51 protein-coding genes, 2 pseudogenes and 1 CRISPR repeat array (1 of these 54 running past the window's edge) are annotated in these 56828 nt (G+C 61.8%); of the genes and pseudogenes, 40 read left to right on the top strand and 13 right to left on the bottom strand.

Annotated features, from left to right (window positions below; all coding sequences use genetic code 11):
- Positions 1-11, bottom strand: partial view of an aldehyde dehydrogenase (NADP(+)) gene (locus AC0969_RS06915; RefSeq protein ID WP_479623411.1) — the start only. The gene continues 1459 nt to the left of window position 1, outside the view; 11 of the gene's 1470 nt are visible here — the first part of the coding sequence; its start codon is at positions 9-11; its stop codon lies off the left edge, out of view.
- A gap of 141 nt (positions 12-152) precedes the next feature.
- Here AC0969_RS06915 and AC0969_RS06910 point away from each other — a divergent pair, with 141 nt between their 5' ends.
- Positions 153-1385 (top strand): cystathionine gamma-synthase family protein, encoded by a 1233-nt coding sequence (locus AC0969_RS06910; RefSeq protein ID WP_479623410.1) that lies wholly within the window; start codon positions 153-155, stop codon positions 1383-1385.
- Positions 1386-1446: 61 nt separating this feature from the next.
- Here the strand turns inward: AC0969_RS06910 and AC0969_RS06905 are convergent.
- From AC0969_RS06905 to AC0969_RS06895, 3 genes and pseudogenes are all read right to left on the bottom strand, one after another.
- Positions 1447-2891, bottom strand: a pseudogene (locus AC0969_RS06905) (TonB-dependent receptor).
- Positions 2892-2980: 89 nt separating this feature from the next.
- Complete coding sequence (locus AC0969_RS06900; protein WP_479623409.1) at positions 2981-3160, bottom strand: hypothetical protein; 180 nt, start codon at positions 3158-3160, stop codon at positions 2981-2983.
- Positions 3157-4234, bottom strand: a pseudogene (locus AC0969_RS06895) (PepSY-associated TM helix domain-containing protein). The gene AC0969_RS06900 and the pseudogene AC0969_RS06895 overlap by 4 nt, the downstream one beginning before the upstream one ends.
- A gap of 522 nt (positions 4235-4756) precedes the next feature.
- Between AC0969_RS06895 and AC0969_RS06890 the strand changes: the two are divergent.
- From AC0969_RS06890 to AC0969_RS06870, 5 genes are all read left to right on the top strand, one after another.
- The gene (locus AC0969_RS06890) at positions 4757-6466 is read left to right on the top strand and encodes a methyl-accepting chemotaxis protein (RefSeq protein WP_479623408.1); all 1710 of its coding nucleotides are present in this window, start codon (positions 4757-4759) and stop codon (positions 6464-6466) included.
- Between the two features lie 165 nt (positions 6467-6631).
- Complete coding sequence (gene pssA / locus AC0969_RS06885; protein ID WP_479623407.1) at positions 6632-7447, top strand: CDP-diacylglycerol--serine O-phosphatidyltransferase; 816 nt, start codon at positions 6632-6634, stop codon at positions 7445-7447.
- A 180-nt stretch (positions 7448-7627) separates the two neighbouring features.
- Complete coding sequence (locus tag AC0969_RS06880; RefSeq protein ID WP_479623406.1) at positions 7628-9256, top strand: 2-isopropylmalate synthase; 1629 nt, start codon at positions 7628-7630, stop codon at positions 9254-9256.
- 17 nt (positions 9257-9273) lie between these two features.
- Positions 9274-10812, top strand: a complete 1539-nt coding sequence (locus AC0969_RS06875) for a 2-isopropylmalate synthase (RefSeq protein ID WP_479623405.1) — start codon at positions 9274-9276, stop codon at positions 10810-10812.
- A 70-nt stretch (positions 10813-10882) separates the two neighbouring features.
- Positions 10883-11668, top strand: coding sequence for a heparan-alpha-glucosaminide N-acetyltransferase (locus tag AC0969_RS06870; protein ID WP_479623404.1), 786 nt, complete (start codon positions 10883-10885; stop codon positions 11666-11668).
- Between the two features lie 40 nt (positions 11669-11708).
- Here the strand turns inward: AC0969_RS06870 and AC0969_RS06865 are convergent, their stop codons facing one another.
- The 5 genes from AC0969_RS06865 to AC0969_RS06845 form a co-directional block, all read right to left on the bottom strand.
- Entirely contained in the window at positions 11709-12494 is a 786-nt protein-coding gene (locus AC0969_RS06865) for a peptidylprolyl isomerase (protein WP_479623403.1), read from the bottom strand.
- 69 nt (positions 12495-12563) lie between these two features.
- The gene (locus AC0969_RS06860) at positions 12564-12824 is read right to left on the bottom strand and encodes a BolA family protein (protein ID WP_479623402.1); all 261 of its coding nucleotides are present in this window, start codon (positions 12822-12824) and stop codon (positions 12564-12566) included.
- Complete coding sequence (locus AC0969_RS06855) at positions 12821-13381, bottom strand: septation protein A (protein ID WP_479623401.1); 561 nt, start codon at positions 13379-13381, stop codon at positions 12821-12823. The genes AC0969_RS06860 and AC0969_RS06855 overlap by 4 nt, the downstream gene beginning before the upstream one ends.
- A 142-nt stretch (positions 13382-13523) precedes the next feature.
- Positions 13524-13934, bottom strand: a complete 411-nt coding sequence (gene msrB, locus AC0969_RS06850; protein ID WP_479623400.1) for a peptide-methionine (R)-S-oxide reductase MsrB — start codon at positions 13932-13934, stop codon at positions 13524-13526.
- Positions 13935-14099: 165 nt separating this feature from the next.
- Positions 14100-14735 carry a DUF1294 domain-containing protein gene (locus AC0969_RS06845; protein WP_479623399.1) on the bottom strand — a complete coding sequence of 212 codons (636 nt, stop codon included), beginning with the start codon at positions 14733-14735 and terminating at the stop codon, positions 14100-14102.
- Between the two features lie 124 nt (positions 14736-14859).
- Here AC0969_RS06845 and csm6 point away from each other — a divergent pair, with 124 nt between their 5' ends.
- The 21 genes from csm6 (at position 14860) to AC0969_RS06740 (ending at position 37684) form a co-directional block, all read left to right on the top strand.
- Positions 14860-16026: a CRISPR-associated ring nuclease Csm6 gene (gene csm6 / locus AC0969_RS06840; RefSeq protein WP_479623398.1), complete on the top strand. Its 1167-nt coding sequence runs from the start codon at positions 14860-14862 to the stop codon at positions 16024-16026.
- Entirely contained in the window at positions 16023-17126 is a 1104-nt protein-coding gene (locus AC0969_RS06835) for an RAMP superfamily CRISPR-associated protein (protein ID WP_479623397.1), read from the top strand. Before csm6 ends, AC0969_RS06835 begins: the two co-directional genes overlap by 4 nt.
- 4 nt (positions 17127-17130) lie before the next feature.
- Positions 17131-20106, top strand: a complete 2976-nt coding sequence (cas10, locus tag AC0969_RS06830) for a type III-B CRISPR-associated protein Cas10/Cmr2 (RefSeq protein WP_479623396.1) — start codon at positions 17131-17133, stop codon at positions 20104-20106.
- The gene (locus AC0969_RS06825) at positions 20103-21284 is read left to right on the top strand and encodes a type III-B CRISPR module-associated Cmr3 family protein (RefSeq protein WP_479623395.1); all 1182 of its coding nucleotides are present in this window, start codon (positions 20103-20105) and stop codon (positions 21282-21284) included. The genes cas10 and AC0969_RS06825 overlap by 4 nt, the downstream gene beginning before the upstream one ends.
- A gap of 28 nt (positions 21285-21312) precedes the next feature.
- On the top strand, positions 21313-22266 hold the full coding sequence (gene cmr4 / locus AC0969_RS06820; protein WP_479623394.1) for a type III-B CRISPR module RAMP protein Cmr4: 954 nt from the start codon (positions 21313-21315) through the stop codon (positions 22264-22266).
- A 20-nt stretch (positions 22267-22286) separates the two neighbouring features.
- Positions 22287-22544, top strand: a complete 258-nt coding sequence (locus AC0969_RS06815; protein WP_479623393.1) for a hypothetical protein — start codon at positions 22287-22289, stop codon at positions 22542-22544.
- 1 nt (position 22545) lies between these two features.
- Positions 22546-22968 carry a type II toxin-antitoxin system VapC family toxin gene (locus AC0969_RS06810; RefSeq protein ID WP_479623392.1) on the top strand — a complete coding sequence of 141 codons (423 nt, stop codon included), beginning with the start codon at positions 22546-22548 and terminating at the stop codon, positions 22966-22968.
- Positions 22965-23351 (top strand): type III-B CRISPR module-associated protein Cmr5, encoded by a 387-nt coding sequence (gene cmr5, locus AC0969_RS06805; protein ID WP_479623391.1) that lies wholly within the window; start codon positions 22965-22967, stop codon positions 23349-23351. The genes AC0969_RS06810 and cmr5 overlap by 4 nt, the downstream gene beginning before the upstream one ends.
- A gap of 2 nt (positions 23352-23353) precedes the next feature.
- Positions 23354-24580: a type III-B CRISPR module RAMP protein Cmr6 gene (cmr6, locus tag AC0969_RS06800; protein WP_479623390.1), complete on the top strand. Its 1227-nt coding sequence runs from the start codon at positions 23354-23356 to the stop codon at positions 24578-24580.
- Positions 24577-26841, top strand: a complete 2265-nt coding sequence (locus AC0969_RS06795) for a hypothetical protein (RefSeq protein WP_479623389.1) — start codon at positions 24577-24579, stop codon at positions 26839-26841. Before cmr6 ends, AC0969_RS06795 begins: the two co-directional genes overlap by 4 nt.
- The gene (gene cas6 / locus AC0969_RS06790; protein WP_479623388.1) at positions 26838-27848 is read left to right on the top strand and encodes a CRISPR system precrRNA processing endoribonuclease RAMP protein Cas6; all 1011 of its coding nucleotides are present in this window, start codon (positions 26838-26840) and stop codon (positions 27846-27848) included. The genes AC0969_RS06795 and cas6 overlap by 4 nt, the downstream gene beginning before the upstream one ends.
- Positions 27845-29002 carry a Card1-like endonuclease domain-containing protein gene (locus AC0969_RS06785; RefSeq protein WP_479623387.1) on the top strand — a complete coding sequence of 386 codons (1158 nt, stop codon included), beginning with the start codon at positions 27845-27847 and terminating at the stop codon, positions 29000-29002. Before cas6 ends, AC0969_RS06785 begins: the two co-directional genes overlap by 4 nt.
- 61 nt (positions 29003-29063) lie before the next feature.
- Positions 29064-29348, top strand: coding sequence for a CRISPR-associated endonuclease Cas2 (locus AC0969_RS06780; RefSeq protein WP_479623386.1), 285 nt, complete (start codon positions 29064-29066; stop codon positions 29346-29348).
- Positions 29349-29544: 196 nt separating this feature from the next.
- The gene (cas1, locus tag AC0969_RS06775; protein WP_479623385.1) at positions 29545-30549 is read left to right on the top strand and encodes a CRISPR-associated endonuclease Cas1; all 1005 of its coding nucleotides are present in this window, start codon (positions 29545-29547) and stop codon (positions 30547-30549) included.
- Positions 30543-31322 carry a CRISPR-associated endonuclease Cas1 gene (locus tag AC0969_RS06770; RefSeq protein ID WP_479623384.1) on the top strand — a complete coding sequence of 260 codons (780 nt, stop codon included), beginning with the start codon at positions 30543-30545 and terminating at the stop codon, positions 31320-31322. The genes cas1 and AC0969_RS06770 overlap by 7 nt, the downstream gene beginning before the upstream one ends.
- 106 nt (positions 31323-31428) lie before the next feature.
- Positions 31429-31743 carry a CRISPR-associated endonuclease Cas2 gene (gene cas2, locus AC0969_RS06765; protein WP_479623383.1) on the top strand — a complete coding sequence of 105 codons (315 nt, stop codon included), beginning with the start codon at positions 31429-31431 and terminating at the stop codon, positions 31741-31743.
- Positions 31744-31816: 73 nt separating this feature from the next.
- Positions 31817-33653: a CRISPR direct-repeat array (repeat unit 37 nt; unit sequence GATAAATCCCCAGCCCTGAATTCAAAGGGATTAAGAC).
- A gap of 329 nt (positions 33654-33982) precedes the next feature.
- Entirely contained in the window at positions 33983-34105 is a 123-nt protein-coding gene (locus tag AC0969_RS06760) for a hypothetical protein (protein ID WP_479623382.1), read from the top strand.
- Positions 34106-34256: 151 nt separating this feature from the next.
- A complete protein-coding gene (locus AC0969_RS06755; protein WP_479623381.1) occupies positions 34257-35135 on the top strand; it encodes a branched-chain amino acid ABC transporter permease in 879 nt (292 codons plus the stop codon).
- On the top strand, positions 35125-36255 hold the full coding sequence (locus AC0969_RS06750; protein ID WP_479623380.1) for a branched-chain amino acid ABC transporter permease: 1131 nt from the start codon (positions 35125-35127) through the stop codon (positions 36253-36255). The genes AC0969_RS06755 and AC0969_RS06750 overlap by 11 nt, the downstream gene beginning before the upstream one ends.
- Entirely contained in the window at positions 36252-36998 is a 747-nt protein-coding gene (locus AC0969_RS06745; protein ID WP_479623379.1) for an ABC transporter ATP-binding protein, read from the top strand. The genes AC0969_RS06750 and AC0969_RS06745 overlap by 4 nt, the downstream gene beginning before the upstream one ends.
- Entirely contained in the window at positions 36998-37684 is a 687-nt protein-coding gene (locus AC0969_RS06740; protein WP_479623378.1) for an ABC transporter ATP-binding protein, read from the top strand. Before AC0969_RS06745 ends, AC0969_RS06740 begins: the two co-directional genes overlap by 1 nt.
- On the opposite strand, the gene AC0969_RS06735 is transcribed toward AC0969_RS06740, so the two are convergent.
- Positions 37674-38318 (bottom strand): hypothetical protein, encoded by a 645-nt coding sequence (locus AC0969_RS06735; RefSeq protein ID WP_479623377.1) that lies wholly within the window; start codon positions 38316-38318, stop codon positions 37674-37676. The genes AC0969_RS06740 and AC0969_RS06735 overlap by 11 nt on opposite strands.
- Positions 38315-39169, bottom strand: a complete 855-nt coding sequence (locus AC0969_RS06730; protein WP_479623376.1) for a nucleotidyl transferase AbiEii/AbiGii toxin family protein — start codon at positions 39167-39169, stop codon at positions 38315-38317. The genes AC0969_RS06735 and AC0969_RS06730 overlap by 4 nt, the downstream gene beginning before the upstream one ends.
- 170 nt (positions 39170-39339) lie before the next feature.
- Between AC0969_RS06730 and AC0969_RS06725 the strand changes: the two genes are divergently transcribed.
- The 11 genes from AC0969_RS06725 to AC0969_RS06675 all read left to right on the top strand — a co-directional run bounded on the left by AC0969_RS06725 (position 39340) and on the right by AC0969_RS06675 (position 54129).
- Positions 39340-41460 (top strand): 3-hydroxyacyl-CoA dehydrogenase NAD-binding domain-containing protein, encoded by a 2121-nt coding sequence (locus tag AC0969_RS06725; RefSeq protein ID WP_479623375.1) that lies wholly within the window; start codon positions 39340-39342, stop codon positions 41458-41460.
- A 12-nt stretch (positions 41461-41472) separates the two neighbouring features.
- Positions 41473-42648, top strand: a complete 1176-nt coding sequence (locus AC0969_RS06720) for an acetyl-CoA C-acyltransferase (protein ID WP_479623374.1) — start codon at positions 41473-41475, stop codon at positions 42646-42648.
- 92 nt (positions 42649-42740) lie between these two features.
- Positions 42741-42947, top strand: coding sequence for a hypothetical protein (locus AC0969_RS06715; RefSeq protein ID WP_479623373.1), 207 nt, complete (start codon positions 42741-42743; stop codon positions 42945-42947).
- Between the two features lie 11 nt (positions 42948-42958).
- Positions 42959-43888, top strand: a complete 930-nt coding sequence (locus AC0969_RS06710; RefSeq protein WP_479623372.1) for a glutathione S-transferase family protein — start codon at positions 42959-42961, stop codon at positions 43886-43888.
- A 68-nt stretch (positions 43889-43956) separates the two neighbouring features.
- Positions 43957-46728 carry a response regulator gene (locus AC0969_RS06705; protein WP_479623371.1) on the top strand — a complete coding sequence of 924 codons (2772 nt, stop codon included), beginning with the start codon at positions 43957-43959 and terminating at the stop codon, positions 46726-46728.
- A 119-nt stretch (positions 46729-46847) separates the two neighbouring features.
- Positions 46848-48488 carry a phosphoglucomutase (alpha-D-glucose-1,6-bisphosphate-dependent) gene (pgm, locus tag AC0969_RS06700; RefSeq protein ID WP_479623370.1) on the top strand — a complete coding sequence of 547 codons (1641 nt, stop codon included), beginning with the start codon at positions 46848-46850 and terminating at the stop codon, positions 48486-48488.
- Positions 48489-48564: 76 nt separating this feature from the next.
- The gene (gene modB / locus AC0969_RS06695) at positions 48565-49248 is read left to right on the top strand and encodes a molybdate ABC transporter permease subunit (RefSeq protein ID WP_479623369.1); all 684 of its coding nucleotides are present in this window, start codon (positions 48565-48567) and stop codon (positions 49246-49248) included.
- Positions 49248-49988 carry a molybdate ABC transporter substrate-binding protein gene (gene modA / locus AC0969_RS06690; RefSeq protein ID WP_479623368.1) on the top strand — a complete coding sequence of 247 codons (741 nt, stop codon included), beginning with the start codon at positions 49248-49250 and terminating at the stop codon, positions 49986-49988. The genes modB and modA overlap by 1 nt, the downstream gene beginning before the upstream one ends.
- Complete coding sequence (locus AC0969_RS06685) at positions 49985-50755, top strand: ABC transporter ATP-binding protein (protein WP_479623367.1); 771 nt, start codon at positions 49985-49987, stop codon at positions 50753-50755. Before modA ends, AC0969_RS06685 begins: the two co-directional genes overlap by 4 nt.
- A 105-nt stretch (positions 50756-50860) precedes the next feature.
- Positions 50861-53212 carry a Tex family protein gene (locus AC0969_RS06680; protein ID WP_479623366.1) on the top strand — a complete coding sequence of 784 codons (2352 nt, stop codon included), beginning with the start codon at positions 50861-50863 and terminating at the stop codon, positions 53210-53212.
- Positions 53213-53304: 92 nt separating this feature from the next.
- Positions 53305-54129, top strand: a complete 825-nt coding sequence (locus AC0969_RS06675) for an HDOD domain-containing protein (RefSeq protein WP_479623365.1) — start codon at positions 53305-53307, stop codon at positions 54127-54129.
- 63 nt (positions 54130-54192) lie between these two features.
- On the opposite strand, the gene AC0969_RS06670 is transcribed toward AC0969_RS06675, so the two are convergent.
- Both AC0969_RS06670 and trhA read right to left on the bottom strand, forming a co-directional pair.
- The gene (locus tag AC0969_RS06670; protein WP_479623364.1) at positions 54193-54477 is read right to left on the bottom strand and encodes a hypothetical protein; all 285 of its coding nucleotides are present in this window, start codon (positions 54475-54477) and stop codon (positions 54193-54195) included.
- Between the two features lie 76 nt (positions 54478-54553).
- A complete protein-coding gene (trhA, locus tag AC0969_RS06665) occupies positions 54554-55189 on the bottom strand; it encodes a PAQR family membrane homeostasis protein TrhA (protein WP_479623363.1) in 636 nt (211 codons plus the stop codon).
- 82 nt (positions 55190-55271) lie between these two features.
- Here trhA and AC0969_RS06660 point away from each other — a divergent pair, with 82 nt between their 5' ends.
- Together AC0969_RS06660 and AC0969_RS06655 are read left to right on the top strand one after the other, a co-directional pair.
- Positions 55272-56198 carry an alpha/beta hydrolase gene (locus AC0969_RS06660; RefSeq protein ID WP_479623362.1) on the top strand — a complete coding sequence of 309 codons (927 nt, stop codon included), beginning with the start codon at positions 55272-55274 and terminating at the stop codon, positions 56196-56198.
- A complete protein-coding gene (locus tag AC0969_RS06655) occupies positions 56195-56656 on the top strand; it encodes a GNAT family N-acetyltransferase (protein ID WP_479623361.1) in 462 nt (153 codons plus the stop codon). The genes AC0969_RS06660 and AC0969_RS06655 overlap by 4 nt, the downstream gene beginning before the upstream one ends.
- Positions 56657-56828: the final 172 nt, after the last annotated feature.

Genomic DNA, 56828 nt, shown 5'->3' with positions numbered 1-56828 from the left:
GATTGCAGCATGGAGGGGGTCTCAGTAGGTAAGGAAAAAGGAGCGGCGCCGATTTAGGCCGGAGATAGCACTAAATCGTAACATCCTGTTGCGACGGGATGCCGGGGGCGTGCAATGCTCTAATTGGGGCCAAAGTTACTTTAGGAAAGAGCATGGCTACGCAAGGATTTACCACCGCCATCGTGCACGGCGACAAGGCATTTGGGGTTGAGCATGGCGGAGTGCACATGCCCGTGCACACCTCGGTGCAATACGGGTTTGACAAGGTCGAGGATTTGATTGGCGTGTTCCAGGGCACGCTCAAAGGTGCCTACAACTATGCCCGCCAAGGCACGCCCACCACCGCCGCGCTGGAGGCCAAGATCACCAAGATGGAAGACGGCGTGGGCAGCATCTGCTTTGCCACCGGCATGGGCGCGATTTGCGGTATCTTTTTGACCCTGCTGCGCGCCGGGGACCACCTGGTGGCCAGCCGCTACGTGTTTGGCAACACCAACAGCATCTTCGGCACGCTGCGCAACCTGGGTATTGCAGTGACCACGGTAGATGCCACCGATGCCGCCGCCGTGGCCGCCGCCGTGCAGCCGAACACCCGGATGGTGTTTGTGGAAACCATTGCCAACCCTGGCACGCAGATTCCTGATTTTGTAGGCATTGACGCGGTCTGCAAGGCGCACGGGCTGGTCTATGTGGTGGACAACACCATCACCTCGCCGGTACTTTTCAAGCCCAAAACCGTGGGGGCCAGTCTGGTGGTCAACGCGCTGACCAAGACAATTGCGGGCCACGGTAATGCGCTGGGCGGCGCGGTGACCGACACCGGCCTGTTCGACTGGACCACCTGTCCGGCCATTTTTGCCAACTACCGCAAGGGCGACCCGCGCCAGTGGGGCCTACAGCAGATTCGCAAAAAAGGCCTGCGCGACATGGGCGCATCGCTGTCCAGCGAGCATGCGCACAGCATCGCCGTGGGGGCCGAAACCGTGGCCCTGCGCGTGGCCCACAGCAGCGCCACCGCGATGGCATTGGCCGAGTTTTTAGAGGGCCACCCGGCCGTCGTCAAGGTGCACTACCCGATGCTGGCCTCGCACCCGCAGCATGCCCGCGCGAAGGCGCATTTCAGCGCCGGGTCGTGGCTGTTGTCGTTTGAGCTGGCCGATGCCGATGCCTGCCTGGCCTTCATCAACCGCTTGCAGATTCCCATCAAGGCCACCGGTTTGGCCGACACCCGCACGCTGATCATCCCGGTGGCCCCGACCATCTTTTGGGAGGCCGGGGCCGAGGTGCGGGCGCAGATGGGGATTGCCGACGGGCTGATCCGGCTGTCGGTGGGGCTGGAGGAAAGTGCCGATCTACTGGCCGACTTTGCCCAGGCTTTGGCTTAATTCGCTATACAAATAATAGCTTCTAGCGCATATAAAATAAGCGCTAGAAGCCTATTTGGCATTAAAAATCTATACTGGCGCTGAGGTTGAAGCTGCGCGGCGCACCGGCCACCAGATAGCCTGCACCCGCGTAGCCGCCGGACGAGGCCCAGTAGCTCTTGTTGGCCACGTTGTCTACCCGCAGGCGCAGGGTTTTGCTGGCCTCGCCTTGTACGCTCAGCTCCACGCCCCGGTGCTCGTCTTTGCCGCTAGAGGTGAATACGTTGGCGCTGTTGACCAGATCGCGGGGCTTGCTGGTGTCAAACAAGGCCAGCGTGCCACCCATGCGGCCCAGGTCCCACTTCAGGCCGATTTCCTTTTGCTTGGAGACATAGGGAGCCAGGGTTTCGCCCTTGTTGGCGGCGGTACTGGGGGCGGTGCCGCCTTGGGTCAGGCCTTCCACGTAGTTGGCGTAAATGGATGCCTGCTTGTCCAGTTTGTAGACCACGGCCAGCATGGGGCTGGTGCGGCTTTTGTTGTAGCTGTCCGACAGGGCCCCGCTGCCGTAGGCGTAGTTGTCGATATCCAGCGTCTGGTGGCGTGCGCCCAGCGTTAGCAGGGTGCTGCCACCTAGCAGCGACAAGGTATCGCCCAAGGCAAAGCTGGTCATGCTGGTGCGCCCGGTCAGGGCCGGGGAGGCCAGGGTGTTGCCGGTGAAGGCCGCGCTGCTGATGGCGGGCAGCGCGGTGGCCACCGGGTGGTACAGGTTGGTCGCCTGGCTGTTGGCGTAGTCCATTGCATAGGCGTTTTTCTTCTCCAGCGTGTAGGTGGAGGCCGAGGCGACCCATTCGTGGCCCGCTGCGCCGGTGCTGAACTTGCCGCGCAAGCCCGTCGCCGCGCAGCGTGCCGAACAGGTCGCGCTCGTTGGAGTAGGGGCCGGGCTGGGCCCAGTTGGTTGTCTTCTTTGTCCACGGCGCTGCCGCCGCTGCGGGTGGCAGCGTTGATGCGGATGCCGGTGGCATCGTCGGGGCCAAAACGGCGGGCCACATCGGCCGACACAGTAGACGCACCGCCGCTGCCCACGCCCACGGTGACGCGCTTCAGGGCTTCATTGGGCGCGCGCTTGGGCACCAGGTTGACCGAGCCGCCGATGCCGCCACCACCCGGATTGGCACCATTCAGGAAGGTCGATGCGCCGGGCAGTACTTCCACCCGCTCAAACAGCTCGGTGGCGATGTACTGGCGTGGCAGCAGGCCGTACATGCCGTTGTAGCCCACGTCGTCCGAGCTCAGCAAAAAGCCCCGGATGAAATACGACTCCTGGAAGTTGCCAAAGCCGCGTGCCACCTGGCCGCCCGCGTAGGGTTTGCTCAGGCCTTCGGCCGATGCGTCGGCGCTGGCGCTGACCTGCACGGTGGCCAGGGTGCCTGCGGTGTCGGCCGTGCTTTGCGCGTGGGCGGCTGCGGACAGTGCCAGCAGCACGGCAGTGGCGATGGGGGCGCGTGGGAAGTTACGGCGGTATGCCATTAGGTGTTTCCTTGGGGGGTAATTTGCGGGAGGTTTGCTATTAAAAAAATAGCTATCAGCGCATATGAGATATACGCTAGAGCCTGTTTTTACTTAAATTTTGGCCAGGGCAGCGCATACCAGGCCATGACCGCCACCGGCAGGCCCAGGCCCAGCCAGCACCACCAGTCGCCCCAGCCGTCTGACACCAGGCCGCTCAGCAGGCCGCTGAGGGTCAGTACGCCCAGCACGGTGGGCCAGAGCCAGAGTTTTTTGAATGCGGGGCTCAAGCGGCCTGCCCCTGCACCGGCTCTGCCGCCACCTTGGGCTGGCGGCGTTGCACCCACAGGTACAGGCCGCTGCCCAGCACCACGATGGTGGCAATGTCCAGCAGGGCCCACACAATCTGCATCGGCATGCCGCCGTAGTCGCCAAAGTGCAGTGGCTGCGATACCAGCAGGGCGGTCACGTACCAGGGCAGAGTGCGGCTGTCGGTGACCAGGCCGGTCTGCGCGTCTACCAGCACCGGCTTGAACAGGCGGGCCGTCAACGGCGTGGTGCCGCGCATAAAAATGCCATAGTGGTGTGGGCTGGAAAAGCTGGTGCCGGGTAAGGCGATGAAGCCCATCTTCATGCCGGGCTCCAGTGCTACGGCGGCATCCACGGCGGTTTGCAACGAGCCTAGTTGGGTGAGCGGCGGCTTGTCTTTGTAGGGGGCCTACCATCTGCGCCATCTGGTCGTGCTGCCAGTATTGGATGACCAGATCGGCCCAGGTGTTGATGACCCCGGTGGCCCCCACCACCAGTGCCTACACCAGGGTCACGATGCCCAGCAGGTTGTGCATGTCGAGCCATTGGGTGCGGGTGCTGCGGGTGCGGCGCACGGTGCCAAAGTCGAGCTTGCGCATGAAGGGGGCGTACAGCACCACGCCCGAGACGATGGCCACGATCAGCAGCATGCCCATCAGCCCCAAAAACAGCATGCCGGGCAGCCCGGCAAACAGGTCTACGTGCAGCTTGAGCATGATGTACATAAAGCCCTCGTCCAGCTTGGGCTCGGCCAGCGCTTGGCCGGTGCGGGCATCTACCGCCACCTGCTTGTAGCCCTCTACGGCGGTGGAGGTGGGCGAGAGGGTCACGTACCAGACGCGGTCGTCGTCTTCTTCCTGCGAGGCAAACATGCCACCCAGATGCGGGTAGCGGGCCTGGGCGGTGGCCATCACCACATCCAGGCTGGCGCGGGGTGCGGTGGCAGGGATTTCGGGCGCTTCGACTTCGGTGCCCAACAGGTGGCCGATTTCATGGTAAAAAATCAGCGGCAGACCGGTCAGACACAGCAGCAGCATGAAGATGGTGCAGACCAGGCTGGACCATTTGTGGACCTAGGACCAGCGGCGCAGAGCGGTTGTAGATTGCATGGATGCGCTAGCTTATTGCTACAAAATACATAGCTTCTTGCGCAACCAGGTCATGCGCAGACAGGCAATTAGGTATAGAAATTGAGAAGACCGACATATAAGGTCCAGCACAAACTTGGCAGCATGTATGGCAGCAGGGCGAACAGGTTGGCTGGCTTCACGCCCGGGCGGCGTCGGCTTGCAAGAAGGCGGTAGTTTAGCCATGTAATACGATTTATTCGTATTTACGACCGGGTTTGTACGGATGCTTTAGGCGGTACGAGGCCATATAACAAAAGCGATAAACGCTGCGGTCCTATTCAACGGGGCTTGCATACATTCGGCCCATCGGCCGATGCCCGTCTTGCATGGCACTGGCTTTCATTGGCATTGGCCGGGCTGGCGCTTTGTCATTACATTCGCCGAGCGCTATGCGGCACCCTTATTGCTTACGTTTTGCTACAATTTTCTTTTACTTGACACAAAATAATGCCCTCTTCTCCTCGACTCAAATCTTTGTCTATTTCCAGCCGCCTAGGGCTCGGCTTTGGTTGCATGCTGGTGCTGGTCATCGCCATTGCAGCGGTCGGCCAAAACTCGGCGGGCACCGTGCGCGACCAGATGCGTGAGATCACCGGCACCAACGCCACCAAGACACGGCTGGTCAATAGCATGCTGGAGAGTGTCAGCACCATGGGTATCCAGAGCCGGTCTGCTGCCATGCTGACCGAGATCGATGTCAAAAGATCGACCGAGCTGATTCAGCAGGTTTTGCAAACACGGGCCCAGTACGACAAGCGCGAAGCTGCACTGACCGACCTGTTCACAACCAACACCACCGATGCCGAGCAAAAGCTGCTGAAAGACATCACGGACACCGGACGTAAAACCCGGGCCGAGTTGGACGATGCCATTAAATCCGCCCAGGACGGTGACACGGTGGCGGCCACTACCAGCTTGATGAACCGTGTGGCCCCCAGTGAAACCCTGTGGCGCGCCAAGCTGGCCGAACTGGTGGAGTTGCAGAACACTCTGAACAACGAGACCGCCGCACTGGCAGAGCAAGCCCAAAACCGCACCCGCATCACCGGAGGGCTGTTGGTCTTGCTGGCGTTGACATTGGGCGGTTTGATTGCCTGGCGCATCACGGTCAGCATTACCCAGCCGATTGGCCGGGCCGTGGTGCTGGCCGAGCGGATTGCCAGGGGGGATTTGACCTCGCAGGTAGAGGTGCGGATTTTTGACGAAACAGGCCGCTTGCTGGAGGCTATCGCCGCCATGCAAGACCGGCTGCGCACCATCGTCGGCGAGATCGGCCAGACCGCCGAGTCCATCCAGGTCGCGAGTGCCGAGGTGGCCTCGGGCAATCTGGACCTGAGCCAACGCACCGAGCAGGCGGCCACCAATCTGCAAGGCGCTGCCACGGCGCTGGCCGACCTGAATGGCACGGTGGGCCAGAGTGCGGACGCGGCGCGCCAGGCCAATAGCCTGGCGGCATCGGCCTCCGAAGTAGCCCAGCGCGGCGGCGATGTGGTGCTGCAAGTGGTACGTACGATGGATGAAATCAGCACCAGCTCGCGCAAGATCGCCGACATCATCGGGGTGATTGACGGCATCGCCTTTCAAACCAACATCCTGGCCTTGAATGCCGCCGTAGAAGCCGCCCGCGCCGGTGAGCAAGGACGTGGCTTTGCGGTGGTTGCCAGCGAGGTGCGCAACCTGGCCGTCCGGTCGGCCAATGCGGCGCGTGAAATCAAGGGCCTGATCGACACCAGCGTCGAGCGGGTGCAGGTGGGCAACGACCTGGCCAGCCATGCGGGAAAAACCATCCAGGAACTGGTGCAGTCGGTGCGCCGGGTCTCCGACATCATGGGCGAGATCACCTCCGCCACCCAGGAGCAAAGCCAGCGCATCGGCCTGGTCAGCTACTCTATGGAGCAGCTGGATGCCGCGACTCAACAGAACGCCGCGTTGGTGGAAGAGGGTGCTGCTGCGGCCGAAAGCCTGCAAGACCAGGCCGGCAAACTGACCGAGATGGTGCACACCTTCCGCCTAACGCGTGAAACCCCGGATACGCGGGTTGGGCCACAAAATGCCCGCCCCGTTGCCATGCCACTGGCCAAAGCCCGACCCGTTGCGGCCCTGGCCCGGCCCGCTGTAGCCAAAGCACGGCCCGCATTACCCGGTCCCCGTCACTAACTTTGCCCCGTAGCCGGGCCTGGTGTGGTGTTGCGCGCCATCGTGCGCCAGCGCCGAAAAGGCCGGTGTACTGGCTTACACTTGGCCGCAAAACCTCTTCTTTTCTAACGTGCATGGCGCTGTAAGCCGTGCCGTGCCATTTCCTTTTTTGACAGGCGACCCGCCATGCATAACGGCAAAGACTCCAGCCTCACATCCCACCCCGAAGTCCTGGTGCGCAAGCGCCGCAAGGGCATCTATATCCTGCCCAATCTGTTTACCCTGGCGGCCTTGTTTGGCGGTTTTTACGCCGTCATCATGGCGGTGAACGGGCGCTTCGACCTGGCCGCCGTGGGCGTGTTTTGCGCTATGGTGCTCGACAGCCTGGACGGCCGCGTAGCCCGCATGACTAACACCCAAAGCGCCTTTGGCGAGCAGATGGATTCGCTGTCCGACATGGTGTCGTTCGGTGCAGCCCCGGCGCTCATCGCCTATATGTGGACCCTGAAAGACCTGGGCCGCTGGGGCTGGATTGCCGCCTTTGTGCACTGCGCCTGCGCGGCCCTGCGGCTGGCCCGCTTCAACGTCAACACCACCGTGGTGGACAAGCGCTACTTCCAGGGCCTGCCGTCGCCCGCCGCTGCCGCCTTGATTGCCGGATTTATCTGGTTGATGAACGATCTGGAGGTGCCGCCCGCACAGGTGGCCTGGGTGATGTTTGCGCTGGCGCTGTATGCGGGCCTGAGCATGGTGACCAACGCACCGTTTTACAGCTTCAAAGATGTGCAGATGAAAAAGAGCGTGCCGTTTGTGGTGATCGTGCTGATCGCCCTGGGCCTTGCCGTCATCACCATCCACCCGCCCATCGTGCTGTTTGCCACCTTTGTGGTGTATGGCTTCAGCGGCTACGGCGTGTACGCCTGGCGCAAATTCAAGGGCGTGCAGACCAGCGTCATCAGCACCTCCAAAGACGAGCCCGACGAGCGTGGATTGCATAAGTAAAACCACGTTAGAATTCGTGGTTATGAACTTTATGTCGCTAGCCCTACTACTAATCCCCTCCGGGCGGAGACGGTAGCGCACGCGAAAAAGCGCCATCACCAGTCAAACGGCCCGTATGCACCAGCAACGGGCCGTTTTTCATTGGGTTGCTGGTTTTGGAAAACTTTGAGAGAAATGAACATGTTGCAACACCCCGCCAGCAAGTACCCAGCTTTTGCCCCCATCCGTTTGACCGACCGCACCTGGCCCGATGCCGTGCTGGCCCAGGCCCCCATCTGGCTCAGCACCGACCTGCGCGACGGCAACCAGGCGCTGATCGAGCCGATGGACATGGCCCGCAAGCTGCGCATGTTCGAGACGCTGGTGGCGATTGGCTTCAAGGAAATCGAAGTCGGCTTTCCATCCGCATCGCAGGTCGAATTCGACTTTGTGCGAAAGCTCATTGAAGACAAGCTGATCCCCGCCGACGTGACCATCCAGGTGCTCACCCAGGCCCGCGAATCCCTCATCCGCCGCACCTTCGAGTCACTGGCCGGCTGCACCCAGGCCATCGTCCACATGTACAACGCCACCGCACCGGTGATGCGCCGCGTGGTGCTGGGCATGGACGAAGACGGGATTGTGGATTTGGCAGTGCGCCACGCGCAGCTGTTTTGCGACATTGCCGCCCAGCAGCCCGGCACGCGCTGGACTTTTCAATACTCGCCGGAGATGTTTTCGGGCACCGAGCTGGCGTTTTCCAAGCGCGTAGTGGATGCCGTGACTGCGGTGTGGCAACCCACGCCGCAGCACAAATGCATCGTCAATTTGCCGTCTACGGTGGAGCATTCCACGCCCAATATCTTTGCTGACATGATTGAGTGGATGCACCGCCACCTGGAGCGGCGCGACAGCATCGTCTTGTCGGTGCACCCGCACAACGACCGGGGCACGGGCACGGCGGCGGGCGAATTCGCCTTGATGGCCGGAGCCGACCGCATCGAAGGCTGCTTGTTTGGCAATGGCGAGCGCACCGGCAACCTGGATTTGGTCAACGTGGCCTTGAACCTGTACACCCAGGGCGTGTCGCCGGGGCTGGACTTCTCGCAGATCGACGAAATCCGCCGCACCGTGGAGCATTGCAACCAGTTGCCGGTCCACCCGCGCCACCCGTATGCGGGCGATTTGGTCTACACCTCGTTCTCGGGTTCGCACCAGGATGCCATCCGCAAGGCGTTCTCGGCACGCCAAGAAGGATCGGCCTGGGATATTCCGTATTTGCCCATTGACCCCAAGGATTTGGGCCGCAGCTACGAAGCCGTGATCCGCGTCAACAGCCAGTCCGGCAAGGGCGGCATCGCTTATTTGCTGGAGGCCGAATACGGCCTGGAATTGCCGCGCCGCCTGCAAATCGAGTTCAGCCAGATCGTGCAGGCCGTGATGGACGGTGCGGGCAAAGAACTGACCGCGCAGGATTTGTGGGCGCTGTTTGAACGCGAATACGGCACCGCCAGTATCGCCACGCCCGAGGTGCCTTTATCCAGTTTGGCCGGGCAGGGCGTGGGGCCGATTGATGCTTTTGTAAACCACTGGAACGCCACAAGCGCCACCCAGGTGCGCGTGCTCGACTACCACGAGCACGCGCTCGGTTCCGGGGCCAGCGCCCAGGCCGTGGCCTATCTGGAGCTGCGTATTGACGAGCAGCACACCGTGTTTGGCGTGGGGATTGACGCGAACATCGTCTCTGCTTCGCTGAAAGCCATCCTCAGCGGCTTGCAGCGCAGCCAAAAGCGTGAAAATACCGACCACGCCACTCCGGCAGCCGCATAACAAATCAGGAGCCCCCCATGACCGAAAAACTCATCATTTTTGACACCACCTTGCGTGACGGCGAGCAGTCGCCCGGCGCCAGCATGACCCGCGACGAAAAGCTGCGCATCGCCCGCCAGCTGGAGCGCCTCAAGGTGGACGTGATCGAGGCGGGTTTTCCGGCCAGCTCCATTGGTGATTTCGAGGCCGTACAGGCCATCGCCCGGGCCATCAAGGATGCGACCATTTGCGGCCTGTCGCGCGCCAATGACCGCGACATATCCCGCGCCGCCGAGGCCCTGAAAGACGCGGCCAACGCCCGCATCCACACCTTCATCGCCACCTCGGCGCTGCACATGGAAAAAAAGCTGCGCATGACACCCGACCAGGTGTTCGAGCAGGCCAAGCAGTCGGTGCGCTTTGCCCGCAATTTGGTGGCCGATGTGGAATTCAGCCCTGAAGACGGCTACCGCAGCGATGTGGACTTTCTGTGCCGCGTCATTGAGGCGGTGATTCATGAGGGCGCCACCACCATCAACGTGCCCGACACCGTGGGCTACGCCATCCCCGAGTTGTACGGCAACTTCATCAAAACCCTGCGCGAGCGCATCCCCAATAGCGACAAAGCCATCTGGTCGGTGCATTGCCACAACGACCTGGGCATGGCGGTGGCCAATTCGCTGGCCGGCGTGAAGATTGGCGGCGCACGCCAGGTGGAATGCACCATCAACGGCCTGGGCGAACGGGCGGGCAATTGCTCGCTGGAAGAAGTCGTCATGGCCGTTAAAACCCGGCGCGACTACTTCGGGCTGGACATCGGCATCGACACCCAGCACATCCTGGCCACCAGCCGCATGGTCAGCCAGACCACCGGTTTTGTGGTGCAGCCAAACAAGGCGGTGGTGGGCGCGAACGCGTTTGCCCATGCCTCCGGCATCCACCAGGACGGCGTGCTCAAGGCCCGCGATACGTACGAGATCATGCGTGCCGAAGACGTGGGCTGGAGCCACAACAAGATCGTGCTGGGCAAGCTGAGTGGCCGCAACGCCTTCAAGCAGCGCCTGCAAGACCTGGGCGTGGCGATGGACAGCGAGGCCGACATCAACGCCGCCTTCGCCCGTTTCAAAGAGCTGGCCGACCGCAAGAGCGAGATTTTTGACGAAGACATCCTGGCCCTGGTCAGCGACGAGGCGGTGGCGCACGACAACGAGCAATACACCTTTGTGTCCCTGTCGCAGCACAGCGAAACCGGCGAGCGCCCACAGGCCAGCGTGGTGTTTACCGTGGGCGGCAAAGAGGTCAAAGGCGAGTCCGATGGCAACGGCCCGGTGGATGCGTCCCTCAAGGCCATTGAAACCCATGTGAAAAGCGGGGCCGAGATGGTGCTGTATTCGGTCAACGCCATCAGCGGTTCGACCGAGAGCCAGGGCGAAGTCACCGTGCGGCTGCAAAACAGCGGCCGGGTGGTCAACGGCACCGGCTCCGACCCCGACATTGTGGTGGCCTCCGCCAAGGCCTACCTGAGCGCGCTGAACAAACTGCAAAGCAAGGCGGACCGGGTCGCCGCGCAAGGTTGATGCCTTTGCGGCCCGGCCCTCACCCCGGCCCTCTCCCGTGCTCGGGAGAGGGTGAAATGCGGGGCCCGGTATGACTCCCTCGCCCTCCCGGGGAGAGGGCGGAGGTGAGGGGCTTTTACGCCCAAGCCCGCCCCCCCCCAGATTCACCCGCATCGATGCCCTGCGCGGTGTGGCCGTGGTGTGGATGACGGCCTTCCACTTCAGCTTTGACCTGGCCCACGCGGGCCTGTGGGCGCAGAACTTCTACGCCGACCCGTTCTGGACCTGGCAGCGGGTGGCCATCGTCAGCCTGTTCTTGTTCTGTGCCGGGCTGGGCCAGGCCGTGGCCGCCCAGCAGGCCGTGGGCTGGCCGCGCTTCCGGCGGCGCTGGGCCCAGGTGGCGGGGTGTGCGCTGCTGGTGTCGGCCGGATCGGCCTTCATGTTTCCGAACAGCTGGATTTACTTTGGCGTGCTGCACGGCATGGCGGTGATGCTGCTGGTGGCCCGGCTCACGGCCCGCTGCGGTGGCTGGCTGTGGCCGATGGGGGCATTGGCAATTGCTTCTAAATTTATAGCTGCCTACGCACTATCCATAAGCGCTAGCGCCACATTTTTTAATCAAAAAGCAATCAACTGGCTGGGCTGGATCACTGAAAAACCCATCACCGAAGACTACGTACCCCTCTTCCCGTGGCTGGGCATGTTGTGGTGGGGTATGGCGGTTGGTTTCTGGCTGCTCCAGAAGTATCCGCAGTGCTTGCAGGGCAGCGCTCCGCGCCCGTTGGTCTGGCTGGGCCGCTGGAGCCTGCCGTATTACATGCTGCACCAGCCGGTGTTGATCGGCCTGGTGACCGCCTTCTCTTGGACCCGGACGTAAAAAAAGCGGCCGAAGCCGCTTTTTTTACGTGTGCAAAGGCTTATTCAACTTTGGCGGCACTGCGCAGGTTTTGCTGGAATTCCACCAGTCGCTGCTGCTGCATTTGCTTGGCGATTTCGGGCTTCACTTCTTCAAACTTGGGCAACTGGGCTTGGCGCTCGTCGTCCAGGCGGATGATGTGGTAGCCGAATTGGCTCTTCACGGCGGTGTCGGTGGTCTGGCCCTTTTTGAGCTTGATCAAGCCTTCGGTGAATTCTTTCACGTAGCTGCTGGGGTTGGCCCATTCCAGGTCGCCACCCTTGGAGCCGGAGCCCTTGTCGGTGCTGGATTTTTTGGCGATGGCGGCGAAGTTGCCACCCTTCTTGAGGCTGGCGATGATGGTCTTGGCTTCGGCTTCGGTGGCCACCAGGATGTGGCTAGCCTTGTATTCTTTGCCACCATTGGCGGCGGCAAACTTGTCGTACTCGGCCTGCATGTCGGCATCGGTGACGGGGTTGGTCTTTTTAAAGTCTTCAAACAGTTCGCGGATCAGCAGGGTCTGGCGGGCCAGGTCCATTTGCACCTTGAAGCTGTCGCTGGCATCCAGGCTGCGCTTCTGGGCTTCTTGCATGAAGATTTCACGGGCAATGATTTCTTCCTTGATCTGGCCTTCCATGTCGGGCGTGACCTGGCGGCCCGACATGGCGACCTGCTGCACCAACGCGTCGATGCGCGACTTCGGGACAGCCTTGCCGTTCACGATGGCGATGTTCTGCGCCGTTGCCGACAGCGCCAGGCTACCCAGCAATGCAGCAGCGACCATAGTGGATAACAGTGTTTTTTTCATGCGATTCCTAGGAGGGGGTTGCGAGCTGCCGGGAGGGGTCGGCTCAGAGATAAAAGAAGGCTAAAAAGCTTAGAGGATTTCAATTGCGATGGCGTGAACGCCCTGGTCAATGAATTCTTGCAGCGCATCATACACAAGGCGATGGCGCGCCACACGGGGCTTGTCGGTAAACATGGGTGAAGCAATTCGCACCCGAAAGTGGCTGCCAAAAGCGCTGCCGTTGGAGCCCGCATGCCCGGCATGGGCGGCGCTTTCGTCCAACACTTCCAGCTGCGTGGGGGCCAGCTTTTCGCGCAGGCGCAGGGCCATGTGGTCGGCTATTGTGTTCATGCGGATTTATCGGTGTCGGTGGCAGCTGGGGTCTCCGCGCCCAGGTAGCGCGAGATGTACCAGCCTTGCCCGGCCATGAAGACCAGCGGAAACACATAGCCCCAAAGTTTGAAGTTGATCCACTGGTCGGTGGTGTAGTAGGCGGCCACATAGCCGTTGACTGCCGCCATAAACAGGCAATACACCATCCACACCACGTTCAGGCGCATCCACACGGCATCGGGCAGCTCTAGCTGGCTGCCCAGCATTAGCTTGAGGTAGTTCTTCTTCATCACCCACAGGGCAAACGCCATCGCCAGCGCCATCGCGATATACAGCACGGTGGGTTTCCATTTGATGAAGGACTCGTTTTGCAAGATGAGCGTGAGCGCACCAAAGCCCAGCACCATGCCCAGGGTGATCTTGTGCATGGTGGTGAGCTTTTTGTCGATGGCGTAGGTGGCGACCATTTGCAGCACGGTAGCCGCCATCAATACGCCCGTGGCGACGTAGATGGTGCTGAATTTGTAGGCAGCTACAAACAAAAGAATGGGCAGAAAGTCGAGCAGGGTCTTCATGATGATTTTGGTTCACCCCCAGGCTACAGAGCTTCGCTGCTTTCGCCACCCCCCTTGCAGAGGGCAACACCAGCAGCCTGGCGGAGCCAGTTCTGCGGTATTTCTGGAAAGCGTGCGTTGTTCCTTAGAGGGTGTTGGGATTTTATTTTGGTGTGAAATTGAGTGAGGCCGAATTCATGCAGTATCGCAGCCCGGTGGGGGTGGGGCCGTCTTCAAACACATGGCCCAGGTGCGCGCCGCAGTCGGCACAGACGGTTTCCACCCGGCGCATGCCGTGGCTGACATCGGTAATCTCTTCGATCGCGCCGGGTGCGGCTTCTTGCGAAAAGCTGGGCCAGCCGCAGCCAGCGTCGAACTTGGTGGCCGAATCAAACAGCTTGGCACCGCAGCAGATGCAGCGGTACTCGCCAGCGGCCCAGTTTTGGTCGTATTTGCCTGTGTGCGGGCGCTCGGTCGCTTTATTCCGGGTGACTTGGAAGGCTGCGGGTTCGGCACCTTTCTCATTCAGCAGGGCTTTCCATTCGGCATCGGTTTTTTCAATTTTTGGGGTCATGATGAACAGCTTATCCAATAGAAGAAGCCCAGTTGGGCGGGAGGTTGGCGTAACTTTGGATTGTCCCGCAGATGGGGTGGGCGCATGGCGGGCAGGGCCATGTGGCGGGTGAATAGCCATGCTCATTTCGGCCCTCGGGACATATTGCTTCAACGCAGCCTGCTATCAAGAAGATAGCAAATGTATCCACAGCCAAAACACCCAGCCCAGCAAACCGACCCAATGCGCCAGCACTGTCGTCCAGTAGGTGGCCCGGAACGCCGCTTTGCGGGATTTGTGGCGCAAGATGGACTGGGCCACACCCGCACCAGGCCAGCCGCCCAGCAGGGCCAGCAGGTGTAAATGGCTCTCTTGGGTACGCCATTGGCCAGTTTGCGCGGCGTGCTTGTCCGTCCAGTAGGCGAAAAAAGTCACCAGATTCAGCACCACTGCGGCCCCTGCCACCCACATGGGCAGACGGTGCATCCACAGACCCCAGGCCACCACGGCGACCCACGCCAGCACCAGTAGAAGAAAAGATGCCGGAGTGGAGTGCGCCTGCCGAGCGGAATACGTTGTTGCCGGGCGGGTTGGGCGGGTGGTTGCGCGGGCCGCTGCATTGTGGGTGTGCACGGCGACGGCGCGGGGGCCTTTGCCGCCAACGGTGATTTCGTCAAACCACACCGCCTGACCCTCGCGCGGTGTGCCGCCAGCCTGGAAATCCTTGATGTGAAAAAAGATATCTGCCACCGTGTCGGCACTGCGGATGAATCCAAATCCGCGTGCCGCATCCCAGCGTTGCACTTTCCCTTGTTTCTTCATGGTTTCAGTTTTTTGAGGTTATGTAGTTCTATCGAAAAACGGATGATTCGTGTGCCACTGGTCTGCTTTTTGGCAAGCTTGCCACGCGCTACAAACGCCATCTGCGCCACCTAAACTGCGGCGCATGACTGCACACCCCTCCGCCACGTACCAGCACCCCACCACCTACCCTCGGCGCATTCTGCTGGCGGTCTGTGGGCTCACCCCGCAAATCGTCACCGAAACCATCTATGCACTGGCCGCCGATGCCGACGCGCCATTCATCCCTACCGAGGTGCATCTCATTTCCAGCGCCGAGGGGGCACGCCGGGCCGAGCTGTCGCTGCTGTCTGACGACCTGGGCTGGTTTTACAAGCTGTGTGAAGACTTCAACCTCAGTGGCATCCACTTTGACAGCAGCCACATTCACGTCATGCGCAATGCACTGGGCCAGCCTATGGCCGACATCCGCACCCCGCACGACAACCAGGCCGCCGCTGACTACATCACCGAAAAAGTTCGCTTTTTCACCAGTGACCCCGTTTGCGCTCTGCACGTGTCGATTGCCGGAGGCCGCAAGACGATGGGCTTCTATCTGGGCTACGCCTTGTCGCTATATGGCCGGGCCCAAGACCGCTTGTCGCATGTGCTGGTCAGCGAGCCATTTGAATCCAGCTGGGACTTCTTCTACCCCACACCCTACAGCCGCGTACTGCAAACCCGCGATGGCCAGCTTGCCGATACCGCCTTAGCCCAAGTCACACTGGCCGACATACCATTCGTTAGTTTGCGCCACGGCTTGCCCCAAGCCCTGCTAGAAGGGCGCGCTAGCTTCGTTGAAGCCGTGGCCGCTGCACGCGAGGCCACAGCGCCCCCGCGCCTGGTGTTGGACTTGGCTGCAAAACGCATCTTTGCGGGCGGCAAAGTGGTCGATCTACCCCCTGCCGAACTGGCCCTGCTGGCCGTGTTTGCGCGGCAATTACTGCAAGGCGGTGAGCCTCTCGCAGCCCCTGCCAAAGAAGTGCCCGACCCGGCCTGGGCCCAACGCTACCTGTGTGAATACCGCGCCATCACCGGCGTGCTGGCCGACATCGCCAGCACCGAAACCGCCCTGAAAGACGGAATGGACGGCGTGTATTTCTCTGTTCGCAAGTCAAAACTAGAGCAAAAACTCAAAGCAGCCCTGGGCCAAGCTGCCCCCGCCTACCGCATCCACGACGGCGGCACCCGGCCACGGCGCTACGCGTTAACTCTGAACCCGGTTACGGTAAGCTTTGTAACAAAATTTGAATTTAAGGAGGCAGAGGAATGAGCATGCGCGAATTGGCTTACCAGGTCAGCTTTAACACCCCCGCTTTTTTAGGCAACGCCGAGCAACAGGCCCAGTGGCGCACTCCACCGTTCAAGGCACTGCTGCGGCAGTGGTGGCGCGTGGTGAAGGCGGCGGAGGTGGGGCATGACTACCCGGAACTCTTGAACCGGGAGAATGCGCTGTTTGGCAGCGCGGGGGATGGCAAGGGGGGCGGGCGGTCTAAAGTGCAGTTGCGGCTGTCATCGTGGGACGTGGGGCGCATGGACCAACCTCCTCCAATGGCATCCCAAACCCATCCAGATGTCAAAGTGCCCGTGGGAACTGCGGTTTACCTGGGTTTTGGCCCCGTGACGACTAAGAGCAATCGCAATGCCATTGCGCCTGAAGCTCCTGCGACCACGTTCAAACTGCGCTTCCCAGAATCCGAAGAATTGGATATTCGCAAAACCATGCAATTGGCAGCATGGTTTGGAACCCTCGGTTCGCGCTCCCGTAACGGCTGGGGTTCGCTGCACATTGAGGGCGAAGGGATACTGGGGCTTGACGGTCTGTGCGACTCTAAGCTGGCAGACCAAGCCCCATTGCGCCGTCTGCCCGATGCATTGGGCAACCAAGACTGGCCGCATGCGCTCGGCCTGTGTGCGGATGAGCGGCCTGCAGTCTGGCGCGTGTTTGCCAACAAGCAAATCAATACCGATGGCAAAACGGTTTTCACGGGTTTCAAAGAATGGAAACATGCTCTGGAACGCTTGGCGACGCTCAAGATTGGCTTTAGAACCCAATTCAAACTGAACAGCGGTGAACCCCATGCCCGCGTGGAAGATCGGCATGTTCTGGCTTACCCAGTCACTCACCACGCTTTGGCCGGGCTACCCAATGCCCGTTTGGCAAGCCAAATGCGATTCAAAGTTGTCAAAAATAAAGAAGGTCAGTTTTTTGGCCTGATTTTCCACCTGCCGTGCGCCATGCCGCACACCTTCTTCAAGCCGGGAAACGTTCGTCCGCCTGAAATCAAGCACCAAGTAGAAGTCTGGCAACAGGTCCACGACTTTTTGAACCAACAACCTGCAACCCTGATCACTCGCCTTCGCAAGGGCTGACCGCATGACCAACTTCACCAAAAAACTAGCCGCCTGGCTGCACGATCCTGCTGAAAAACAGTTGGTGTTGATGCGTGACCGGGAGGGGCATGAAAACGGCACCTCGCGCCGCCTGCGCCAAGCCTTGGATATTTCATCCAAAGAGTTCGACAAACGTGCTGATTGGCTGGCCGCTGCCGCTGACCGACCCAACTGGCCACGCGGCATCGATGCACCGCGTTACCCAAAGTTTGAGTCCACCCAGTTCAGCAAAGAGCCCGAAATCATCCACCCACTGTCGGGTGAGCGGTTGACGCTCGGCAAGCTCGATTTGGACATTGGCGTAGACCAAATTAAAACCGTCAGCCAAGCCCACTTTGAAAGCCTGATTCAAGGCGATGACGACCGCAAAACCTTTTTGGCTTTTTGGCGCTTTGGCCCCGAGGCCGGACAACAGGCCACTGATCTGGGCGTACTCTGGCCGATGTTGCCCGCCGACTCGCGCACACCAGACCACAGCATCTGGTCGCATGTGGATACCGTGTCCGCCATCCACACTGCGCTGGTGGGCGATGCAGACGGGCCAGACCAACCCGCTTTGCTGGTGATGAGTTTTGGCCCAGTGCAGGGCTTTATTGGTCAAGCACGTTCCACGTCGGATTTGTGGGCCGGTTCGCATTTGCTGTCCAATCTGGTGTGGGAGGCGATGAAGCCTATCGTCAACCACCTGGGGCCGGACGCGATGGTCTTCCCGGCCTTGCGGGGTGTGCCGGTGGTGGACCAGTGGCTGATGGAAGTCGGCGGTGCGGCCTTCACGCAGTTGTTTGAGGAGATTGACTCCGAGCTGCTGTGCGACAACACCGACACCAATCCGCTGTTTGCCGCCAGTTTGCCCAATAAGTTCATGGCCATCGTGCCCTCGCGTCAAGCGGCCGCACTGGCCGAGCGGGCTATTGCCGCCATCCGCGATGCGGCTAAAAAATGGACGATGGAGGCAGTAGAGTTAGCCTTTGGCGCTGCAAAAGTCACTATCACCGATACCACCCGAGCCCAGATTAAGGCGCAGTTAGCCGGTTTTCCCGAAGCCTATTGGGCCGCTGCGTCCTGGCCCACCGGCGGCGACGGCTGCAAAGATGTGTCCGGTGCCAGTACCCGGCTGCACGCGGCGCTGGATGGCATCCACCCCGAGCTTAAAACCCAAGGCATCTTCAAGCCCAGCGTCTGGAGCGTATTGACCCAAGAACTCAAGCTGGATGGTTTGCAGTTCTGGTCACCCAACACCGGCATCCTTTACCCAGCGGTGTACGAGCTGGCCGAGCGCGCACTGGGTGCAGCCAAATCTACCCGTCCTTTTGCCCCCCTATTGGAAGAGGGCCACCGCTGCACCCTGACGGGCGAGGCCGAGTGGATTACAGATGACCGCAGTTTGCTGGGACTGAACCGGCAAGACCGGCAGGCGGCCAGCGTGTGGGGCAAGCTGGCCAAGGTTAAAAAATCTTGGGCCAAGTCCGGCGAGCACCTAGGGGCCATCGCCACCCTGAAACGCCTGTGGCCGACGATGTTTGCCGAACGCGTCAGACAACTCACCGGCGGCAATGTGCGGCGTTTTGTGGTCAGCACCCATGCGCTGGCACTGTCCACCACGCTGGAGAAGCTGGTGAATGCCGACTTGACAACCGACCAACAAGCCGCCTTGCAGGTGCTGGCATCCTTGGCTGGGGAATACGAGAGCGTGACCCTGCCCAAGTCATTGATGCGCAAGTTGCATAAGTTGCCAGAGGCGCAACTAGACACCCTCAAACGCCTGCCGTCTATGTTGGAAGACGCACAAGAGGGCGGCTCCCACCTGAACGCAACCCTGCGCCAACTGCTGGGCGACAACCGGCCCGAAACCTATTACGCACTCATCCTGATGGACGGTGACCGTATGGGCGGCTGGCTGGCGGGCAATGAAGATGCGTACAAACTGGCCTACCGGCAAACTTGGCACACCAAGGTGCTGGTCGAAATGGCCAAGTTTGAGAGCCGTGACAAAAACCTCACCGCCTATCTGGATGCCAAGCGCCCGCTTTCTCCCGCCCGACATGGTGCTATTTCGCAGGCTTTGAACGACTTCTCCACCCGCCTGGCCCGCCATGTGGTGGAAGAGTGTTGCAAAGGCAAGCTGCTGTACGCCGGGGGCGACGACGTACTGGCCCTGGTGGCGGTGGACGACCTGTTTGACTGCATGCAACTGCTGCGGCTGGCCTACAGCGGCATTGCACCCGATGGCAGCATGGGCTTGGAGGCCAGCATTGGCGCACTGCAACCGGGCGGTAGCCGACCGCAACGCAAACTGCTGCTGAAAAACGGCTTTGGTTTGCTAGATGGCCGCTTAATGACCCTGATGGGCCAAAAAGCCACCGCCTCAATGGGTGCGGTGGTGGCCCACCATTCCGCACCGCTGGGCATGGTGTTGCGGGAACTGCGTGCGGCAGAGAGCCGGGCTAAAAACACCGTACGCGGCAAAGATGGTGCAGGCAAAGACATAAACCGCGATGCCTTCTGCCTACGCGTGCTCAAGCGCGGCGGTGGCGAAGTCAGTGTCACCAGCCCTTGGTGGCCAGTGCAAGCCGGACAGCCCAACACCGCCCAAAGCGCCTTGGCCTTGATGAAACAACTGGCCACGCAACTGGCGCTGACCGACTTTTCACGCGGGGCCATTTACCGGGCGCAAATGTGGTTTGAAGGCTTGAGTGATAACGCCAGCGATGCCCAGAACCCCGCATGGCGCGACCAGATGGCCAGTTCGCTAGCCCAGCAGTTCAGCCGGCAACAGGGCGATGCAGCTGTGGCCCGCAGCGTGGTGGATTTTGTTTGCGACGTGATGCAACCCCAGCACCCCAAAACCGCCATCGACAACTTCCTCGTCACCAGCGAATTCTTCGCCCGCGAGGCCCGTGCCTTCCGACCGGACAAAACCGCCCAAACTAAGCCCGCAGCGACAGGAGTTCCCGCATGAGCCGCAGCGCCACCACCTACTACTACGTGCGCCCCACCGATAGCCTGTTTGTACGCGGTAACCTGGCCTTTGGCGACAGTGGCGAACACGGCAGCGCCAGCATGCCACCGCCGCCCTCGCTGTTTGCCGGGGCTTTCCGCTCAGCTTTGCTGGGCCACGATGCCGTCCAACTCGCCGCCTTTTTAGGTGGTGGGCGCTGTACCGACCCGGCGCTGGCGGAGTGCCTGGGCACGCCTGATGTGCCAGGCGACTTCTGCATCACCTGGTTGTCGTTGGCAGGCGACCCCGGCGCAGGCCAAACGCCCGAGGCTATCGCCGCATTGCCAGCGGACTTGCTTATGCTGGACAAGCAATTCGCCACGTTAGAACCGCGTACGGTGCACGAGGGTGTGCAATCCGCAGGGGACTTGCCGCTGCGCGCCACCCTGGTGTCGGCCAAGCAAGAAAAACCTACCGGAGGTATCTTTTTGCGCAGCAAGGGCCTGGCGCAGCACCTACAGGGCCAACGCCCAGCCGCCACCGATAGCCTGGAGGCCAAACACCTGTACCTACGTGACCCGCGGCTGGGCATTGGGCTGAACACCGATGCCCATACCGCCGAGGAAGGGCAGATTTACACCACCGAAGGCTTTGCCTTCAGCCCCGCCAACGGCACCGACGCACCCGTGTTTGCCAGTACTGGCTTTTTGGTCGGCATCCAGGGCATGGGCGTTTTGTTGCCGGAAGCCGGTGTACTGCGCTTGGGAGGCGATGGCCGCAGCGCGCACTACCAACGTGTGGCATTCATCCCGCCCGTGGTTGCGCTGGGCCACGCCAGCCGCTTTCGCCTGCTGCTGCAAACACCGGCCTTGTTCCGCCAAGGCTGGTTGCCGGAGGGCGTGGTTGACCACGAAGGCAGCTTGCGCCTCCAGGGCGACGGTTTTAGTGCCCGGCTGGCCTGCGCCGCGCTGGGGCGGCGCGAGGTGGTCAGCGGTTGGGACCTGTACCACTGGAAACCCAAACCCGCGCAAGCCGCCGCGCCTGCGGGCAGCGTCTACTGGTTTGACGAATTTACAGGCGACCTTGGCAAGCTTGCCGCATGGGTGGATAACGGCCTTTGGCCCGAAGATCAGGCCCACCAACAACCCAGTCGCCGTGCCGAAGGCTACAACCGCGCACTGTTAGGCGCATGGCTTTGATTGCCCATTTATATTTATAGGACCCCCCATGTTTGAAGCATCCCAACTGGTTTTTTACTACGCCATCAGCCCCGTCCACATGGGCGCAGGCAGCGCCATCGGGGCCATCGATAGCCCCATCCAACGTGAGGTGCATACGCAGTACCCCATGTTTGCCGGTAGCGGCTTGAAGGGCGCGCTGCGCCACCATTTCAACCGCGCCTGGCCGCGCAGCGAGGGCGACGACCGCAAACCCAACAGCCTGATCAACCGCATCTTTGGCCCCGACACCAGCGCCTCTGACTATGCAGGTGCCTTGTCGCTCAGCGACGCGCAGTTAGTGGCCTTGCCCGTGCGCTCGCTCAAGGGCGGCTTTGCCTATGTGACCAGCCCGTTGGCGCTGGCCCGGTTGCACCGGTTGGCAACCCAGGCTGGCCACACCCCAGGTTGGACCGTGCCCAGCGCGGCCGAAAACAAGGCGCACACCGCCAGCGCCAACCTGCTACACGGCAAGCAGCTCATTCTGGAAGCTTTTGAGTTCATTGCGGAAGAATCAGCGCCGCTCCAGGCTATCGCCAAGTGGCTGGCCACCCATGCACTGCCGGGTGCCAGTAACCAGTTTTTTGCCGACAAGATGGGTACTGATCTGGTGCTGCTGCACGACACCGACTTTGCCCACTTCGCCCGCCACGCGATGGTCGTGGAGCCGCATGTACGCATTAACGACGACAGCGGCACGGCGGAAGATGGCGGCCTGTTCTACGTGGAAAACCTGCCACCCGAAACCCTGATGGTCGGTTTGGCCCAGGCCAGCATCGAGCGTTTCAAAAAAGGCAGCCCGCCCGCAGTCTCCCTGAATGCTCCCGAGGTGTTGGACAAAGTTTTTGAAGGCGTTGGCGCGCAACTGCCCGGCATTGGCGGCAAACTGCTGCAAATCGGCGGCGATGCCACCACCGGGCGCGGCCTGGTGCAGGTGCAAACCGTATCGGCTAACCCCGTTTGACTATTACAGGAGCCCAAGCCATGCATGCATTTGAGTTTGTTCGTGCCGTGGATGCATCGCATTCCGTCACAGTAGAGCTACCGCCGGATGCCCCTGTGGGGATGGCCAAAATCATCGTGCTGTTTCCAGACCGACCTGCCGATGCGCTAATACCACCATTGCCACTGGCCAATATTGCCGCATTTACCGCATGGCTGGAAACCCAACCTCCCACGGGCCGCAGCGGCGAGGACATTGACCGGCAAATCCGCGCAGAACGCGATAGCTGGGGCGATTAACATGCAGCGCGTCTATTTGGACACCAATATCGTCGTCAGCTATGTGGAGCGCCGCGCTACGCTGTTCACCGCTCTCAAGGCGCGCATGGTGGGGGCCGATGGCACCTCACAGATTCACTGCATCACCAGTGATTTGGTACGTTTAGAGTGCCGCGTTTTTCCGCTGCGCACTGGCGACACCGTGTTGTTGGCACGGTTCGATGCCTTTTTTGATGCCTTCAGCGCCTATTCAGCGCCGTTGGGCAAGGCCGTATTCGACTTGGCAACGACCTTGCGTGCCCAGCACAACCTCAAAACCCCTGATGCTTTGCACCTTGCAGCGGCCATCTGCGCCCAGTGCGATGAATTTTGGTCGAACGACCAGCACCTGGTGAAAGCCGCGCAAAACCACCTGCGCATCGTGACCTTTGAAAGCAACCCATGACCTCAACACTTGACCAAAAACGTGCAGCACTTGCCTGGCAGTACGCCAGCAACGGCATCAAAGACCACGGCAAAGAATATAAAAATCTGGCCAAAGGCGCTCCCGCACTCATCATGAATAGCGGTTTGATGCCGACATTGGCTTTCTATAACGGTAAAGGTATTGCAGCACAGCAACTGTTGGACGATTTGATTCGAGGACTCTCGACGCGACTAGCCGGACAGGATCTCAAGGTTGGGCAAGGTGTGCTGTTTTTTGGAAAATTTATGGAGATGCTGCAAACCAGCGAATCCCGCGACTACCTGCGCTACACCGACGAAGCCCTGGAACTGCTCAAGTGGATTCGCCAGTTTGTCGATGCCGTTGAGCAAAAGGCGGCCTGAGCATGGCACTCCCACAGCGCATAGCTGCCATCCCCCAATACGCCCGCCACGACCTGAAAGAGGCCGCACCCGGCCATCGGTTTCAGTTGTATCTGGAACATTGGCAAGGGCAGGACGGCAACTCTTTCGATCCCTACAAAAAGTCTCGGCCTCAAGGTCCGGAAGAGCGAAACACCCATACCCGCGAAACCGCCAACGTCCTCAAAGACCTGTGCCCCTTGCCTGCATCTAGCGTGGCTGCGCTTCAAGGTATCCGCACCCGCCAGCAAGCCCTATTGGCCCATTACGGCAGCAACGGCTACAGCATCAGCAGCCTGTCCACCGCCCCCTTTGCTACCGGCTTAGGCAACGAGCACCCGATTGAAAACGGCTTTGCCTTCCTCACGCCCTACGGTTTGCCGTATCTGGCGGGCAGCGGTGTCAAAGGCATCCTGCGCCGCGCCATGCAAGAGCTGTATAGCGAGGGTGAAGATGGTTTTACGGTTGAGGCCATCAACGCCCTGTTTGGCCCTGACCCTGAAACCATAGCTAAACCCGAGGACGCACAGCGTGGCGCGCTCGACTTCTGGGACGTGTTCCCCAGCCCCGCAGGCAACAAACTTACGGTAGAAATCATGACCCCGCACTATGGCGGCTACTACCAAAGAGGCGAATCTCCCCACGACTCCGGGGCCCCCGTGCCCGTCAGCTTTTTGGCTGTGCCTGCCAACTCGCAGTTTGACTTTGCCGTGGTCTGCCACGCAACCCGTCTGCCCGCACCGCTGCAAGACCCATGGCGAAGTCTGCTCGACCGCGCTTTCCAGCATGCTTTTGAATGGGTCGGCTTTGGCGCCAAAACCTCGGTGGGCTATGGCGCGATGGCGGAAGACCAGAATGCCAAAAAGCGCAAAGAAACCGGACGGCAAAAGGGACTGGACGACGTGCGTGCAGCGCAAGAGCGACAAGAAAAGGAAGCCGCCAAATCCAAAATGCCCCCGGCTTTGCGTGCCGCACAAGACTTCTTGGACCAGCGGGCCGACAAAAACCAGCCCGAACTCAGCGCACTGATTGGTGCCCTTAAAAAAGGCATATGGAGCGGCGACATACAACTAGAAATTGCCCAGCACACCAAGACGCAGATGGTGGCCGCTAAAAAGTGGAAGGAAGCCTCGGAGAAGAAAAACCCGGCCAAAGACAACGACCACCAAGACACCTTGGCCGTACGCCAGTGTTTGACCGTGCCGAAATGACCGACCAAGAACGGCTTGAATGGACCGATCTCCAAAACGCCCAGACTACGGTCATGGCCCATGTCTGGGACAACCCGGAAGATGCCCTCTGGAACAGCTTGGGGGCAGAGCCCACCCCCACCCCCACCATCCTCCTCTGCACCCTAGGCGCCAGTTGGGCCGTCATACCTGAAACATTTGGCTGGCTGGCCCCTGAGCTGCTCGACACCTATGCCCACCACCCGCAGCGGGCCAGCCTAGATGTACTGCGCGCCCAGCATGGCCTGCGTGCGCCCACGGAGCTCTGGGTTTGCACCACTGAGGGCGTACAAACCCAGGCCAGCTTGCACCAATTGGCGGCATGGTGGCAGCACTTGGGTGCGCCTATGCCTTTGCGTGTGTGGACGGCGGCGGGCACTGACCAATTGGCCAGCCAGGTTGAGTGCGACCACATCCGCGAACTGACCCTGCGCGTCACGCTACTGGCCGCTGAATATGCCGGCCCGCAGGGGCAGCTGTTGCTGTCCCTGTCGGGTGGGCGCAAAACCATGAGCGCAGACCTGCAAAGCGCAGGTACGGTGTTTGGGGCCCATGCTTGGCTGCATGTGGTGGGGCCAGACCCCCTGCCTACTGCACTGGTCGGCCGCACCGACGCCGAAAAAGCCGCCCAACCAACCCTGTTTGCCGCGCCCTTGGCCGCGCACTTAGCCCAGGCCATCACACCCCTGGTAGCTGGTACGGGCCAACGCAACGAACTGCTCGACATCGCCATCGACGGCCAGCGCATCGACGTCCATGCCTACCCAGTGCCGCTGGCACTGAGTGGCCAGCCTTGTGCGTGGCCGCTACCGGCGCAAGGCCACACACTGCACGATGCTTTGGCCCGCCGCCAGCGCGAAAGCAGCCAATTGCTGGGAAACTTTTTGGCCGAAGTCGCGCAAAGCGACCGGCATGAAAACTGGCGCAGCCTGTACCGGCTGGCCCCGGCCCGCATTGCCCACCTGCGCGCTACCGCCCTTGGCCCGCAGCACACCGATTGGCTTACCGCTTTGCCCAAAGCCGACCTGCACCGGCACTTGGGTGGCTGCCTCAGCTTGGACGACCAGCGCACTGTGGCGCAGGCCATCTGGCATAGTTTTAGTAGTCAAATAAGGGTCCAGCGCTTATTAGATGTGCGCGAGCTGCTATTAAAAGAGGAGTGGCTCTGGGGTTGGCCTGCAAGCCTGCACGGGCCACACCGCAGCGCACTAACCGCCGCATTGCTGCTGCACGCTAGCCCTGCACAGCTACAGCACAACCTGTACGACACCACCGCGCCGCGGGTAGCACTCAAAACCGCTGAACATGGTTTTGCTGCTTACGAGCGGCCCGGCGAGCTTAGCGGTTCAGCCCTGCTGGCGCATCCGGCGGCGATTGCGCCCTATGCCCGCGCCATCGTGGCGCAAGCCCGCGCCGAGGGGCTAGCCTACCTAGAGCTGCGCGGTAGCCCGCACAAATACCGCCCGCTGGACCCGGCTGGCTTTTTGCACGACCTGCGCCACGCACTACACGCTGCGGGTGCCCAGGTAGACGCACCCACGGGGCCATACAGTGCCGCCGCACCCCGCATCGGCTTCGTCTGGATACTGGACCGCCGCCAGCGCGACACTTTGGGTGCCGTGGTGACCAACGCCGTGGCCGCCAAAGCCCTGCTGCCCGGCTTCATGCTGGGGCTGGACCTGGCGGGCGACGAAGGCACCCACAACCCGGCCGACCTGGCGCCCGGTTTTGTGCCCGCGTTTGCCGACTGCATGCCGGTCACCATCCACGCAGGGGAGGGTGAAAGCGCCGAAAACATCTGGCAGGCCGCCTACCACCTGCACGCCGACCGCATTGGCCACGGCCTCACGCTGGCCCAGCACCCGCAACTGGCGGCCCGCTTTCGGGACCGGGGCATATGCCTGGAGCTATGCCCCAGCTCCAACCGCGAAGTGGTGGGCTTCTACGATCCGGCCTACCCGGCCACGCAGGGCCTGCCGCACTACCCGCTGCGCGAATTTATCGACAGCGGCCTACCCGTCACCCTGTGTACCGACAACCCCGGCATCTCGCGCACCACGCTGGCAGGCGAATACCTGGCCGCCGCCCGCATGGCCGTAGGCGGGCTCACCCAGTGGGAAGCGCTGGCGCTGGTGCGCCAAGCCTTTGTGCACGCCTTTTTGCCCAGCGACGAGCGTGAACGCCTGCTAAAGACCGTAGACCAGCGCATTTTTACCCAGCTGATTGCCAGCCCCTCACTATGACCCCCGCCACCACCATCCCCCTGGCCCGCTACCGCTTCACCGCCCGCATGCAAGACCCGGTGCGCTTGCCCGACTACGCCGGATCGCTCCTGCGCGGCCAGTTTGGTGCATCCCTGCGCGGCGTAGCCTGCATGACCCGCCAGCCCACCTGCGGCGGATGCCCCCTGCAGGCCACCTGCCCGTACACCCGCATTTTTGAAGCCCTGCCGCCACCCGCGCATACGCTGCAAAAGTTCAGCGCCATCCCCAACGCCTACGTCATCGAGCCGCCCGCCATCCACCAGTCCGACAGCCACGGCGCCCAGCGACCCGACCTACAAGCAGGCGACCCGCTGGTCTTCCACATGGTGCTGGCGGGCGACGCATTGGGGCAACTAGCGTTGGTTGTATTTGCCTGGCAGCGTGCGCTAGCCCAAGGCCTGACTAAAAGCCGCAGCCGCGCCGAACTACACAGCGTGGACTGGATCGACGCGCAGGGCATAGCCCACCCCATTTGGCAGCACACAGCACCAGTGCTGGCTGCACACCCTGCCTACCTAACCTTGGCTGCTACCCAGCCGCTGCAGGCCATCAGCTTGCAAATCCACACACCCATGCGGTTACAGCACCAAGGCAGCCCGCTGCGGCCCCAGCAACTCGCTCCCCGCACCCTAGTGGCCGCGGTGGCCCGCCGGGTAGCGCTAGTGCTGGAGTTTCACGCCCGGCAAACCGACTGGGGCCCAGCCGTACTCGAGGCCGTGCAACACACCGACATCGTCACCGACCACCGCCAACTGCACTGGTTTGACTGGGTCCGCTACTCCAGCCGCCAGCAGCAAGAAATGACCCTGGGTGGCGTGCTCGGCCAATGGACGCTGCACGGCCCCAGCGAAGCCCTGGCGGCGCTTTGGCCCTGGTTCTGGCTGGGCCAGTGGCTGCACGTGGGCAAAAACGCCAGCATGGGCATGGGCGGCTACACCTTACAGACCCAATTCACCGCATCTTCCGATTTGAAAGCCCCGCCATGAAAAGCACTCTCCACATCCTGCTGGTCTCGGCCCAGGCCGCCCCCAATTTGTTGCCCGCTTTAGACCCAGCCCTTAAACCCGATGCGGCCGTGTTGCTGGTCACCCAAAAAATGCAACGCCAGGCCGACACCCTGCAAGCCGTGCTGACCGAATCAGGCATTAAAACCAGCCGCCTCGCATTGGCCGACGAGCACGACTTCGCCAGCATGGAGCTACGCCTGCAAGACATTGCCAGCCAGCATGACGGCGCGGACATCGCCCTCAACCTCACCGGCGGCACCAAACTCATGGCGCTCGCCGCCCAGTCGGTCGCCGACGCCTATGGCTGGAAGATGTTTTACGTCGACCTCGACACCGACTCGGTGATTTGGCTTGGCAAAGGGGCTGCACCCCGGCAAAAACTCACCGCCCAACTGCGCCTGACCCACTACCTGCGCGGCTACGGTTATACCCCTTTGGCCGGGGTCGAACGGCCCCAACCCAGTGCCAAACACACCGTACTGCTGGAGTCGTTGATCGGCCAAATGGGCTCGCTTACCCAGCCTTTGGGGCAACTGAACTACCTGGCCCAGCAAGCCGAAGATCGGCACAGCCTGGCCATCAAACTCACGCCCCAACAGCAAGATAGCCGGGGACTGGACTACCTGCTGCACCTGTTTGAGCAGGCTGGGGCCTTGCAGGTCAGCGGCGATCTGGTTCAATTCAGCAGCGCGGCCGACCTCAGCTTTGTCAAAGGCGGATGGCTTGAACACCACGTATACCGCACCGTGACCGCACTGCATGGCGAACTTGCCCTGCGCGACAAAGCCGCCAACCTGGCCGTCACCGACCCTAGCGGCCTGAAAAACGAAATGGACGTAGCCTTTATGGCCAGCAACCGGCTCTACGTCATTGAATGCAAAACCGCCCGGATGGACAATGAATTGCATCCCAAAGCCAACGACACCCTGTTCAAGTTGGCCGAAATTTGCCGCCGCGTGGGCGGTTTGGGTACCCGCGGCATGCTGGCCAGCTACCGCCCCGTGCGCGACTCCGAGCGCAAACTGGCTGCCGCGTTGAATATTGAACTGGTCTGCGGCCCGGATTTACAACGTCTGCGCGAGCGGGTTGCAATATGGGTCAAGGGCCACCCTCAACCCCCTCAACCCGCTTAAACCAGCGTCCGGCAAGCTTGCCGCACCCAGGTGCGGCCCCAGGCTTGCACACAATCTGGCCATGCCCGCCCGCAACCTTTATTTAGCCGCCTACGACGTATCCGAACCGCGCCGTCTGGCCGCCACACTGCAACTGGTGCGCCGCTACGCCACTGGCGGGCAGCGCTCGGTGCACGAGGTCTACCTCACCCCGTTTGAGCGCACCAGCCTGCTCGAAGACATGGCCGTGCTGCTCAATATGGACACCGACCGCTTCTTGCTACTGCGCCTAGACCCGCGCAGCCGCGTGCTCACACTAGGCATCGCCAAAGCACCCGCCGACCCCGACTACTTCTACATCGGGTGACCTACAAGCCACGGGAGCATACCCGTTAGGTTTGATAGTAAAAAGTGGCATAAGCGCAGTAAATACATGCCAAAAGTGCTATTAAATATGCAGCATTACTGCCTGCCGTTTGGCAAGCTTGCCGCAGCCCGCCAAATCCAGCCCAGGCCGCAAACTAGCCCCAACTTAACAGGATGCGCACCCCGCATATACCGCCATGGCCCTGCTGCTACTCGACCGCGCCCACCTCCAAGTCACCACCGAAGGCGACACCCTGGTACTGCATGAAGCCGGCCAGCGCCGGGGCACCGTACCCATCGGCATGATTGACCGCTGCGTCATCCACGGCGGCAGCACCCGGCTCGACACCAGCGTGCTGCAAAAGCTGGCCGAACACGGCGTAGCCACCGTACTGATGAGCCCACGCACCCAACGCCGCTACGCCATCGTGCTCGGCCCCCAGCACAACGACGCCGCCATCCGCCTAGCCCAAGCCACCCGCGTCATGGACGACACCTGGTGCCGCAGCTGGGCCCTGCACACCGTGCTGGCAAAACTTAGCCGCCAAGCGCGTACCCTGCGCACCCTGCTAGCCCAGCGCCCCGATGCCCGCAAACCCCTGTTTGATGCACTCGCCACCTTGCAGCCCCAGGTAGCCGAACTGAACACTGAATCCGTACAAGCCAACTACCCCAGCCTAGAAACCCTGCGCGGCAGGGAAGGGGCCGGAGCCCGGGCCTACTTTGGAGGCCTGGCTGGCGTATATGCACCCGCATTGCAATTTACCGGCCGCAACCGCCGCCCACCCCGCGACCCGGTAAACGCCTGCCTATCACTCGGTTACACCCTGCTGCATGCCCAAGCCGTACAAGCCTGCATAGCCGCCGGACTGGACCCCTTGCTCGGCTTCTACCACCGCCCCAGCTTTGGCCGCGAAAGCCTGGCCAGCGACCTCATTGAACCCCTGCGCCCCGCCATGGACCTATGGCTCTGGCAACTATTTAAAGACCACACACTACGCCCAGACCACTTTCAAACTGATAAAGGGGCCTGCCTACTCGGTAAAGCCGGTCGCCAAAGCTTCTATGCCGCCTGGGAAAAAGCCGCCCCGCCTTGGCAGCGCTGGCTACGCCAGAACACCCGCCAACTTGCCCAACAACTACGCGAGCAAGGGAAAATATGGGTTGGCCCCGCAGAAGAGCTGGACGATGCAACATGCTAACCACCCTGCAACGCCCTGTAGGTGCCCGCACCCTCTACCTGGCCCACGGCGAGCGCAAACGCGCAAGCGTGACCGACGACAGCCTAGTCATCACCAACCAGCAACTGCAGCGCCAGCGCATCCCCCTGCAACGGGTCGCCCGCATCGTCAGCAGCACCAGCATCGACTGGAGCGGCACCGCCCTGCAAGCCTGCCAAATGCAAGCCATCGCCATAACCTGGATCGACCCCCACGGCCACGCCCTGGGCACACTGTGCCCCCACCACCGCAGCACCTCCAGCATGGCCGTAGCACTCGACCTGCTGCTAGAAACCCCCGAAGGCCTGCAACGCTACCGCCACTGGCAACGCGGTCGGCGCATGGCCGTACTCAACACATGGCGCGCAACCTGCGCCCCCACCCCGCAACCCCAAGAATGGGAGCAAATTAAACGCGACTGGGTCTACGCCGGGCAACACCCCCAGCACCTCCCCATCGACCTACAAGCCCAATGCCTAGCCCTGGTAGCCCAGCAAATGGCGCTAGAACACATACCCTTCGACTGCTTTGGCCCCCACGCCGAGCCGATCGCCCTAGACCACGCACTATGTGACCTGCTGTGGGGCGAAATGAACCTCCAAAGCGGCAGCCTGGCCAGCCAACCCGCGGACCACGCCACCGGCACCCTGCTGTTCGAGCGCTGGCAACAGCGCAACGCCGCTGCTCTACTGGTACACATACGCAGCCTCAACCTGCTAGCCCATAAAGCCTTGCGGCCGGAACCCGTGCAGTAACCCATGGCAACACCGCTGGACCACCCTGTGCCGCGGCATTGGCGTGGGGCGGCGCGCAAAACCACACCACCACCGGCCCCGCATTCCAACCAGCTGCAATAAATCTATGCCCCAACACGCCCCCGCCCGCTGGATCGTTGCCTACGACATAGCCCACCGTCGCCGCTGGGCCCCCATCTACAAACTACTAAAAAAGCACGGCATCCCGCTGCAATACTCCGTGTTTGTGGTCGAAGCCAGCGCCGTGCAAATTAACAGCCTGATGGAACAACTTAAAAAGCTAATAAATCCACGCCAAGACGATATACGCGCATACCGCATGCAAGAATCAGCCGTGTTACACACATTGGGGGCAGCCATCCTGCCAGAAGGCGTCTGGCTCACGGCCAGCACCCCGCCAACGAGTAGAAAAAAAGATTGACTTTTCTCGATGCTGAAAAGCCTGCAACCCCAGCCGCAAGCCCTTGTCAGTCAAGTCTTTTTTGGACAATACAGATAAATCCCCAGCCCTGAATTCAAAGGGATTAAGACACGCTTTTCACATACACTTTTTCACGACTAAGGATAAATCCCCAGCCCTGAATTCAAAGGGATTAAGACGTGGGCATTTTTCTTAATGCTGGGTTCGCCATTGATAAATCCCCAGCCCTGAATTCAAAGGGATTAAGACGTGGTATAATTGGGGGCCTTTTCGGCCTTTTCGATAAATCCCCAGCCCTGAATTCAAAGGGATTAAGACGCTTGGAAATATTTAAGGTCACCGTGGTGGTTGATAAATCCCCAGCCCTGAATTCAAAGGGATTAAGACGTTAGTGGGTGGGATACTGTAGGCAGAACATGATAAATCCCCAGCCCTGAATTCAAAGGGATTAAGACACAATACATCCATCCATATCGTACACAGCAAGGATAAATCCCCAGCCCTGAATTCAAAGGGATTAAGACCAAAGGGATTAAGACTTAATTAGGACTGCGTGTTTGTGTGGTTTCATGATAAATCCCCAGCCCTGAATTCAAAGGGATTAAGACTACTCTCGTGTCGTCGTGTTCTAAGGCAAGCTGTGATAAATCCCCAGCCCTGAATTCAAAGGGATTAAGACCCCATTCCATACTTGACAAACTTGCCAAAAAGGATAAATCCCCAGCCCTGAATTCAAAGGGATTAAGACTTGAAATTTGATGTGCATTTAGATTACCTCTGATAAATCCCCAGCCCTGAATTCAAAGGGATTAAGACTCATCAATAACCGGCAAATCAGGAATATGATAAATCCCCAGCCCTGAATTCAAAGGGATTAAGACCTCAAGCGTGCCCGATTGGTCTACGTGTTCCCGATAAATCCCCAGCCCTGAATTCAAAGGGATTAAGACTCGGCATAGCTGGTGCGCCTTCACCAGCGAAGATAAATCCCCAGCCCTGAATTCAAAGGGATTAAGACATTATCCATAATTATATATTCCTAAAAGGTTAGGATAAATCCCCAGCCCTGAATTCAAAGGGATTAAGACTTGGTTAAATGCCGAGTGCCGATTTGATAGGATAAATCCCCAGCCCTGAATTCAAAGGGATTAAGACAACATATCAATTTCGAGTGTTTGCAGTTTAGGATAAATCCCCAGCCCTGAATTCAAAGGGATTAAGACACCTGCTGGCCATTCACGGTGATGACTTCACGATAAATCCCCAGCCCTGAATTCAAAGGGATTAAGACAAGGCCACCAAGGTCTGTGCATGGGCGGTGTCGATAAATCCCCAGCCCTGAATTCAAAGGGATTAAGACCTGCCCGCCTTAATTACCTCTGCAATCTGCGTGATAAATCCCCAGCCCTGAATTCAAAGGGATTAAGACAGATTCGCTCAAGGACGAACAAAGCCTCCCTGATAAATCCCCAGCCCTGAATTCAAAGGGATTAAGACATAGAGCAGCGTGACGATTTCAGCCGCGCAGACGATAAATCCCCAGCCCTGAATTCAAAGGGATTAAGACCATTCGCCGGGGTTGACTTCAACGGCCTGGGTGATAAATCCCCAGCCCTGAATTCAAAGGGATTAAGACCTTGAGCTGGTCTTTGATGTCGAAAGTGTTGCGATAAATCCCCAGCCCTGAATTCAAAGGGATTAAGACATTTTTTAGTGTCCCTGTTCGGATGGAATATGATAAATCCCCAGCCCTGAATTCAAAGGGATTAAGACATCTTTAGTGCGGAAAAACCCTAAAGAAACGGGATAAATCCCCAGCCCTGAATTCAAAGGGATTAAGACATTTCAATTTCTTGGCCTGGTTTGATATTGTGATAAATCCCCAGCCCTGAATTCAAAGGGATTAAGTTGTCAAGTTCTGTGCCATGAGAGGGGCAGGGCAGGGCGTTCCACCTTCATTTCGTCCTCATCCCCGTACCTCGGAATGGGTGTGGGCGATGTAGGGTTCGGTCTAGTCACTTGCTTCTTCGGGGGCTAGGTCGGGGTAGGCTTGCCTCGTATCACGGGTGTCTCAATGCAAAAAACGTAATAAATGGACATCCGGCGGAACACGCTGTAGCTCTTTGTGTGAATTTGTGTCACGAGAGAGTGGTTTAAATTAAATAAACTGTATATATCGTTTTTTTTAATATTTAGGCGTTTTATGATTTCCATCCGCACGCGTCCTGGCACACAGCCTTTGTCATTGGTTCTCATTTTGGCCATGCGTTTTTGGGGCACGCTCAAGCTGTCCCTGCAACAAAAAAAAATGCGCGAAGTGGGCATGTTTGCCGGTTCTCTGCTGGCGCACGCCCCCCGGTAACGCCGGTCCTGCGGTGCTGCCCGCACCGCCCCTGGCTTGTAAGCCCTATAGCTGCCTGCGCATATTCCATATGCGCAGGCAGCTATATTTTTTGGAGTGAAATAAAAGGCGTAGTGCGGGCTAAACTGCGCCGACACCCCCCACTCCCCGCATGGAATTTTTCACCCTCTCGCTCTTGAACGGCCTTAGCTACGGGATGGTGCTGTTCATGCTGAGCGCGGGACTGACGCTGATCTTCAGCCTGCTGGGCGTGCTGAATCTGGCCCACGCCAGCTTCTACATGCTGGGTGCGTACGCGGCCTACAGCCTGACTTTGCTCGTTGGCTTCTGGCCCGCGTTGCTGCTAGCACCGCTGCTGGTGGGGCTGGTGGGCGCGGGGTTTGAACGATGGGTGCTGCGCCGCGTCCACGCCCACGGCCCCGGGCGGCACAAGGCCGAGATGCTGGTTACCTTTGGCCTAGCCACTGTACTGGGCGAGCTGGTGCAACTGGTGTGGGGGCGCGGCCCGGTGGACTACCGCATTCCCACCACGCTGGCCGGGCCGCTGTTCACACTGTGGGGTACGCCTTTTCCGGCCTACCGGGCCTTTATGGTGCTGGTGGCGCTGGGCATGTGGCTGGCGCTGTGGCTACTGTTCACCCGTACCCGCACCGGCCTGGTGGTGCAGGCCGCGCTGACCCACCCGGATGCCGTGCAGGCCCTGGGCCACAACGTGCCACGCATTTTTATGTGGGTGTTTGGCGGTGGCGCGGCGCTGGCCGGGCTGGCGGGTGTGGTGGGCGGCAACGCATTCGTCACCGAGCCGGGCATGGCGGCCACTGTCGGCTCTGTGGTGTTTGTGGTCGTGGTGGTGGGCGGCATGGGGTCGCTGGCCGGGGCCTTGGGCGCGTCTTTGCTGATCGGCGTGGTACAGACGTTTGCGGTGGGGATGGACGCTGTCAGCCGGTTTGCGCCGCTGCTGCCGTATCTGCTATTGGTTTTGGTGCTGCTGGTGCGTCCGCAAGGGCTGTGGGGGCGGCGTGCGGATTAAGATTGGCGCGGCCGTGTTTGCGCTGGTGCTGCTGGCCGCGCCCTGGGTTTTTAGCAGCAGCCTGGGCCTGAACCTGCTGACGCAAATCGGCATCGCCAGCATCGTCTGCCTGAGCTACAACATCCTGCTGGGGCAGGGCGGGATGCTGAGTTTTGGCCACGCCGTGTATTCCGGCCTGGGTGCTTTTGCCGCCATCCACGCACTGAACGCCGCTGTGCTGCCGGTCAGTCTGGTGCCCATCGTGGGCGGGCTGGCCGGGGCCGGGGTGGCGTTGCTGCTGGGCTGGCTCACGGCGCAAAAGTCCGCCACCACTTTCGCGATGGTGACGCTGGGCCTGGGGGAGCTGGTAGCCGCCTTGGCCTGGCTGCTGCCGCAGGTGTTTGGCGGCGAGGCGGGGGTGTCGGGCAACCGGGTGGCGGGCGCTGCGCCTTTTGGCATCAGCTTCGGGCCGCAACTGCAGGTGTACTACCTGGTCGCCGCCTACACCCTGGTCTGCACCGGGCTGATGTTTGCCTTTACGCTGACCCCGCTGGGCCGCATGCTGAATGCCGTGCGTGATAACCCGGAGCGGGTCGAGTTTGTAGGCTTTGATGCCCAGCGGATTCGCTTTATGGCGGTGGTGATTGCGGGGTTTTTTGCGGGCATTGGCGGCGGGCTGGCGGCGCTGAACTTCGAGACCGTGACCGCCGATGTGCTGGGCAGCCAGCGCTCGGGGGCCTATTTGCTGTTTACCTTTCTGGGCGGAGCGGGCCACTTTTTCGGCCCCGTGGTGGGTGCTGTGCTGATGGTGCTGGCGAATGTGCTGCTCAGTGGCATCACCAAGGCCTGGCTGCTGTACGTGGGGCTGGTATTTATCGGCATGGTGGTGTGGGTGCCCGGCGGGGTGGTTAGCCTGGCCGGGCGGCTGCGCTGGCGCAATCTGCCCCTGGTTGCGGCCTGGGCGCTGGCGTTTACCGGGTTTGCGGCGATGGTGGAGATGGTCTACCAGCTGCAACTGCTGGCGGCGTTGGGGCCGGAGTTGCGCTTTCTGGGCCTGGTGCTGGACGCGACCAGCGGTTTGGACTGGGCTGGGGCTACGGCGGCCTTGGTGGTAGGGGCACTTCTTGGGATGCGCAAATGACCCCCGCGCTGCAACTCATTGCCCTGCGCAAGAACTTCGGCGCGGCGCAGATCATTCGCGGTGCGGATCTGGCCGTGGCCGCAGGCGAGCGCGTGGCCCTGATCGGCCCCAACGGCGCGGGCAAATCCACGCTGTTCAACCTCATCAGTGGCCGCACCGCGCCCAGTAGCGGCCAGATTCTGCTGCACGGGCAAGCCATCCAGGGCAAAAAACCGTTCGACATCTACCGCGTAGGCCTGTCGCGCAGCTTCCAGACCAGCAACCTGTTTGCCCAGCTCAGCGTGTTCGAGAACCTGCGTTGCAGCCTGCTGTGGAGCCGGGGCTACGGCTACAGCTTTTGGCGCTTGCTGGCCGGATTAAAGGATGTGCGGGAGCGGGCCGAGCAGGTGATGGCACAGGTGCAACTTGCGGCCAAACGCGACGTGCTGGCCGCCCACCTGACCTACGCCGAGCAGCGCGCGCTGGAGCTGGGCATCACCATCGCGGGCGGGGCCAGCGTCATCCTGCTGGACGAACCCACGGCAGGCATGGGCGGGCTGGAGGCGGCCCGGTTTGTGCAACTTATTCGCGAGGTGACGCACAATAAAACGCTATTGATAATAGAGCACGATATGCAGGTGGTATATGCGCTGGCCGCCAAAATGGCTGTACTGGTGGCGGGCGAGGTCATTGCCTTCGACACGCCGGATGCCGTGCGCGCCAATCCGCTAGTGCAGGCCGCCTACCTGGGCACGCTGGCCTGATGCTGCAAGTCCAGAATCTGTGCGCCTTCTACGGCCCCGCACCCGTGTTGCACGGGGTGGCGTTCGCCATCCAGCCCGGTGAAACCGTAGCCCTGCTGGGGCGCAACGGTGCGGGCCGCTCCACCACCGCCAAAGCCCTGCTGGGCCTGGTGCGCTGCGAGGGCTCCATCCTGTGGCGCGGCAAGCAACTGGTGGGCCTGCCGCCGTTTGCCATCGCCCAGCAAGGCATTGCCTATGTGGCAGAGGCCCGCGACATCTTTGCGCGCCTGAGCGTGCAACACAACCTGCTGCTCGGCCAAAAAGGCATGGGGCCGTGGACTTTTGATGCCGTCTACCGCCTGTTTCCGCACCTGAAGGCCCGCCAGCACACCCCCGGCGGCGTGCTCTCGGGGGGCGAGCAGCAAATGCTGGCCCTGGGCCGTGCGCTGATGGGCAACCCCCAGTTGCTGGTCATTGACGAGCCCACGGAAGGCCTGGCCCCGCAGGTGGTGGAACAGGTCGCTGCGGCCCTACGCCTGCTTAAAAACCAGGGTGTTGCCGTGCTGCTGGTGGAACAAAAGCAGGCGCTGGCGCTGGAGGTGGCCGACCGGGTGCTGGTGATGGGGCGGGGGCAGATCGTGCTGGATGCCACGCCCGCGCAGTTGCGTGCGGAGACGGCTGTGCGCAGCGAATGGCTTACGGTTTAGCCCGTTTCAACCAGGTGCTGTAGCAGTCTTCGTACCCGGCATCCTCCAGGTCTGCCACGTTCAGCCCCAGGGCCTGCATGGCCCGTGCCGCGTCCTTGTCCTGGCGTGCAGCGTGCAGATCGATGTCTTCCGGGTCCAGCAGCCAGGCATGGCGAATTCGCCGGTCCTGGGCGCGCGCCAGCATGTCGGCAAGCGCCCAGGCGGGCTGCAAGCTGGAGATGCCTTGCACCACCTGCGTCACCCCGGGAGTCACCGCCCGGAACCAGGTGGCGGTGCGGGTGCCCAAGGCGTAGCCGGGCAGCGTGTACTGGCCGCTCCCGGTGGGCACGGCCACTTCGGTGACCGTGGCAATCTGGGTGGTCCAACCGGCATCGCGCAGCACATCCACACCCACCTTGACCGCGCGGGGAAAGGCCCGGCGCAATGCCAGATCGGGGTGGACATGCCGGTTGCGCACCAGGTTCATGTGCACGTCCGAGCGCCCCCCCAAGGAGCGCACCAGCCCCGCCTTGCGCCACTGGGCCAGGTAACTAGAGGCGATGGCCGAGGTCCAGCCGCACAGGATGGTCAAGTCGCTGCCGGTGAAGACATCCGGGATCTGCAGCAAGCGCTGGCTGGCCGAGGTGTAGCTCATAGCTGGCTAGCGATAGTTTGCATGTCGTGCAGGCCGGTTTCCAGATAGCCGAAGGCAACCTCCACCATATTTGCCGCCACCTGCGCATCCATTGGCCAGGAGGACGGCAGCCAGCGTTGCAAGTCGGCGGCCACGGTGCTGGCCGTGGCGGGTGCACGCAGATCGGCAAGGCGCAGCGCGGCGTTGTCCAGCCAGGCCTGGGCCGTGGCGGCCATACCGCCACTGTCTGCCGGATAAATTGCCAGCCGGGTGCGCAGGGCATCGGGCGGCAGAGGCACGGTGTGTTTATCGTGTAGCCACCACAGGTCAAAGATGTCCCGGGGTTTGATGCGTTTGCGCGCCCCCAGCGCATAGACCTTGTCGGCCAATATTTCGGGCAGGGTGAGCGTGGGTACGAAGGCCTGACCCGCGCTGGATGCCACGGTGGACACCACGAGCCGCAATGATTTCAGCGCGGCTGCATCGGTGGTCCATAGCTCAATCTTGACCTTCACGCTGTGCAGCACGCTGGGGCCGCTGAGCGTGACGTAAAAAATGTGGGGGTTGCGGGCATCGCGGCCAGGGGTCACAGATACCTGCAAGTCGGCCGGAATGTCCGCTGGCAGCCGCAGCTTTTTTTGTACTTCTTTGGACAGCCCGTCCATCGACAAACCCCCACGCACCATGAAGTCCAGGTCTTCGCTGAAACGGGCCGAGCCGTGCGCCAAGTGCAATGATGTGCCGCCCTGGAAGGCGATGTCGCCGGGCTCCCAGCGGCGGGAATCCATCAACGCCGCGAGGGTGGCGGTTTGCAGGATGGCCCGCAGACGGATCTGGTCAAACGCAGATAGAGAGCGCTTCTTTGTCACCATAGATATGCCTTATTAATGTATGAATTATTACATTAACAGTGGCTATTATAAAGAACTGATGGGCCTCGCATTTCCTGTCCCAACTGGGACAAACCAGCTCACACCCCGTCACGCAAGCACCCTAGAATAAAAATCGAACGATCGTTCTATTTCAACTTCGAGGTGTACGCATGACGGCTCCCAACCCTTCCTCCCCCGTTCTTTACCAAGTCCACGGCAACATCGCTGTGATCACGCTGAACAACCCGCCGGTCAACGGCTTGGGCTTGGCAACCCGCCGCGCCGTGACCGGCGGGCTGGCGCAGGCAAATGCCGATGCCAATGTAGCGGCCATCGTCCTCACCGGCGCGGGCAAGGCGTTTTCGGGCGGGGCGGACATCAAGGAATTCGACACGCCGCAGGCGATGCAGGAGCCGAATCTGCTGAGCATGATTTTGGCCATCGAGCACTCGGCCAAGCCGGTCATTGCGGCCATCCACTCGGTGTGCATGGGCGGCGGGCTGGAGACGGCTTTGGGTTGCCACTACCGCATTGCCGCACCCGGCTGCAATGTGGCGCTGCCCGAGGTCAAGCTCGGGCTGATCCCCGGCGCGGGCGGCACGCAGCGGCTGCCCCGGGTGCTGGGGGTGGAGGCGGCGCTGAACATGATCGTCAGCGGCGAACCGGTCAAGAGCGAGCTGCTGGCATCGCTGCCCGGCCAAAAGCTGTTTGACAAACTGGCCGCGTCGGCAGATTCGCTGATGGAAGAAGCCCTGGCCTTCGCCCAAACGGTTGCCGACGTGCGCCCCTTGCCGCTGGTGCGCAATTTGAAATGCAAGCACCCGCAGGGCGATGCCTACTTTCAGTTTGCCCGCAACATGGTCAAAGGCATGGCGAAGAACTACCCGGCCCCGCTGAAGTGCGTGGACGCGGTGGAGGCCGCCACCAAGCAAAAGTTTGACGCCGGCATGGCGTTTGAACTCAGCACCTTCTTGAACCTGATGTGGAGCCCCGAGAGCCGCGCCCTGCGGCACATCTTTGCGGCCGAGCGTGCAGCCTCTAAAGTGCCTGACGTGCCCGCCGATACTGCGCAACGTGCTATTAACAGCATAGCAGTCATCGGCGCTGGCACGATGGGCGGCGGCATTGCCATGAACTTCCTGAACGCGGGCATTCCGGTGAAGATGCTGGAGGCCAAGCCCGAAGCGCTGGAGCGCGGCGTGGCCACCATCCGCAAAAATTACGCGTCGCAAGTCACCAAGGGCAAGCTCACACAAGAAAAGCTAGACCAGCGGATGGCCCTGCTAAGCACCACGCTGAATTACGACGACCTGGGCGAGGCCGACATGGTGATCGAAGCCGTGTTTGAAGACATGGGCGTCAAAAAAGCCGTGTTCCAAGAGCTGGACCGCGTGATGAAACCCGGCGCGATTCTGGCCAGCAACACCTCCACGCTGGACCTGGACCAGATCGCTAATTTCACCCAACGCCCGCAAGACGTGGTGGGCACGCATTTCTTCAGCCCTGCCAATGTGATGAAGCTGCTGGAAGTGGTGCGCGGCCAAGCCACCGCCAAAGACGTGCTGGCCACCGTGCTGGCGCTGGGCAAGAAGATCAAGAAAACCTCGGTGGTATCCGGCGTGTGCGATGGCTTTATCGGCAACCGCATGATCGAGCAATATGGCCGGCAGGCGGGCTTTTTGCTGGACGAAGGCTGCACTCCCGCACAGGTGGACAAGGCGATGGAAAAGTTCGGCATGGCGATGGGCCCGTTCCGCATGGGCGACCTGGCAGGCAACGACATCGGCTGGGCCATCCGCAAACGCAAGTACGTGGAACAACCCGGCCAGAAGCACAGCAAAACAGCGGATCTGCTGTGCGAGATGGGCCGCTTTGGCCAGAAGACCGGCGCGGGCTGGTACGACTACCAAACGGGCAAGCGCGATGCGATGCCTAGCGCGTTGGTCGAGAAGATGGTGACGGATCACCGTGCGTCGCTAGGCACCACGCCGCGCAAAATTGGTGACGAAGAGATCGTGCAGCGCCTGGTGTTTGCGATGGTGAACGAGGCCGCGCACATTCTGGAGGAGGGCATTGCCTCCAAATCCGGCGACATCGACATGGTGTATCTCACCGGCTACGGCTTCCCGATTTACCGGGGTGGCCCCATGCACTACGCCAATGAGATCGGGCTGTTCAACGTGGTGCAGGCCATGCAGCGCTTCGCCCAGAACCCGCTGGACGATGCCGCCTTTTGGACTCCCGCGCCCTTGCTGGCACGCCTGGCCGCCGACGGCCAAACCTTCATCTAAGGAATACAGAACATGACCGCCGCCGTAATCGTTTCCACCGCCCGCACCCCCTTGGCCAAAAGCTGGAAGGGCTCTTTCAACATGACCCACGGGGCCACCCTGGGCGGCCACGCCGTGCAGCACGCCATCCAGCGTGCAGGGATAGAGGCCGCAGAGGTCGATGACGTGATCATGGGCTGCGCCACGCCCGAGGGGGCCACCGGGGCCAATATCGCCCGCCAGATCGCCCTGCGCGCAGGCTGCCCGGTGACGACATCGGGTGTCACCGTGAACCGTTTTTGCTCGTCCGGCCTGCAAACCATTGCGATGGCTGCGCAGCGCATCATTGCCAACGAGGGCGATGTGTATGTGGCGGGCGGGGTGGAGAGCATTTCCTGCGTGCAGCAAGAGATGAACACCCACATGCTCACCGACCCCTGGCTGGTCAAAAACAAGCCCGAGATCTACTGGAACATGCTGCAAACCGCCGAGCTGGTGGCCCAGCGCTACGGCATCGGCCGCGAACAGATGGACGCCTACGGCGCGGCCAGCCAGCAGCGGGCCGTGGCTGCGCAGGCTGCCGGGCTGTTTGCCGCCGAGATTGCGCCCATCACGGTGACGATGGGCGTGGCCGACAAAGTACGCGGTTTGATGACCAAGGAAGTGACCGTGAGCCAGGACGAAGGCATCCGCGACGGCACCACGGCCGAGGGCATTGCCGGGCTGCGCTCAGCCATGCCGGGCGGCTTGATCACGGCGGGCAACGCCAGCCAGTTCTCTGACGGCGGCGGCGCGGTGGTGGTGATGAACGAGACCCTGGCCAGCCAGCGCGGGCTGCAGCCGCTGGGCCGCTTTTTGGGCTTTGCGGTGGCGGGCTGCGAGCCGGACGAAATGGGCATTGGCCCCGTGTTCGCCATCCCCAAAGTGCTCAAGCGCCTGGGCTTGAAGGTCAGCGACATCGACCTGTGGGAGCTGAACGAAGCCTTCGCCGTGCAGGTGATCTACTGCCGCGACAAGCTGGGCATCCCCGCCGACCGCCTGAACGTGAACGGTGGCGCCATTGCCGTGGGCCACCCCTACGGCGTGAGCGGCCAGCGCCTGACCGGCCACGCGCTGATCGAAGGCAAGCGGCGCGGCGCCAAGCGGGTCTGCGTCACCATGTGCATAGGCGGCGGCATGGGCGCGGCGGGCGTCTTTGAAGTACTATAAAAATAGTAGCTGCTGGCGCATATACCACCTGCGCTAGCAGCCTTTTTCTTGTAAATATGGCGTACGACCAGCCACGGGGTTACAGTGCGCCCATGTTCACCGAAAAAACCATTTCCCGGGTCGAAAACACCATCTGGATCTTGCTGTACGGCGGGCTGCTGACGCTGGTGCTGGGCCTGTTTACCCAGCGGGCCGACGATGACCTAGGGCTAGCCCTGGTGGTGTGGGGCGGCATTGCGGCGGCCCTGGGGGCGGTTTTGATTTACCTGCGTTCGCGGATGAATTCGCACCAAAAATAACGGAGACCCCCATGGCCGACCTGATCTTGCACCACTACAAAACCTCGCCCTTTGCCGAAAAAATCCGCCGGGTGCTGGCCTTCAAACAACTTGCTTGGCAGTCGGTCAACGTGCCGCCCATAGCACCCAAGCCGGATGTCGAGGCGCTCACAGGCGGCTACCGTAAAACCCCCATTCTGCAAATCGGGGCCGACATCTACTGCGACACCGCCCTGATCTGCGATGTGCTGGAGCACCGCCAGCCCACGCCATCCCTGTCGCCCGCCACCCACAAAGGGCTGGCACGGGTGCTGGCGCAGTGGGCCGACACCACGCTGTTCACCACGGCGATGGCCTACAACTTCCAGCCCAAGGGCCGCGAACAGATGTTTGGTCAAGTGCCGCCCGGCTTCGCCCAGGCCTTTGCCGACGACCGGGCCAAGATGGTCGGCAGCGCCCCGCGCATCCGGGTGGGGGACGCCACCACGGCCTACAAATCCTATTTGCGCCGCTTGGCCACCATGCTGGAAGACCAGCCGTTTCTGGTGGGCCATGTGGCCTGTCTGGCCGACTTTGCGGCCTACGCGCCGCTGTGGTTCACCCGGGTGCATGTGTCCGGTATTGCAGGCATTTTGGATGCCACCCCCAGCGTGCTTGCCTGGATGGACCGCATGGCCGGATTTGCCCAGAGCGAGGCCGGACGGCTGACTGCGGCGGACGCAATTGCCGTGGCGGCTGCGGCTTCGCCGGTGGCCCTGGCGGACGAGGTGTTCCAGGACGACCACGGCATCCCGCTGGGCAGCCAGGTCCGCATCCACGCCGAGAGCTTTGGCACCGAGGCTACGGAAGGCGCACTGGTGGCCGCCACCCGCATGCACATGACGCTGCGCCGGGTGGACGCGCGGGCGGGCACGGTGCATGTGCACTTTCCGCGTATCGGCTACGTGCTGCGGGCAGCGTAATGTAGGCTGGATGGTGGGGTAGGGCGTAGTAAGCTGCGCCCGTATCCATGAAAACGGGAGGATCCACCATGCAAACCGCACACACGCTACAGCCAGCCCAACAGCTGCTTGAGCAGACGTTGGAACTCACCCAGTCCGGCCATTGGCAACTCCACGCGGCGCAGCCGGATGTGCTGGTGTCCTCCGAGCGCTATGCCTCGATGTGCGGCGAAGCACTGCGGCCGCCGCACTGGCAGTACAGCGCCGAGTCCGAGATGTGGAGCCGCATGGCCGATGCCGACCCGCTGCTTGCCGCCGCCGTCCGGCAAAGTTTTGACGACGCCGTTGCCGGGCGTACGGCGGTGTTGGATGCGACGTACCCCTACAAACGGCCCAGCGATGGCCGCGTGGTGTGGCTGCACACCCTGGCTTACGTGCAGCGCGACAGCCAGCACCAGATGCTCCAGATGCAGGGCGTGACCCAGGACATTACCGCTGCCAAGCTGGCCGAAATCGCACTCTCCAAGGCCCTGCAATCGGTAGCGGACTCGAACCGCGCCAAATCGGATTTTCTGGCCAATATGAGCCACGAAATCCGCACCCCCATGAATGCGATCATCGGTATGAGCAGCTTGGCGCTGAATACCGAGCTCAGCCGCAAGCAGCGCAATTACATCGAAAAAGTCAGCAGCTCGGCGGCGAGTTTGCTGGGCATCTTGAATGACATACTCGATTTTTCCAAAATCGAAGCCGGCAAGCTGGATCTGGACATAGGCAACTTCCAGCTAGACCAGTTGATGGGCCATGTGGCCGACCTGGTCTGCCCCAAGGCGGAAGACAAGGGCATCGAGTTTTTATTCGATACTCGCGCCAATATTCCGTCGGCCCTGGTGGGAGACGCTGTGCGCTTGGGCCAGATTTTGCTAAATCTGGCGGGCAATGCGCTCAAATTCACCACGCAAGGCGAGATTGTGGTGGGGGTCGAGCTGGCGCAGTCGCCCACCATTGCGCCCGACAAAAAACACGTCACCCTGCATTTTTGGGTGCGCGATACCGGCATTGGCATGTCGCCGGAGCAGCAGCAAAAACTGTTCCAGGCCTTCACCCAGGCCGACACCTCGACCTCGCGCAAATATGGCGGCACCGGCTTGGGCCTGAGCATTGCCAAAACCCTGACCGAGATGATGGACGGACAAATCTGGGTAGAAAGCGCACCGGGCGTGGGCAGCACCGTCCACTTCACCGCCCGGCTGATGCGCCAGACCGAGCAAGATTTTGAACGCCGCAGCGCCCGCCGCGACGACTTCCAGCGCACCCGCGTGCTGGTGGTAGACGACAACGAAAGCGCCCGCGACATCCTGACCCACCTCAGCACCGCCTTTGGCCTGCAAGTGGATGCCACCGACAACGGCATGAGCGCCGTGGCCCTGACCGCCAAGGCGCAAAGCAAGGGCACGCCCTACGACCTGATCCTGCTCGACTGGATGATGCCGCAGATGGACGGCATCGAAACCCTCAAGCGCCTGCAAGCCCAGCCCCGCATCATCCTGCCCAAAGTGGTGATGGTCACCGCCCACAGCCGCGTCGATGCCTTGCAGGCGGCGCAGCAGTCGGGCGTGGGCATCTACAGCGTGCTGACCAAGCCGGTCACCGCGTCCACCCTGTACGACACGCTGACCCAGGCCGTCGGCACCGAGGCTTATGTCGAAAAATCCCGCCAGATGGCCAAGCGCGAAGGGGCCCGGGAGAGCTCGGCCAAGCTGCGCGGCATCCGTCTGCTGCTGGTGGAAGACAACGAAATCAACCAGGAGCTGGCCTTTGAATTACTCACCGGTGTCGGTGTGCTGGTCGAAGTGGCCAACAACGGCCAAGAGGCGGTAGACAGGGTGCGGGCCCAGCCGTTTGATGTGGTGCTGATGGACTGCCAGATGCCGGTGCTGGACGGCTACGCCGCCACGATGCTGCTGCGCCAGGACCCACGCTTTGCCACGCTGCCCATCATCGCCATGACCGCCAATACCGAAAGCCGCGACCGCGAGCGGGTGCGGGTCGTGGGCATGAACGACCACATCACCAAGCCGTTGGATGTGGGCGCGATGTTTGCCACCATCGGCAAATGGGTGGTGCGGGCCGAAATACCTGCCGCTGTGCCGCCACAGCCGCTGGACATGCCCCGGCTGCCGCCGCGCGCCGTGCCATCATTTCGCGCACCCGAGAGCGTGGCCCCGGCCGATGACTGCGCCGAGTTGGGCGACATGCCCGGCATCGACGTGCGTGCGGGCCTGCGGGTGATGGCGGGCAATATGGACTTCTACCAGCGCATGCTGCGCAAATTTGCCCTCAGCGAGCACGACTTCGTGCCACGCTTTCAGGCCACCCTGGCCACCGGCGATGCCGACACCCTGGTGCGCCAGGCCCACACCCTCAAGGGCCTGGCGGGCAATATCGGAGCGCTTGCGCTGTATGCCGCCGCTGACCAGCTGGAGGCCGCCTGCCTGACCTCGCCGCACGCACCGGACGCACTGCCCCCCTTGCTGGCATCCACCGCCCAGGCCCTGGCGCAGGTGCTGACCAGCATCGCCAGCCTGGGCGGCAACCCCGACCATTCAACCGCCACCGATGCCGAAATCGGCGAACTGTCGGCCGCCGACCGGGCCCTGCTGCACGGCCTGCTGGTGCAACTGGTCACCCTGGTAGATAACAACGATGCCGATGCCATCGACGTAGGCGGGCAGTGCATCGACATGCTCAATAAGACCCCCTGGGCCAAGCGCATCCAGCCGCTGGACCGGGCCCTGCGCGACTACGACTTTGAACGCGCCGCCGAGCTGCTGCCCGGCATCCAAAGCGCTTTAAATTAATCAAAGTATCACCTTGTAACGGCACAGAAATGCCGGGTGGCTGTGGTTCAATATTGCGTGTCAAGTACCTGCTGCCGGGTCTTGGCAAGACACCCCCGCATTAAAGAAATGGCTTCACCATGTCCCACAATCCCCTGGCTGGCCACACCGCGCCGCTCTCTCTTCTGGTCAACCTGCCGCGCCTCGTCACTGCCTACTACAGCCAGCAGCCCGACCCGGGCATCAGCACCCAGCGCGTGGCGTTTGGCACCTCGGGCCACCGGGGCAGCGCTTTTAGCAGCAGCTTCAACGAACAGCACGTGCTGGCCATCACCCAGGCTATCTGCGAATACCGCGCCAAGAGCGGCATCACCGGCCCGGTGTTTTTGGGGCTAGACACCCACGCCTTGTCCGAGCCCGCCGGGGCCACTGCGCTGGAGGTGCTGGCCGCCAACGGCGTGCATGTGATGCTGGCCGAGGGCGATGAATACACCCCCACGCCCGCCGTGTCGCACGCCATCCTGGTCTACAACAAAGGCCGCACCTCGGGTTTAGCCGACGGCATTTTGATGACCCCGTCGCACAACCCGCCCGAAGACGGCGGCTACAAGTACAACCCTACCAACGGCGGCCCGGCCGACAGCGACATCACCGGCTGGATCGAAAAAGCCGCCAACGTGCACCTGGAAACCGGCCTGAAAGACGTGAAGCGCATGCCCTACGCCCAGGCTCTGCGCGCCGACACCACGCACCGCCACGATTACGTCAGTAGCTACGTGGCTGACTTGGCCAATGTGATCGATATGGACCTCATCCGCAGCGCGGGCGTGCGCATGGGCGTGGACCCGCTGGGCGGTGCGGGCGTGCACTACTGGGCCCGCATTGCCGAAAAGTACGCGCTCAACCTCAGCGTGGTGAGCGAGCAGGTGGATGCCACGTTCCGCTTCATGTCGATGGACTGGGATGGCCGCATCCGCATGGACCCGTCCAGCAAAAACGCCATGGCCTCGTTGATCGGACTCAAAGACAAATACGACATCGCATTTGCCTGCGACACCGACCACGACCGCCACGGCATCGTCACCCGCAGCAGCGGCCTGGTGCAGCCCAACCATTACCTGGCCGTGTGTATCGAGTACCTGTTCCAGAACCGCCCCGGCTGGAGCCCGCAGGCCGGCATCGGCAAAACCCTGGTCAGCAGCAGCATGATCGACCGCGTGGCCGCGCGCCTGGGCCGCAATCTGTTCGAGGTGCCGGTTGGCTTCAAGTGGTTTGCCAACGGCCTGTGCGACGGCAGCCTGGGCTTTGTGGGCGAGGAGAGCGCGGGCGCGTCCTTCCTGCGGCATGACGGCAGCGTCTGGACCACCGACAAAGACGGTCTGGTGCCCGCCTTGCTGTCGGCCGAAATGATCGCCCGCACCGGCCGCGACCCCGGCGAGTCGTACAAACTGCTGACCGATGCGTTCGGCGCGCCCGCCTACGACCGCATCGACGCCCCCGCCACACCCGAGCAAAAAAAGAAGCTCGGCAAACTCACCCCGCAGCAAATCACCAGCGCCGAGCTGGCGGGCGAGCCCATCACCCAAGTGCTGACCACCGCCCCCGGCAACGGTGCCAGCCTGGGCGGCCTGAAGGTGATGACCGAAAACGGCTGGTTCGCCGCACGCCCCTCCGGCACCGAGAACATCTACAAAATCTACGCCGAAAGCTTCCACGGCGAGGAGCACCTGCGCCGCATCACCACCGAAGCGCAGGGCATTGTGGATTTGGCGCTAGCCTAAGCTCCTATATTAATAGCTGCTTGTGCAGGTGGGATATGCGCTAGCAGCCTATTTAGCTTAAAACTGGCCCGCTACAATGCCGACCATGCAAGCGCTCCTCGCCTCTATGGACTGGTTTCCGCTCATCTTGTCGCTCAAGGTGGCGGCGGTGGCGACGCTGTTTGCCACCATCGCGGGCATCGCCCTCGGCTGGGTCTTTGCCCGCAAACAATTCCCCGGCAGCGGCGTGTTGGAAGCCGTGTGCATGCTGCCGCTGGTGCTGCCGCCCACGGTGATTGGCTACGCCATTTTGGTCGCGGCCGGGCGGCGCAGCCCGCTGGGCAGCTGGCTGCGGGCGCACCTGGACTACACGATCATTTTTAGCTGGCACGGCGCGGTGGTGGCGTCTAGCATCGTCGCCTTGCCGCTGGTGCTCAAGTCGGCCAGCGCGGCCTTTGCCGGGGTGGACCGTTCGTTGGAGGCGGCGGCCAGCACGCTGCGCCAAAGCCCGTTGTCGGTCTTTTTGCGCGTCACCTTGCCGCTTGCCTGGCCCGGTATTCTGGCGGGCATGCTGCTGGCCTTTGCCCGCGCGATGGGCGAATTTGGCGCGTCGCTGATGGTGGCGGGCTCGATTCCGCAGCAAACGCAAACCCTGTCGATGGCCATTTACGACTCCGTGCAGGCCGGGCAAGACGACCTGGCGCTGTTGCTGGTGGCCATCACTTCGGTGCTGTCGATCACCGTGCTGGTGTTGTCGAACCGCTTTTTCTCATTCCGGTAATGCCCATGCGATGGATTAGCCTTTTTCTGCTCCTGCCGTTGGCGGTATCCGCCCAGCAAATCACCGTCTCCACCGCCGCCAGCTTGACCGATGCCTTCAAAGAGCTAGGCCGCCAGTTCGAGGCCCGCCAGCCCGGTACCACGGTGCGCTTCAACTTTGCCGCGTCCGGCGTACTGTTGCAGCAAATCCGCCAAGGCGCACCGGTGGACGTATTCGCCAGTGCCGACCAGGACACGATGGACCGGGCTATGGCGCAAAACCTCATCGTGCCCGCCAGCCGCAAGAACTTCGCCACCAACAGCCTGGTGCTGGTCGAGCCCGGCCAAGATGGCCCCGGCCTCAAGACCCTGCAAGACCTCACCAGCCCCGCCGTGCGCAAAATCGCCATCGGCAAGCCCGCCACCGTACCTGCCGGCCGCTACACCCAGCAAACCCTCACCAGCGCCAACCTATGGACGCAGCTGGAGCCCAAGTTCGTGCAAGCCGACAGCGTGCGCCAGGTGCTGGACTACGTGGCGCGCGGCGAAGTGGAGGCCGGGCTCATTTACCGCACCGATGCCATATTGTTCGGCGACAAGGTGAAAATCGTTCTCACCCCGCCTGGCCATACCCCCGTGTCGTACCCGGTTGCCGTGGTCAGCGACAGCCCGCAGAAGGCCGTGGCACAGAATTTCGTCAACTTCCTGCTCACCGATGCGGCCCAGCAGGTTCTATCTAAATACGGCTTCGGCAAACCTTGATCGATGTAGACATTCAACTTAACGTGACCGATGGCCGTAGGCGCTTCGATCTGGCGGTGCGCTTTGCCAGTGCTGCGCCGTTTGCCGCGCTGTACGGGCCGTCGGGGGCGGGCAAATCGCTGACCTTGCAGGCGATTGCCGGGCTGCTGCGCCCCACACGCGGCCACATCCGGCTGGACGGGCGCACGCTGTTTGATGCAGGGCAGGGCATCAACGTGCCCACGCCCCAGCGCCGTGTGGGCTACCTGCCGCAACACTACGCGCTGTTTCCGCACCTGTCGGTGGCCGACAACATCGCTTTCGGCTTGAAAAACTGGCGCAAACGCCGCCTGTCGTCCACGGAGCAAGCCCACATCCAAGCGCTTTTAGACAGCTTTGGCCTCGCTGCGCTGGCCCACAGCCGTCCGGCCACGCTCTCCGGTGGGCAGCAGCAGCGGGTGGCGCTGGCGCGGGCCTTGGCCTGCCAGCCGCAGGTGCTGCTGCTGGACGAGCCCTTCGCCGCGCTGCACCCCAGCCTGCGCCAGAGCCTGCGCGAAGAACTGGCTCTGGTGCGCCGCCAGTGGGGCATTCCGGCCCTGATGGTCACCCACGACGTGGACGATGTGCTGGCCCTGGCCGACGTGGCCTGGGTGTTTGAAGCCGGGCAGGTGGCGCAAGAAATCAACCTGCTGGATGCAACCGCCCGCAGCCTGGCGCGGGTGGCCATGGGGGGCGCGGAACACACCCCGCTGCAAACCAAACTCCGGCAAATGCTATTAAATAAATAGCTACTTGCGTAGGTTGAATAAGCGCTAGAGGCCGATTTTTATATAAATTTGGCAATGGGGCGGCTGTGGCAAACTCTCGCCCTTGTCTCTTAACCGACCCCGTTCATGCAGAAAATCATTCGCCAACTTGCCGTTGAAATCAAAGCCCGCGAAGAGCAAGTTCGCGCCGCCGTAGACCTGCTCGATGGCGGGGCCACCGTGCCCTTTATCGCCCGCTACCGCAAAGAAGTGACCGGCGGGCTGGACGACATCCAGCTGCGCGAGCTGGAAACCCGCCTGGGCTACCTGCGCGAACTCGAAGACCGCCGCGAAGCAATAGTCAAAAGCATCGAAGAGCAGGGCAAGATGACCGACGCGCTGCGTGCCGCCCTGTTCACAGCCAGCACCAAGCAGGAGCTGGAAGACCTGTACCTGCCCTTCAAAACCAAGCGCCGCACCAAGGGCCAGATCGCCCGCGAGTCTGGCATCGAGCCGCTGGCAGATCGGCTGTTTACGAACCCGCTGCTGGTGCCTGCCGATGCCGCCCAGCCCTTCGTGAAGGCCGAAAAAGGTGAAAACGGCGACGACTTCACCACCGTGCAGGCCGTGCTGGACGGCGTGCGCGACATCCTCAGCGAGCGCTGGGCCGAAGACGCGGGTTTGGTGCAAAACCTGCGCGGCTGGCTCTGGAACGAGGGGCTTTTCCGCAGCAAACTGGCCGCAGGCAAGGACGAAAACCACCCCGACATCGCCAAGTTCCGCGACTATTTCGACTACGACGAGCCGATTGGCCGCGTGCCCTCGCACCGCGCGCTGGCCGTGTTCCGGGGGCGTGGGCTGGAGTTTTTGGACGCCAAGCTGGTCTTGCCGGTGGAGCCCGAACCCGGCAAACCGTCGTTGGCCGAAGGCCGTATTGCCATTCATTTGGGCTGGAGCCACCAGAGCCGCCCGGCCGATGATTTGCTGCGCAAATGCGTGGCCTGGACCTGGCGCGTCAAGCTCAGCCTGTCCACCGAGCGCGATCTGTTCGCCAAGCTGCGCGAAGATGCCGAGAAGGTGGCCATCAAAGTGTTTGCCGACAACCTGCGCGACCTGCTGCTGGCTGCACCCGCCGGCCCGCGCGTGGTGCTGGGACTAGACCCCGGCATCCGCACCGGCGTGAAGGTGGCGGTGGTGGACACCACCGGCAAGCTGGTGGAAACCGCCACCGTCTTCCCGCACGAGCCTAAGCGCGACTGGGAAGGCTCGCTGCACACCTTGGGCAAGCTGTGCATCAAGCACGGCGTGAACCTGATCGCCATCGGCAACGGCACGGCCAGCCGCGAAACCGACAAGCTGGCCGCCGATTTGATGAAGCTGCTGGAAAAGCACGTAGACCCTAGCGGCGCACCCAAGACGGCCATGCAGCGCGTGGTGGTCAGCGAGGCGGGCGCTTCGGTGTACTCCGCCAGCGAATTTGCCTCGCAAGAAATGCCGGATGTAGACGTAAGCCTGCGCGGTGCCGCCAGCATCGCCCGCCGCTTGCAAGACCCGCTGGCCGAGCTGGTGAAGATCGACCCTAAATCCATCGGCGTGGGCCAGTACCAGCACGACGTGAGCCAAAACGACCTGGCCCGCAGCCTGGAGGCGGTGGTGGAAGACTGCGTGAACTCGGTCGGTGTGGATTTGAATACGGCCAGCGTGCCGCTGCTGACGCGGGTGTCCGGCCTGTCGGCCACGGTGGCGAAGGCGGTGGTGCGCTGGCGCGAAGCCAATGGCGCATTCAAAAACCGCAAGCAGCTCATGGAAGTCAGCGGCCTGGGGGCCAAGACCTTTGAGCAGAGCGCTGGCTTTTTGCGCATTCGCGGCGGCGACAACCCGCTGGACATGACTGGCGTGCACCCCGAAACCTATCCGCTGGTGCAAGACATCATCAAGCAAACCGCCAAGCCCGTCACCGAGCTGATGGGCCGTGCCGACATGCTCAAAACCCTGCGGCCCGAGCTGTTTGCAAATGAAAAATTTGGCGTGATCACCGTCAAGGACATCATCGCCGAGCTGGAAAAGCCCGGCCGCGACCCGCGCCCCGACTTCAAGGTGGCCCGCTTCAACGACGGCGTGGAAAACATCAAGGACCTGGTCGAGGGCATGATCTTGGAGGGCACGGTGAGCAACGTGGCGGCTTTCGGCGCGTTTGTGGATCTGGGCGTGCACCAGGACGGCCTGGTCCATGTGAGCCAGCTCAGCCACAAGTTCACCACCGATGCCCGCGAAGTCGTCAAGACCGGCGACATCGTCAAGGTGCGCGTGGTCGAGGTGGACGTGGTCCGCAAGCGCATTGCCCTGAGCATGAAGCTGGGTGACGCCCCGGCCCGCAGCGACGCGCCCCGTGACAACCGCTTTGAAGGCGCAGCGCGTGGCCAGCAAGCCCCACGCCGCAGTGAAACACCCGCCCAATCCGCAATGGCCTCGGCTTTCGCCAAACTGCAAAAACGCTAGGGTTTTTCTCCCTCTCCCGTCCACGGGAGAGGGCCGGGGTGAGGGCTGAATCCCTTACCATGCACCATCCCCCACGCTAGGAACCAGCCCCTATGGAGTTAAACGACCTGCTAGCCTCCGAAGCGGCCTTGCCCAGCATCCCCAAAGCGGTGGCGCTGCTGCTCAGCGAGTTGGCTCGCCCCGAACCCGATTTACGCAAACTCGGGCAGGTGATTGGCACCGACCCGGCGCTGACCACGCGGCTGCTCACACTGGCCAATTCGGCCATGTTCAACCTGTCGCGCAAGGTCAGCAGCATCCCTGAAGCATTGGCGATTTTGGGGGTGGACCACCTGCGCAGCCTGGCCCAGGCAGCGGCGCTGGGCCTGAGCTTTCGGGCCGTGCCGGGGGTTAATTTGCAGCAGTTTTGGCGCTACAGCCTGAACGTGGCCAAGCTCTCAAGGGCGCTGGCAGGCGCGGTGCGGCACAACCCAGCCACCGCGTTTACGGCAGGACTGGTGCACGCCGTGGGCGAACTGGTGCTGCACATGGGTCTGCCTGCCGAGATGGCGGCGCTGAACCAGCAGGTGCTGCCGCTGGACCTGCGCCGCGCCCGGCTGGAGACCAAGCGCCTGGGCTTTTGCTATGCCGATGTGGGCGCAGGTTTCGCCCGCAAATGGCAGTTTCCCGACCGCATTGTCGATACCCTGCAATCCCAGATTTCCCCGTTCGAGCACGGCGTGTACGAACCCCTGGCGGGCGTGGTGCACCTGGCGGCTTGGCGCGCACGGGCCAAAGAGGTTGAGCTCGATGAGAGTGCGCTGGTCGGCAGCTACCCCGGCGAGGTCGGGCTGGCGCTGGGGCTGGACATCGACATGGTGTTGCAGCAAGACCCGTTGGACTGGTCGGCCAAAACGGATCTGGGCGCTTTTGTCTGAAGTTGCTATTTAAATAATAGCTACTAACGCATATTCTATATGCGCTAGAGGCCAATAAGATACTTAGATTAGCTCGCCAAAATGGGATGTACGGTCTTGCGGGCCTTGCTCCTGGATTTGCAAAGACAGGTCGTACAGCTTGGACTTGCCCGCGATGTAGCGGTCTAGCCGCCATTCCTTCAGGATGTCCAACGCCAGATCAAAGCGGTCCAGGTCCAGCGCGTACAGCTTGTCCAGCGGAAACGACTCGGTGGATTCCAGCGTCAGCACCAGTTGGGCCAGCGTGCGGGCCGCGTCAGATTCAGGGTGTTTGGCGATGAATTTTTGGGCTTCTTTGATTGCATTCATGGGGAAATCCTCGGGTTGGTATGGGAATACCCGTATTGAACCCGACGCGCCCCCCCCAAACCATGACGTTTGGGTTTCAAAAATGTGACAAGACAGCGCCCGCATGGCAGGCGCTGCCCAGCACCACAAAGCCATGCCACACCGCATGGGCATAGCGCCAGCGCCCGTCCAGCGCAAAGAAAACCACCCCTGCGGTGTAGGCCACGCCCCCTGCCACCAGCCAGGCCAGGCCTTGCGCCGACAACTGCCCCACCAACGGCACAGCCGCCACCAGCACCAGCCAGCCCATCGCCACGTACAGCCCGGTAGACAACCAGGGGTGCGACAAACGGCCCAACACCTTCAAGACCGTGCCCGCAATCGCCAGCAGCCAGACCAGCGCAAACAGCGTCCAACCCCACACGCCCGATGTGGCCGACAACGCGCTGAGGGCAAACGGCGTGTAACTGCCCGCAATAAAGAAATAAATCGCCCCGTAATCCACCTGCAGCCACACCTGCTTGGCCCGCCCTGCTGGCAGCGCGTGGTACAGGGTGGACGACAGGTACAGCAGCAGCAGCGTCGCTCCAAATATGCTGGCGCCCAGCAAATGCGGCCCTGCCGCCAGCAACAAAAACGGCAGGCCCACCAGCGCGGCTGCCAGCGCGAGGCCGTGGCTCAGCGTGTTGGCGATTTCTTCGCCCCGGCTTTGGGCGCGCTCCTGGATGTGCATGGGCTTAGGGTTTGGATAAAACCCCGAGTAGAAAAGATCTGGATGGCAAAACCGTGACAGCACACCGTTACGATCAAGCCCCATGCACAAAGCTCTACTGACCCCCGCGATGGCAGGCGTACTCCAGCGCATGGGCCGCGCCCGCCGCACGCCCATGCATTTGCTCACGCCCCAGCAAGCCCGCGATGCCTATGAAATCGGCGCGGGCATGCTGGAAGTGCCCAAGGCCCCGCTGGCCCGGGTGGATAACTTCACCATCCCGGCCCGCGACGGCTTTGCCTTGCCCGCCCGGCGCTATGCGCCATCTTTCGGGCCCTTGCCCACCTTGCTCTACCTGCACGGCGGCGGCTTCATGGTGGGCAGCGTCAACACCCACGACATCCTGTGCCGCGAACTCAGCCGCCTTAGTGGCTGCGCTGTGGTGTCGCTGGGCTACCGCATGGCCCCCGAGCACCGCTTTCCCACTGCTGTGGACGATGCCTGGGACGCACTGGCCTGGTTGGCCACGCAAGCCGACTGCACCGGTGTGGCCGTGGGCGGCGACAGCGCAGGCGGCACGTTGGCGGCGGTCTGCGCCATCCAGGCCCGCGACGCGCAGTTACCTCTGGCCCTGCAACTGCTGTTCTACCCCGGCTGTGCAGCCTATGCCGATACACCCTCGCACAGCCGCTTCGCCAGCGGCCTGTTGTTGGAGCGCGAACACATCCACTTCTTTTTCAACCAGTATTTGCGCGCCCCGGCCGACTATGAAGACTGGCGCTTCGCTCCGCTGGAGGCCCCCGACGTAGACGGCGTGGCCCCTGCCTGGTTCGGCTTGGCCGAATGCGACCCGCTGGTGGACGAGGGCCTGCTCTACGCCGACAAGCTGCGGCTGGCCGGGGTGCCGGTCGATCTGGACATCTACCGGGGCGTGACCCACGAATTCATCAAAATGGGCCGGGCAATACCTGAGGCCAAACAGGCCCACCAAGCTGCTGCACAGGCGCTACGTAACGCATTCAATCTATGACCACCAAGCTCTCCATCGGCCCCTGGAGCCAACTCGGGACACAAGCCGCCCGGGTACGCACCGCTGTTTTCGTGCACGAGCAAAACATCCCCGCCGAGTTGGAGTGGGACGTGGCCGACCAGACTGCTGTGCACGCCGTTATTTACGATGCCCAGGGAGAACCCGTTGCCACCGGTCGCCTGCTGGTGCACGCGCCAGGCGTGGGGCGCATCGGGCGTATGGCGGTACTGTCCAACTTGCGCGGCAGCGGCCTGGGCCAGCAGGTGCTGGAGGCTTTGGTGCAAGCGGCCCAAGAACGGGGCGATACAGAGGTGTGCCTGCACGCCCAGACCAGCGCACAGGGGTTTTACGAGCGGCTGGGGTTCACAAAGAGAGGCGAGGTCTATGCGGAGGTGGGGATTCCGCATGTCGAGATGTTTTTAGTAGCCAATGGGGGTCAGATCCCAATTGCGCGCTGAAAACCTGATTGGCGAGGGGCGCTCTACCCGCATTTGGGCTCTGACCCTCATGCCACTAGGATAAGAAGAAGTACCCCTGAAACCTGGGTGGGCTGAGCCCTGGACAGTGATAGCCTGGAGTTGCAAAACGAACCAGACACCACAAGGACTCAGCCCAGTTGCAGGATACCAA

It is taken from the genome of Rhodoferax sp. LB1P47, from assembly GCF_056521445.1.
This window is presented reverse-complemented; position numbering and strand designations above follow the sequence as displayed.

Excerpts from the sequence above, each read along its gene's own strand:
- AC0969_RS06815 (WP_479623393.1), top strand. The coding sequence starts at position 22,287 with ATGCATGCATTTGAGTTTGTTCGTGCCGTGGATGCATCGCATTCCGTC.
- AC0969_RS06680 (WP_479623366.1), top strand. The coding sequence starts at position 50,861 with ATGCAGAAAATCATTCGCCAACTTGCCGTTGAAATCAAAGCCCGCGAA.
- AC0969_RS06705 (WP_479623371.1), top strand. The coding sequence starts at position 43,957 with ATGCAAACCGCACACACGCTACAGCCAGCCCAACAGCTGCTTGAGCAG.
- AC0969_RS06795 (WP_479623389.1), top strand. The coding sequence starts at position 24,577 with ATGACCGACCAAGAACGGCTTGAATGGACCGATCTCCAAAACGCCCAG.
- cmr6 (WP_479623390.1), top strand. The coding sequence starts at position 23,354 with ATGGCACTCCCACAGCGCATAGCTGCCATCCCCCAATACGCCCGCCAC.
- AC0969_RS06780 (WP_479623386.1), top strand. The coding sequence starts at position 29,064 with ATGCCCGCCCGCAACCTTTATTTAGCCGCCTACGACGTATCCGAACCG.
- pgm (WP_479623370.1), top strand. The coding sequence starts at position 46,848 with ATGTCCCACAATCCCCTGGCTGGCCACACCGCGCCGCTCTCTCTTCTG.
- AC0969_RS06880 (WP_479623406.1), top strand. The coding sequence starts at position 7,628 with ATGTTGCAACACCCCGCCAGCAAGTACCCAGCTTTTGCCCCCATCCGT.
- AC0969_RS06785 (WP_479623387.1), top strand. The coding sequence starts at position 27,845 with ATGAAAAGCACTCTCCACATCCTGCTGGTCTCGGCCCAGGCCGCCCCC.
- cmr5 (WP_479623391.1), top strand. The coding sequence starts at position 22,965 with ATGACCTCAACACTTGACCAAAAACGTGCAGCACTTGCCTGGCAGTAC.
- AC0969_RS06720 (WP_479623374.1), top strand. The coding sequence starts at position 41,473 with ATGACCGCCGCCGTAATCGTTTCCACCGCCCGCACCCCCTTGGCCAAA.
- csm6 (WP_479623398.1), top strand. The coding sequence starts at position 14,860 with ATGACTGCACACCCCTCCGCCACGTACCAGCACCCCACCACCTACCCT.
- trhA (WP_479623363.1), bottom strand. The coding sequence starts at position 55,189 with ATGCACATCCAGGAGCGCGCCCAAAGCCGGGGCGAAGAAATCGCCAAC.
- AC0969_RS06855 (WP_479623401.1), bottom strand. The coding sequence starts at position 13,381 with ATGAAGACCCTGCTCGACTTTCTGCCCATTCTTTTGTTTGTAGCTGCC.
- AC0969_RS06670 (WP_479623364.1), bottom strand. The coding sequence starts at position 54,477 with ATGAATGCAATCAAAGAAGCCCAAAAATTCATCGCCAAACACCCTGAA.
- cas10 (WP_479623396.1), top strand. The coding sequence starts at position 17,131 with ATGACCAACTTCACCAAAAAACTAGCCGCCTGGCTGCACGATCCTGCT.
- AC0969_RS06735 (WP_479623377.1), bottom strand. The coding sequence starts at position 38,318 with ATGAGCTACACCTCGGCCAGCCAGCGCTTGCTGCAGATCCCGGATGTC.
- AC0969_RS06845 (WP_479623399.1), bottom strand. The coding sequence starts at position 14,735 with ATGAAGAAACAAGGGAAAGTGCAACGCTGGGATGCGGCACGCGGATTT.
- cmr4 (WP_479623394.1), top strand. The coding sequence starts at position 21,313 with ATGTTTGAAGCATCCCAACTGGTTTTTTACTACGCCATCAGCCCCGTC.
- AC0969_RS06870 (WP_479623404.1), top strand. The coding sequence starts at position 10,883 with ATGACTCCCTCGCCCTCCCGGGGAGAGGGCGGAGGTGAGGGGCTTTTA.
- AC0969_RS06715 (WP_479623373.1), top strand. The coding sequence starts at position 42,741 with ATGTTCACCGAAAAAACCATTTCCCGGGTCGAAAACACCATCTGGATC.
- AC0969_RS06865 (WP_479623403.1), bottom strand. The coding sequence starts at position 12,494 with ATGAAAAAAACACTGTTATCCACTATGGTCGCTGCTGCATTGCTGGGT.
- cas2 (WP_479623383.1), top strand. The coding sequence starts at position 31,429 with ATGCCCCAACACGCCCCCGCCCGCTGGATCGTTGCCTACGACATAGCC.
- AC0969_RS06835 (WP_479623397.1), top strand. The coding sequence starts at position 16,023 with ATGAGCATGCGCGAATTGGCTTACCAGGTCAGCTTTAACACCCCCGCT.
- AC0969_RS06755 (WP_479623381.1), top strand. The coding sequence starts at position 34,257 with ATGGAATTTTTCACCCTCTCGCTCTTGAACGGCCTTAGCTACGGGATG.
- AC0969_RS06875 (WP_479623405.1), top strand. The coding sequence starts at position 9,274 with ATGACCGAAAAACTCATCATTTTTGACACCACCTTGCGTGACGGCGAG.
- AC0969_RS06655 (WP_479623361.1), top strand. The coding sequence starts at position 56,195 with ATGACCACCAAGCTCTCCATCGGCCCCTGGAGCCAACTCGGGACACAA.
- AC0969_RS06860 (WP_479623402.1), bottom strand. The coding sequence starts at position 12,824 with ATGAACACAATAGCCGACCACATGGCCCTGCGCCTGCGCGAAAAGCTG.
- pssA (WP_479623407.1), top strand. The coding sequence starts at position 6,632 with ATGCATAACGGCAAAGACTCCAGCCTCACATCCCACCCCGAAGTCCTG.
- AC0969_RS06725 (WP_479623375.1), top strand. The coding sequence starts at position 39,340 with ATGACGGCTCCCAACCCTTCCTCCCCCGTTCTTTACCAAGTCCACGGC.
- AC0969_RS06890 (WP_479623408.1), top strand. The coding sequence starts at position 4,757 with ATGCCCTCTTCTCCTCGACTCAAATCTTTGTCTATTTCCAGCCGCCTA.
- AC0969_RS06660 (WP_479623362.1), top strand. The coding sequence starts at position 55,272 with ATGCACAAAGCTCTACTGACCCCCGCGATGGCAGGCGTACTCCAGCGC.
- AC0969_RS06745 (WP_479623379.1), top strand. The coding sequence starts at position 36,252 with ATGACCCCCGCGCTGCAACTCATTGCCCTGCGCAAGAACTTCGGCGCG.
- AC0969_RS06910 (WP_479623410.1), top strand. The coding sequence starts at position 153 with ATGGCTACGCAAGGATTTACCACCGCCATCGTGCACGGCGACAAGGCA.
- AC0969_RS06740 (WP_479623378.1), top strand. The coding sequence starts at position 36,998 with ATGCTGCAAGTCCAGAATCTGTGCGCCTTCTACGGCCCCGCACCCGTG.
- AC0969_RS06810 (WP_479623392.1), top strand. The coding sequence starts at position 22,546 with ATGCAGCGCGTCTATTTGGACACCAATATCGTCGTCAGCTATGTGGAG.
- AC0969_RS06675 (WP_479623365.1), top strand. The coding sequence starts at position 53,305 with ATGGAGTTAAACGACCTGCTAGCCTCCGAAGCGGCCTTGCCCAGCATC.
- modA (WP_479623368.1), top strand. The coding sequence starts at position 49,248 with ATGCCCATGCGATGGATTAGCCTTTTTCTGCTCCTGCCGTTGGCGGTA.
- AC0969_RS06770 (WP_479623384.1), top strand. The coding sequence starts at position 30,543 with ATGCTAACCACCCTGCAACGCCCTGTAGGTGCCCGCACCCTCTACCTG.
- cas6 (WP_479623388.1), top strand. The coding sequence starts at position 26,838 with ATGACCCCCGCCACCACCATCCCCCTGGCCCGCTACCGCTTCACCGCC.
- modB (WP_479623369.1), top strand. The coding sequence starts at position 48,565 with ATGCCGACCATGCAAGCGCTCCTCGCCTCTATGGACTGGTTTCCGCTC.
- cas1 (WP_479623385.1), top strand. The coding sequence starts at position 29,545 with ATGGCCCTGCTGCTACTCGACCGCGCCCACCTCCAAGTCACCACCGAA.
- msrB (WP_479623400.1), bottom strand. The coding sequence starts at position 13,934 with ATGACCCCAAAAATTGAAAAAACCGATGCCGAATGGAAAGCCCTGCTG.
- AC0969_RS06710 (WP_479623372.1), top strand. The coding sequence starts at position 42,959 with ATGGCCGACCTGATCTTGCACCACTACAAAACCTCGCCCTTTGCCGAA.
- AC0969_RS06730 (WP_479623376.1), bottom strand. The coding sequence starts at position 39,169 with ATGGTGACAAAGAAGCGCTCTCTATCTGCGTTTGACCAGATCCGTCTG.
- AC0969_RS06825 (WP_479623395.1), top strand. The coding sequence starts at position 20,103 with ATGAGCCGCAGCGCCACCACCTACTACTACGTGCGCCCCACCGATAGC.